Here is a 57192-nt window from a genome sequence, read left to right as displayed (position 1 = left end):
GCGCGGGATTGCACACGACAGGTTGATTTATGCACCGCAGGAATTTGCTCAAAGCGTCCATGGCCATTGCGGCTTACACCGGTCTGTCGGCCACCGGCCTGCTGGCTAGCCGTGCCTGGGCTGGCAATGGTGGCGCGGCTGATGGCGAGGCTCAGGCCTTTGACTTCGAAGCGCTCAAGCGTCAGGCCAAACAATTGGCCGGCAACGGCTATCAGGACACCAAGCAGGTGTTGCCGCCGACCTTGGCGACCATGACCCCGCAAAACTTCAACGCGATCCGCTACGACGGCGAGCATTCGTTGTGGAAGGAGAACAAGGGCCAACTGGACGTGCAGTTCTTCCACGTTGGCATGGGTTTCCGTCAGCCGGTGCGCATGTATAGCGTCGATGCCAAGACCCGTACCGCCCGCGAGGTGCATTTCCGCCCGGCGTTGTTCAACTATGAAAACACCTCGGTCGACACTCAACAGTTGAAAGGCGACCTGGGTTTTGCCGGCTTCAAGCTGTTCAAGGCGCCGGAGCTGGATCGACATGACGTGCTGTCGTTCCTCGGCGCCAGCTATTTCCGTGCAGTGGATGCGACTGGCCAATATGGCCTCTCCGCACGCGGTCTGGCGATCGACACTTACGCGAAAAAACGCGAAGAATTCCCTGACTTCACCAAGTTCTGGTTCGAGACACCGGACAAGAACGCCACGCGGTTCGTGGTCTACGCCCTGCTCGATTCGCCGAGCGCCACTGGCGCGTACCGCTTTGACATCGATTGCCAGGCCGAGCGCGTGGTGATGGAAGTCGACGCGCACATCAATGCGCGCACGGCCATTGAGCAACTGGGTATCTCGCCGATGACCAGCATGTTCAGCTGCGGCACCCACGAGCGCCGCATGTGCGACACCATTCACCCGCAGATCCATGATTCGGATCGCCTGGCGATGTGGCGCGGCAACGGCGAATGGATCTGTCGACCGCTGAACAACCCGGCGACTCTGCAATTCAACGCGTTTGCCGACACTGATCCGAAAGGTTTTGGCCTGGTGCAGACCGATCACGAGTTTGCCAACTATCAGGACACCGTCGACTGGTACAGCAAGCGCCCGAGCCTGTGGGTAGAACCTACAACCGCATGGGGCGAAGGCTCTATCGATCTGCTGGAAATTCCTACAACCGGCGAGACCCTCGATAACATCGTGGCGTTCTGGACACCGAAAAAACCGGTGGCCGCCGGGGATTCGCTGAACTATGGCTACAAGCTTTACTGGAGCGCACTGCCGCCAGTGGGTACGCCGTTGGCGCGAGTGCATGCCACCCGTTCCGGCATGGGGGGGTTCACCGAAGGCTGGGCGCCGGGCGAGCATTATCCGCCAGTCTGGGCCCGTCGCTTTGCCGTGGACTTCACCGGTGGCGGCCTGGATCGCCTGCCGCAGGGCACCGGGATCGAACCGGTGGTGACCTGCTCGAACGGCAAGGTGCAGGACTTCAGCGTGTTGGTGCTGGATGACATCAAGGGTTACCGGATCCTGTTCGACTGGTATCCGACCAGTGACAGCGTTGAGCCGGTGGAGCTGCGGTTGTTCATTCGCACCAATGACCGCACGTTGAGCGAGACCTGGTTGTATCAGTACTTCCCGCCGGCGCCGGACAAGCGTAAGTATCCTTGATGACTTGAGGTGCCTGGACGGGCCTCATCGCTGGCAAGCCAGCTCCCACAGTGATCAACGTTGACACGTTGACCATGTTTCAACACAAAACCTGTGGGAGCTGGCTTGCCAGCGATGGCGGCTCCCCAGGCACTGCATAATCAAAAGATGAAAATCAAAAAGCCCCGACCATTACTGGCCGGGGCTTTTTGCTTTTCAGTGCCTCACTCAATCGCGCAAATCAGACTCATGAATCGGCTGATCACGATGAGTCGCACGCTGATACTGCGCCGGCCACACCGCTTTGCGTCCACCGAGGTCATCATCGGCATGCAGCGGCCAGTACGGATCACGCAGCAGTTCACGGGCGAGGAAGATGATATCGGCCTGACAGGTACGCAGGATGTGCTCGGCTTGCGCAGGTTCGGTAATCATTCCCACAGTGCCGGTGGCAATGCCTGACTCCTTGCGTACACGTTCGGCAAAGCGTGTCTGGTAGCCCGGCCCAACGGGAATCTCTGCATTGGCCGCCGTGCCGCCCGAGGAAACGTCGATCAGGTCGGCGCCCAGGGTGTGCAGACGCCGCGCCAGCTCAACGGTTTCATCCGGGTTCCAGCCATCCTCAACCCAGTCAGTGGCCGAGACTCGGACGAACACCGGCAACTCCTCCGGCCAGACCGCACGGACCGCTTCGGTGACTTGCAGCACCAGACGAATGCGGTTTTCAAAGGAACCGCCGTACTGATCCCGCCGTTGATTGCTCAGCGGCGAGAGAAACTGGTGCAACAGGTAGCCGTGGGCCGCATGCACCTCAACCACACTGAAACCCGCCGTCAGTGCACGCTTGGCGGCATCGACAAACGCTTGAATGACATCGGCGATCTGCCCTTCATCAAGCTGTTTGGGTTGTGTGTGTTGCGGGTCGAAAGCAATCGGTGAAGGGCCGATCGGCGTCCAGCCGCCATCGTCCGGTTTGACGCTGCCGTGCTTGCCAATCCACGGCCGATGGGTGCTGGCCTTGCGCCCGGCGTGGGCCAGCTGGATGCCGGCGACAGCGCCCTGAGACGTGATGAAGCGGGTGATGCGTTGCAGCGGTTCGATCTGTTCGTCGTTCCACAGGCCGAGGTCTTCGGCGGTGATCCGTCCGTCGGCGGTGACTGCCGTGGCTTCGGTGAATACCAAGCCGGCGCCACCCACCGCGCGGCTACCGAGGTGGACCAGGTGCCAGTCGTTGGCCAAGCCATCGACGCTGGAATACTGGCACATGGGTGATACGGCGATGCGGTTGGGCAAGATCAGTTGGCGCAGGGTAAAGGGTTCAAGCAGCAGACTCATGGGGCACCTCTCGAATCAGTGGGCAGGCTCCAGGGTTCTGTTTGAAAAGTCGACGAGTGACAGAAAAAGGTACAGCACCCGCCCCCGCGGGCAAAAAAATCGACAAGACGTCACAAGGCCAATCAAGCAGTGCTTAGAGCCTAGTCGACAACCGGGGATGAGGGAGGGTTCAGAGTGATTCAGTGTGTGAAAGGGTGCTTTCGCGAGCAGGCTCGCTCCCACAAACACAACACCGTACCTGTGGGAGCGAGCCTGCTCGTGAATGGCGTCAACGCGGTTCGATGTGGGCAATCATCAGTTGCACGGTTTCGTTGCCCCGGAACTCGTTCACATCAAGTTTGTAGGCCAGCTCAACCCACTGAATGGTCGGATTCGGCCAGACCTCGCGGTCGATACCGAACGCAATACCGTCGAGCTTCACCGACCCGCATTCGCTTTTCAGCACCACTTTCAGGTGCCGTTCGCCCACGACCCGCTGCTCGACCAACTGGAACACACCGTGAAACAGCGGCTCCGGGAAGTGCTGCCCCCAAGGTCCGGCATGGCGCAGGGCGCGGGCCAGTTCAAGGTGAAACTCTTCAACCGCCAGCGTGCCGTCCGAGAGCAAGCGCCCGGTCAGATCTTCTTCGCGAAGTTGCCTACGGACTTCAGCGTCGAATGCCTCGGCAAACAACGGAAAATTCTCCTGCGGCAAGGTCAGACCCGCGGCCATCGCATGGCCGCCATACTTGCTGATCAGCTCCGGATGCTGCGCCGCCACCACGCTCAAAGCATCACGAATATGAAAGCCCTGTACCGAGCGTCCCGAGCCTTTGAGCAGGCCATCGCCAGCATCAGCGAAGGCGATGGTCGGGCGGAAATAACGCTCTTTCATTCGAGAAGCGAGGATACCGATAACGCCCTGGTGCCATTCCGGATCAAACAGGCACAGACCAAACGGCATCGATTCGACCGGCAAGTCCTTGAGCTGCGCCAGCGCTTCACGCTGCATGCCCTGCTCGATGGATTTGCGATCCTGGTTCATGCCATCCAGTTGTGCGGCCATTTCCCGCGCCATATTGGCGTCGGCGGTGAGCAGGCATTCGATGCCCAGGCTCATGTCATCCAGACGCCCGGCGGCGTTCAGGCGCGGGCCGACGATAAAACCCAGATCGGTAGAGGTAATGCGTGCAGCGTCTCGCTTGGCCACTTCAAGGATCGCTTTGATCCCCGGCCGTGCGCGACCGGCACGAATCCGCTCCAGACCTTGATGCACCAGGATTCGGTTGTTAGCGTCCAACGGCACCACGTCGGCGACGCTGCCCAGTGCCACCAGATCCAGCAGTTCGCCGATATTCGGCTGCGGCTTGCTCTCGTACCAACCAAGACTGCGCAAGCGCGCACGCAATGCCATCAACACATAGAAAATCACCCCGACCCCGGCCAGCGCCTTGCTCGGGAATTCGCAGCCCGGCTGATTCGGGTTGACCAGCGCATCGGCCAGCGGCAGTTCGTCGCCGGGCAAGTGGTGGTCAGTGATCAGCACTTTGAGCCCATGACGCTTGGCGGCGGCGACGCCTTCGACGCTGGAGATACCGTTGTCGACCGTGATCAGCAACTGCGGCTCACGGGTCATGGCGACTTCGACGATTTCCGGGGTCAGGCCGTAGCCATATTCAAAACGGTTCGGCACTAGATAATCGACATGCGCCGCGCCCAACAGTCGCAGGCCGAGCACGCCGACGGTACTGGCTGTCGCGCCGTCCGCGTCGAAGTCGCCGACGATGAGGATGCGCTGGCGTTGTTCCAGCGCGGTCACCAACAAGTCCACCGCTGCGTCGATGCCCTTGAGCTGCTGGAACGGAATCAACCGCGCCAGACTTTTATCCAGCTCCGCCTCGGACTGCACGCCCCGCGCCGCGTACAGGCGGGTCAGCAGCGGCGGGATATCACCAAGAAATGGCAGAGTGGCAGGCAGTTGACGAGGTTCGATACGCATGGGGTGACGGAGACTTCTCTTTAATACGTGTGATTAATCAGTTGAGGGCGCGGGCTCAGCCGCGCTCGCCTTGTAGCCATTGCAACTGGACTTCGTGCTGACCACGGTCGTCGGTGACGAAGATCGTCCCTTCGCTGATCATCACGTCCCACTTGATAACGCGAGGCATGTCCTTGGCCAAGGTCTCCAGCACTTCCTGCGGGACGGCGGCGATGTTGACGTTTTTCAGGTTCTTGATCGCCGGAATCACTTTGGTTTCCCAGACGCGCAGGCTGCCGTAGGCGAGCAGACTGGTGCGTTCGGTGCGACGCGAGCACCAGGTCAGGCGATCGGCATCTGGCTGGCCAACTTCGATCCAGTGCAGAACACGATCATCCAGGCTCTTTTCCCACAGCGCAGGTTCATCCACGTCCGACAGACCACGGCCAAACGACAACTGCTCGTTGTACCAGAGCGCGTAGGCCAGCAGCCGCACGGTCATGCGCTCTTCGGTCTCCGAAGGGTGACGGGCGATCGTCTGCTTGACGCTCTCGTAGACGCTGCGGTCGAGGTCGGTGAGGTTCAGTTCGAATTTATAGGTAGTGGACGGCTGGGCCATGAACGGGCTTCTTGATACGAGGAAAGTCGGCAAGTCTAACCGATGCTGTAGGCAATCATCGAATTGATGGCGATCAACTTTGGGCGCCTGACAGCCGGCTATGTTAAAACGCTGTATCCGTTCAGCCTTGTCCTACAGGATTCAGTATGCCGTTCGCCAACAAACCGCTCAGCGGTGTGAAAGTCATTGAATTGGGTACGTTGATCGCCGGGCCGTTTGCTTCACGGATTTGCGGCGAGTTCGGCGCTGAAGTGATCAAGATCGAATCGCCGGACGGCGGTGACCCACTGCGCAAGTGGCGCAAATTGTACGAAGGCACCTCGTTGTGGTGGTTCGTTCAGGCACGCAACAAAAAGTCGCTGACGCTGAATCTCAAGCATCCCGATGGTTTGGCGATCCTGAAAAAACTGCTCAGTGAAGCCGACATCCTCATCGAGAACTTCCGCCCCGGCGTACTGGAAAAACTGGGCCTGAGCTGGGAAACCCTGCACGCGCTGAACCCGAAACTGGTAATGGTGCGCCTGTCCGGTTTCGGTCAGACCGGGCCGATGAAAGATCAGCCGGGCTTCGGCGCGGTGGGCGAATCCATGGGCGGTCTGCGCTACATCACCGGTTTCGAAGACCGGCCACCGGTGCGCACCGGGATTTCCATCGGTGATTCGATTGCCGCGCTATGGGGCGTGATTGGCGCATTGATGGCGCTGCGTCACCGCGAGGTCAACGGCGGCGTGGGCCAAGTGGTCGACGTGGCGTTGTATGAAGCGATTTTCGCAATGATGGAAAGCATGGTGCCCGAGTTCGATGTGTTCGGTTTTATCCGCGAGCGCACCGGCAACATCATGCCCGGCATCACGCCCTCCTCTATTCACACCAGCGCCGATGGCAAGCATGTGCAGATCGGCGCCAATGGCGATGCGATTTTCCAACGTTTCATGCGGGTGATCGGTCGAGAAGACCTGGCCAACGACCCGACACTGGCCAGTAACGACGGGCGTGACGTTCGCCGTGACGAGCTGTATGGCGTGATCGATCGCTGGGTCAATTCGCTGCCGCTGCAAACCGTGCTCGACCTGCTCAATCAGGCCGAGGTACCAGTCAGCCGCATCTTCAGCGCCGAGGACATGTTGAGCGATCCGCAATACCTGGCCCGGGAAATGTTCCTGCACGCCAAGCTGCCCGACGGCAAACCCTTCAAGATGCCCGGCATCGTGCCGAAACTCTCTGAGACGCCAGGCTCGTCCGAATGGGTCGGACCGCAGCTCGGTGAACACAATGCGCAGGTACTCCACGATCTTGGCTATAACGAACAGCAGATCGCCCGACTGCGCGAAGACGGAGCCATTTGAGCTGAAACGCCAGCCGACATCGAACACCCATCGTGCCCACCACTGGTGGACGTGGCGGTTGTTCGGCTTATTGTTTCTGCTGGCCCTGCCCACGTGGACGCAGGCCAAACCGACGTTGATCTGGTTACTGCGCGACTTACCGCCCTTGACGATTTTCGAAGGCTCGAAAAAAGGTCAGGGCGTCATCGATCACTTGATGCCAATGCTCATCGCCGGCATGCCGCAATACGAACACACCCTGATGCGGGTCAACCGTGCCAGGGGTATGCAAATGCTCCACGAAGCTTCCTTCACCTGCGACCCGTCGCTGATCTGGAGCAAGGAGCGAGCGCAATGGATCGCGTTTTCCATCCCGGCCTTCCGCGCTGTCAGTAATGGCCTGGTGGTGCGTCAGAAAGATCGCGAGGTGCTGGCACCGTTTCTGGTGGACGGGGAAATCGATCTGGCGGCGCTTTTGGCCAATGGCAAAGAGAAGGTCGGTGTCGTGGCGGAGCGCAGTTACGGTGAGCGAGTCGACAACCTGTTGCGACAGGCCCCACAGGACGCACTGACATCCCATTACGGCAACGACGCCCTCAACAGTCTTCTATCGATGCAGCGACTGGGTCGGTTGCAGGTGGTGTTGGGCTATTGGCCGGAGATCCGTTATCAGGCTCATCTGGCGCAAATAGCCGAAGACGATTTGCTGTTCTATCCAATCCGTGGCAACGGTAAATACCTGTCGGGGTACATCGGTTGCTCCGACACCGCTCAGGGCCGCCAGGCAATCAGCGAGATCAATCAGTTGCTGCGTACCCTGCCTCACGATCAACTGAACCAACTCTATGCCGATTGGCTGGATCCCGACATGCGCACCGATTACCTGGAGCAGGCCCGGGCATTTTTTGAGCAGCAGGCGACGCAGTGAACAAATTGCAGGCAAAAGAAACCCCGAGAAGTGGGGAGACGACTCGGGGTTAAACGTGGCCTACATAAAGACCCGTAGCAGCAAGCGACAAGCACCGGAGCACAATGCTTGATCCTGCTGTTATGGGGTCTGACTGACAGGGATGCAGGAAGGTTCCCACAAAAAATATTTCATTTTCAGAGCGCCGGACGCTTGTCCAGGGCCGCATTGCGCAACGCCGCGATCACACAGGGCTCCAGTCGCCCTTCGGCGATCAGGACGTCTCGATGCAAGCCATCGACGACATCGGTCAACTGACGTTTGTCGGTCAGTTGCGCCTGATTGAATTCGCGTTCCACCACAATTGCACCGCTGCTGTTCTTCAAGGTCACCAGGCATTCACCATGGGCGCCGCTTGGAGACAACGAAACCTGATACGGGCTCAGAGCCTCACCGAGCAATAGACTGATACTTTCCATCTCGATCTCCACTCAATCGTCCGAAAACATTGTGTCTGGGGCATGTCCACAGTAAATGACCACCGGCCCGAGAAGAAAGTTCTGCCTCATTCCGGTCGCAAGCATTGGAGTGTTACCGGTCGTTCAGAGCATGCACCGAGAAGATGACAGAAAAATAACCGTGCGCTTCAGGCCTCGACAGGCGGCGAAGGGGCGATCAGGTAGCTGTCCAGCAACCCTCTCATGAGCACCGCCGACACCGGCGTTTGCAGGCATCCCAGCAGCCGCAGTCTGTGTTCGCAAAGCAGCGGTTCGAGATCGTTCAGCAGACTCGAGGCCACCGCACCCAGCATGATCAGCGCTCGCGCTTCACGCTGCTGCGCCAGATGCCGGATCAGGGCGAGGCCGTCACCGCCCTTGAGTTGCGGGTCGCAAATGGCAATATCGACCGCGCCGCGATGCCCCAGAGAACACAAGGCCGATGGCAGCGATGGCGCGGTCAGGACGTCATAGATGCCAATGGCATTGAGCATTTGATGCAATGCCATCAACTGAAACGGATTGGGTTCAAGAATCAGGACTTTAAGCGAGCGCATGGGCGACCTCTGAAACGACAATCGCGGACTCTCACCGCAGTTGCCGTTCACTGTAGGGCAGGCGTCTTAAGCCTCCCATCGGAAAAGTAGCCGCGTCCTATAGGACATTTCCCAACTTCAATGCGGACAACGGCAACCACTCTCCGTCCGACGCTGGGTAATATCCGTCCAGCCCCCCAGCAGTCCGCGCAACTTGCCGTCGACACTGTAGAACGGCACCGTCCACTGGTAGACCTCGCGCGGGCCACTCTTGAATTGCAATTGCCGTTTACTGAAGCGTGAGGTGCGCGTGCGCAACTGCACCATGAACTCTTCATGCAGCATCAGGGCCGTGGCCTCGGGCAGCGCTTCGATCTCGATCAGCAGCCGCCCCTGCACTTGATCCTGGCGTACTGAAAGCGCCTCCTCATAACTGCGGTTGCACATGACCAGGCGTCCTTGCAGATCCCGGACGAATACCGGATCAGGCATGGAATCGATCAGCGCGTGCTGAAAGGCCAATTGATCGCCCAGACTTTGCTCGGCAGCACCGCGCTGCTTGATCACTGCGGCCAGGCGACGATTCCACACCAGCGACAGCAGGCCGAACACGCCAAGCATTGCCATTGCCCAACAGCCCCAACCAACCAGCCGTTGCCAGAGCGAAGGCGCGGGAGCCGGTGAGATGCCCTCCAGCCATTTCAGGCGAATGGCGCGTAGCTCGGCAGCGGGGAACGCCTCCAAAGCCTTGTTGAGAATGCTCAAAAGCTCAGGCATGCCCTTGCGCACCGCCAGATGATCAGCCTCCCACTTGCCTTCCACCAGCCCGCCGACCTTGAGCAGCCCCAACGGATAAAGCTGCGCACCGATTTCGTTTTCGATCGTGGCGTAAGCCTCGCCACTCTCGACCAATGCCCGCGCCTCGGCGTAGGTTTTCACCGAGCGAATTTCGATCGACGGGTGATCACGGCGGATAAGATCTTCGAGTGCGTGCCGGGCTGGCAGCACCACTACACGCTTGGCCAGTTGTTCCAGCGAATCCACCGAGGGCGCTCCCGCGCGCCCGACAAACACCCAGCCTGCACCGCCAAAGGCATGGCTGAAATCGAGAAACACCTTGCGCTCGTCACTCATCGCCAGAGTGGTACTGATGTCTGCTGCCCCACTCTCGAGGCGCTCGAGCATGTGATCGGTGGAAAACGATTCATGGTGCACAAACTGCAGACCGGTCATGGCACTGATTTGCTTGAGCACATCATTGTTCAAACCGCTCCACTGCGCGTGCTCATCCTGAAACAGATACAGCGGGTACTGCACCGACGCCACCGTCACCTTAGGGTTATCGCGAATCCATTGACGCTCATGCTCATCGAGTTCGACCGGCTGAACATGTTGTGTCCGCACATCGTCACGCAGCGCCAGTTGCGCCGCCACACTGCTGCCCATACCCGCGAGCATTCCCAACACTAACAACCAGCCCAGTGCTGGTTTGAAACCTCTATAAAACAGCATTGCCACATCCTTCGTGATCGACTCACCCGTCCTTCATGGGTGAAAACCCGAGCAGTGTGGCAGCAGAAACAAAAAAGCCCGTCAGGAGACGGGCTTCAAAATGTGACAGCTTTGGCAGGCTTAAAGTGGCTTGCCGCGGTTGCCATGCTGGCTGACAAAGGCTTGCACGGCTTTCAGCTCGTTTGGCAGAACGGTGCAGCGCTCGTTTCGCTCAAACAAATCAGAAAGATGTGCAGGTAGTTCGAGAGCTTTTCCTACACCGGCTTTTTCCACCGCGTCGGGGAATTTCACCGGGTGAGCAGTCCCCAGGATCACCATCGGGATGTCCAGGCTACGGCGGCACTCGCGCGCAGCCTTGACGCCAATGGCGGTGTGCGGATCCAGCACTTCACCGCACTGCTCGTAGACTTCGGCGATGGTCTCGCAGGTTTGCGCATCGTCCACGGCCAGCGAGTCGAACAGTTTGCGCGCTTCAGTCCAGCGCTCTTGCTCGACGCTGAAGCTGCCGTCCTTCTTGAACGAGTCCATCAGACCGGCAATCGCCGCACCGTTGCGACCGTGCAGGTCGAACAGCAGGCGTTCGAAGTTCGACGAAACCATGATGTCCATCGACGGCGACAGCGTGGCGTGCAAGGTTTCCTTGACGTACTGATTGCCGCTCATGAAACGGTGCAGGATGTCGTTGCGGTTGGTGGCGACGATCAACTGGTTGATCGGCAGGCCCATGTTGCGCGCCAGGTAACCGGCGAAGATGTCGCCGAAGTTGCCGGTCGGTACCGAGAACGACACCGAGCGTGCCGGGCCGCCCAACTGCAAGGCTGCGTGGAAGTAGTAGACGATCTGGGCCATGATCCGCGCCCAGTTGATCGAGTTCACCGCCACCAGACGTGTGCCTTTGAGGAAGCTCTGGTCGGCGAAGCTCGCCTTGACCATTTCCTGGCAGTCATCGAAGTTGCCTTCGATGGCGATGTTGTGGATGTTCTCGCCGAAAATCGTGGTCATCTGGCGACGCTGCACTTCGGACACGCGGTTGTGCGGGTGCAGGATGAAGATGTCGACGTTTTCGCAGTGTTTGCAGCCTTCGATGGCAGCCGAGCCGGTATCACCGGAAGTGGCGCCGACGATGACCACCCGCTCGCCGCGCTTTTCCAGCACGTAATCGAGCAGGCGACCGAGCAGTTGCAGGGCGAAGTCCTTGAACGCCAGGGTCGGGCCGTGGAACAGCTCCAGCACCCACTCGTTACCGTTCAGTTGACGCAACGGCGCGACGGCGCTGTGCGAGAACACGCCGTAGGTTTCTTCGAGGATCTTTTTGAAGTCGGCGTCAGGGATGCTGCCGGTAACAAATGGGCGCATGACGCGGAAGGCCAGCTCGTGATACGGCAGGCCGGCCCAGGAAGCGATTTCTTCCTGGGTGAAACGTGGCAGGTTTTCCGGGACGTACAGACCGCCGTCGGTGGCGAGACCGGCCAGCAGGACGTCTTCGAAATTCAGGGCCGGTGCCTGGCCGCGGGTACTGATGTAACGCATGATTTCAAACCTTCGGTTTGAGCTACAAGCTTTGAGCTGCAAGCTACAAGTGAAAAGCGGCTGTGCTTTTACTTGCAGCTTGAAGCTTGAAACTTGCCGCTGGTGTTAATTCAAGTGTTCGACGCGGATCCGTACAACCGGACCGTTCACGCCAGCCAGGGCTTCGAGGGCGGCGATGGCATCGTTGATGCGCTGCTCGACCACACGGTGGGTCAGCAGGATCATCGGCACCAGACCGTCGTGTTCCTCGACTTCCTTCTGCATGATCGACTCGATGTTGATGCCGCGCTCCGAGAGGATGCTCGCCACCTGAGCCAGTACGCCCGGATGGTCCTTGGCCTGAATGCGCAGGTAGTAAGCGCTTTCGCAGGCTTCGATCGGCAGGATCGGATGGGCCGACAGCGAGTCCGGCTGGAAGGCCAGGTGCGGTACGCGGTTTTCCGGGTCGGAGGTCATGGCGCGAACCACGTCCACCAGATCGGCGATCACCGAAGATGCGGTTGGCTCCATGCCAGCGCCAGCGCCGTAGAACAGCGTCGAACCGGCAGCATCGCCGTTAACCATTACCGCGTTCATCACGCCGTTGACGTTGGCGATCAGACGATCGGCCGGGATCAGCGTCGGGTGTACGCGCAGCTCGATGCCGGTAGCGGTGCTGCGGGCCACACCGAGGTGCTTGATGCGGTAGCCAAGCGCTTCGGCGTAGTTGACGTCGGCGGTGGTCAGCTTGGTGATGCCTTCGGTGTAAGCCTTGTCGAATTGCAGCGGAATACCGAACGCAATGGAGGCCAGAATCGTCAGCTTGTGCGCCGCGTCGATGCCTTCAACGTCGAAGGTCGGATCAGCTTCGGCGTAACCCAGAGCCTGCGCCTCGGCCAGCACGTCTTCGAAGGTACGGCCCTTCTCACGCATTTCGGTGAGGATGAAGTTGCCGGTGCCGTTGATGATCCCGGCGACCCAGTTGATGCGGTTGGCGGACAGGCCTTCACGGATCGCTTTGATCACCGGAATGCCGCCGGCCACGGCCGCTTCAAACGCCACAATCACGCCTTTCTCGCGGGCCTTGGCGAAAATTTCATTACCGTGAACGGCAATCAGAGCCTTGTTCGCGGTGACCACATGCTTGCCATTCTCGATGGCCTTGAGTACCAGCTCGCGGGCAACGGTGTAGCCGCCCATCAGCTCTATGACGATGTCGATCTCAGGGTTCGTGGCCACTTCGAAGACATCGTTGGTAATCGCAATACCGGTCGTCTGGAACTGAGGCTTTGGCGTGCGCATGGCAATTTGTGCCACTTCGATCCCACGCCCGGCACGACGAGCAATTTCCTCGGCGTTGCGCTGAAGTACGTTGAAGGTACCGCCACCGACGGTCCCTAACCCACAGATGCCTACTTTGACCGGATTCACTGTGAACTCCCCATAAAACGGCCGACGCTGGGTCGGCCGGAAAACAACCGCATGCTCGCGGCTCTCAATTAATGGCCCGGCAATGTGGCTGCCGGACCATGATCGTCAAGGCTGACCGTGACGATGCGAATTACTTCGCGCCCAGCGCCAGTTTGGCGACTTGTGGCGCAGGCTGGTAGCCCGGAATGACTTGTCCGTCAGCCAAAACGATGGCCGGTGTGCCGTTCACACCGATCGACTGACCGAGGGCGAACTGTTTGGAAACCGGGTTATCGCACTTGGCGGCCTTGATTTCCTTGCCATCGACCATTTTGTCCATGGCGGCTTTCTTGTCTTTCGAGCACCACACGGCTTGCAACTGCTCGTCACCCGGCGAGCCGAGGCCCTGGCGCGGGAACGCTACATAGCGCACTTCAATGCCGCGCTTGTTCAGCTCAGGCACTTCGGCGTGCAGTTTGTGGCAATACGGGCAGGTGGTGTCGGTGAATACGGTGATGAACGATTTGGTCTCGCCCACGGCCGGGTAGACCACGGTTTCGGCCACCGGGATGGCGTTGATCAGTTTGGAGATGCCGACGCGCTCGGCTTTCTCGGTCAGGTTGACCGGTTTGCCGTCCTTGAGCTGGAACAGGTAACCCTGAACGATGTACTGACCGTCAGCGCTGGCGTACAGCACGCGGCTGCCCTTGAGCTTGACTTCGTACATGCCCGGCAACGGGCTGGCATTGATGCTTTCTACCGGAACCTCGAGTTCGAGTTTTTCCAGGCTTTGACGAATCGCTTTGTCGGCCGCGTCATCGGCGACGGCAAAGGTGCTGACCAACGCAATGGCTGCGGCGGCGAAAATCTGGGTCAGACGCATGAGAACTCCTGAAGGCGGACAAATGGATCGGTCAGAACGCCCGTGCCGGAACACCGGGTCATAACCGTCCATCGTGCAAACCGGCAAAGCCTAACACATAAGGTCACGGTGGCCGAATGCGCCTGTCGCCACAGATTCATGTGCACCTGCCACACCCTCATACATGTGCAGCTGACACACATTATTGTGGCGAGGGGATTTATCCCCGATGGGTTGCGAAGCAGCCCTGAAACCGTCCACCCCGGTCTATCAGAAAAACCGAACAAGCCGAGCCTGGGGCTGCTGCCCAGCCCATCGGGGATAAATCCCCTCACCACAGGTAATTATTCCAACATTGAAGGGTGCATCAACCGCGCGGGTGATGTTTGGCGTGCAGGTCTTGCAATCGGGCGCGGGCGACATGGGTATAGATCTGGGTGGTCGAAAGGTCACTGTGCCCCAGCAGCATCTGCACCACGCGCAAGTCGGCGCCATGGTTAAGCAGGTGCGTGGCAAACGCATGGCGCAAGGTATGCGGCGACAGCGACTTGCCGATCCCGGCGACCTTGGCCCAATGCTTGATCCGGTGCCAAAACGTTTGGCGCGTCATCTGCTCGCCGCGCTGACTGGGGAACAGCACATCGCTGGGACGGCCGCCGAGCAATTCGCCGCGGCCATCGCGCATATAGCGCTCGATCCAGACAATTGCCTCTTCGCCCATCGGCACCAGACGCTCCTTGCTGCCCTTACCCATCACTCGCAACACACCCTGACGCAGGTTGACCTGCTCCAGTGTCAGACTGATCAGCTCGGTCACCCGCAGGCCGCAGGCGTACAACACTTCGAGCATGGCGCGGTCACGCTGGCCGATCGCCTCACTCAGATCCGGCGCCTTCAACAACGCTTCCACATCAGCTTCCGACAGGGATTTGGGCAGCGGCCTGCCCAGCTGCGGCATGTCGACACGCAACGTCGGATCTACGGTGATCAGCTTTTCCCGCAACAAATACCGATAAAACCCACGCACACCCGAAAGAAATCTCGCGGTGGAACGTGGTTTGTAGTTCTGCTCCAGACGCCAGGCCAAGTGATCGAGGATCAACTCACGGCCGGCGTTGATCAGCTCCAGGTTTTTCTCCTGCAACCAGCCGTTGAACAGCGCCAGATCGCTGCGATAGGCGCCTCGGGTGTTATCGGACAGGCCTTTTTCCAGCCACAGGGCGTCGAGGAATTGGTCAATCAGGGGATGGTCGATGGCAGGCATGGGCGCTCAAGACACACAACCTCAGGGCTGTGCGCAAATGTAGAGTGAACTGTAGGAATGGGCGCTAGTCTTTCATAGCCCGCTATTTCAAGGAACAGGGAGCATCAATGAACGAGCAGCAAATCCTATTGGCATTTGGCGGGATTGGTGTGGCGGCGCTGGGTTGCCAGTGGCTGGCCTGGCGCCTGAAATTGCCGGCGATTCTGTTTTTGTTGCTGACCGGCATTCTGGCCGGCCCGGTACTGGGCTGGCTCGATCCACAGGAAATGTTCGGGCCGTTGCTGATGCCGCTGGTGTCGCTGGCGGTAGCGCTGATTCTGTTCGAAGGCAGCCTGACGCTGCATCTGTCGGAATGGAAAGAGATTGGCAGCGTTGTTCATCGACTGGTGACGATTGGAGCTATCTCGACCTGGATCGTCATCGCGGTCGCCACCCATTATTTGCTCGGCTTTGACTGGATGCTGGCCATCCTTTTCGGCAGCCTGACGCTGGTGACTGGCCCGACAGTGATCGTGCCGATGCTGCGGGTAGTGCGGCCGAAAGCCTCTATCGCCAATATTCTGCGCTGGGAAGGCATTGTCATTGACCCGATCGGCGCCCTCCTCGCCGTCGTGGTCTACAGCTTCATCATTGCCAGCGCTGAGGGCCATGGTTTCAAGCAGAGCCTGTTGACCTTCGGCGGGGTGATTCTGTGTGGCGCGGCGTTCGGGGTTGTCGGTGGATGGTTACTAGGGACGGTGATCCGCCGGCAGTGGCTGCCGGAGTACCTGCATAACCTCGCCTCGCTGGCGGCGGTACTGGGGATTTTCATTGCCTCCAACGAGGTCATGCATGAGTCGGGATTGTTGGCGGTGACGCTGATGGGCATGTGGCTGGCCAACATGAAAGGCGTGGATGTGCGGCACATCCTGCACTTCAAGGAAAACCTCAGCGTGCTGCTGATCTCCGGACTGTTCATTCTGTTGGCGGCGCGCCTCGACTTGAACGCCTTGATTGGACTGGGTCCGCTGGTGCTGATTTTGTTGTTGGTGATTCAATTGATCGCCCGGCCACTGAACGTTGTGCTGAGCACGGCGGGCTCCAGCCTGAGTTGGCGTGAACGCGCACTTTTGTGCTGGATCGCACCACGAGGGATTGTCGCGGCCGCAGTGTCGGCAATTTTTGCCATTCGCCTGGATGAAGCCGGCCATGAAGGTGCGTTGCTGCTGGTGCCACTGACCTTTGCGGTGATCATCGGCACCGTGGTGCTGCAAAGCGCTACAGCACGCCCGTTGGCACGCCTGCTCAAAGTCGCGGAACCGGCGCCGAGTGGCTTCCTGATCGTCGGCGCCAATGCGCCTTCGCGCTTGCTTGGCAAGTCGTTGCAACAACTGGGCAGCCGGGTTTTGCTGACCGATTCGAGCTGGGAAAACATTCGTGCGGCGCGTATGGAAGGGCTACCGACCTACTTCGGCAACCCGGCTTCGCAACATGCCGATGCGCATCTGGATCTGGTCGGGTTGGGGCATTTGCTGGCGTTGTCACCGTCCGGCGAACTCAACACCTTGGCGGCGATGCGCTTTCGTCATGACTTCGGACATCATCGTTTGTTTGGTTTGGCCAGCGGTCATGAAAGCCGCCGCAGCGACAAACATCGCGCGAGCCTTGAGCATCGTGGCAATCAGTTGGGCAGTGAGGCGTTGACCTACGCGAAACTGGCCAGCCAGATGGGCCAGGGCGCCGAGCTGTACAGCACAGCATTGACGGACGGGTTTGGCTGGGAGGATTACCGGGCGTTGCATGGCAATCGGGCGACCCTGCTGTTCATGCGTGATGACAGTGGTTGGGTGCATGTGGTGACGCCTGAGACCACATTGAAGCCGGGATCTGGGTGGACGTTGCTGGCGTTGATTCAGCCGGAGGCCAGCGGCGCCTCTTAAATCCAATCGCGGGCAAGCCCGCTCCCACAGTGTCCGTGTCGTGCATAAAAGTTGTGAACGACACAAAACCTGTGGGAGCTGGCTTGCCAGCGATGGTCGCGACGCGGTTTCAGATCAGGCCGCAAAACCCGGGAGCACCGGCACCGGTCGCTTGTCATCATCGATGGCAACAAAGCTGAACTGCCCATGGATCGCCTTTTCGCGCCCATCACAACTCATGCTTTCCACAAACACTTCCACCTCGACCTTGAGGCTGGTGTTGCCGACCTTGATCACTTTCCCTACCAGTTCGACGATCGAGCCGGCCGGGATGGCGTGGTTGAAGTCGATGCGATCAGTCGAAACCGTCACCAGCGGCAAACGGCAAAAACGCGTGGCGGTGATGAACGACACTTCGTCCATCCACGCCAGCGCAGTGCCGCCGAACAGGGTGTTGTGGTGGTTGGTGGTCGGCGGGAAGACGGCTTTGGTTACGCGGGTCACCGAGAGTTCGGTACGGCGTTCGATTTCCTGGTCACGGGTGGTCATGGTTCTGGCCTGAAACGAAATGGCTGTGGACAAATTGCAGGCAACAAAAAAGCAGCCCGTAGGCTGCTTTTTTCTGCATCGGAAGCTGGGCTTAAGCCAGTTTTTCCTTGATGCGAGCTGCTTTACCCGACAGGTCGCGCAGGTAGTACAGCTTGGCTTTACGTACGTCACCGCGACGTTTAACAGCCATGCTGTCGATCTGCGGGGAGTAGGTCTGGAAAGTACGTTCTACGCCAACACCGTTGGAGATTTTACGAACGGTGAACGCACTGTTCACGCCGCGGTTACGCTTGGCGATTACAACGCCTTCGAACGCTTGCAGACGGGAACGATCGCCTTCCTTCACTTTCACCTGAACGACAATGGTGTCGCCTGGGGCAAAGGTAGGGATTTCTTTGGTCATCTGCTCTGCTTCGAGTGCAAGGATGATTTTGTTGGTCATGCTGTGCTCCTAAGGTAAATCAACTGATCTACCATCGATACGTTGTTAACTATCGTCCCGCTCGCGGATGTATTCCTCGAGCAGCTTCTTCTCTTCTCCAGAAAGCGAGCGGCTTTCCAGAAGATCGGCGCGTCGTTCATAGGTCCTACCAAGGGACTGCTGTAAACGCCAACGCCGGATATGCGCGTGATTGCCACTTAGCAACACGTCGGGAACACGCTGATCCGCATACACCTCAGGTCGGGTGTAGTGCGGGCAATCCAGCAGACCATCCGTAAAGGAATCTTCCTCAGCGGAATCCGCATGCCCTAAAGCTCCAGGCAGCAGTCGTGTAACCGCATCGATCAGGACCATGGCCGGCAGCTCACCGCCAGACAACACATAGTCACCAATTGACCACTCTTCATCGACATGAGCCTCAATAAAGCGCTCGTCAATGCCTTCATAGCGGCCGGCAATCAGGATCAATGCATCCGATTTCGCCAACTCGCGTACCGCCGACTGATTCAGTTGACGGCCTTGGGGGGACAGGTAAATCACCTTCGCCGCCTCCCCGGCTGCTGCCTTGGCCTGAACCAGAGCATCTTCCAGGGGCTTGATCTTCATCACCATGCCCGGACCACCGCCAAACGGGCGATCGTCCACAGTGTGATGCCGATCCGTCGTGTAATCCCGCGGATTCCAACAGGTCAGCTGCAAGAGCCCCTGTTTGACCGCTCGACTGGTGATGCCGTAGTCGCCGATGGCGGAAAACATCTCGGGAAACAAACTGATCACTTCTACGCGCAAGTTAGCCACGCTTAGAAGTCCGCGTCCCAATCCACCTTCATCTCGCCCGCTGCCAGGTCGACGGCCAACACGCATTGCTCCGTATAGGGCAACAGGCGTTCGCGATCATCCAGGCTGCCAGCGCAAGGCTTGACTACCATTACATCATTGGCGCCGGTTTCCAGAAGATGATCGATTTTCCCGAGCAATTGCCCAAGGGTGTCGATGACCTTCAGACCTTCCAGTTGGTACCAGTAGTACTCACCTTCGGTCAATTCAGCGAACAGATTACGCGGCACGCAGATCTCATAACCGGCCAGAAGACGAGCTTCTTCACGATCATCAAGACCCTTGAGCTTTGCGACCAGGAACTTGTCGCTCCCGCGTCCACTGACCAGCTCGACCTGTTTGACATTGCCTTCGCGCTTGAGCGTCCAGGTTTTGTACTGCAACAGGTTTTCAGTCGGATCAGTAAAGGAATAAACCTTCACTTCGCCGCGAACGCCATGAACAGAATAAATTTTGCCAATAACGATCAAATCATCGGCAACAGCAGGCGTCGCGTTCATATTGCTCAGGCCGCAGCCTTTGCAGATTCCTTCAGCAACTGAGCAACACGCTCAGAAGGCTGTGCACCAACGCTCAGCCAGTAGGCTACGCGCTCTTGGTTCACGGACAGACGGATTTCCTGACCACGGGCAACAGGGTTGAAGAAACCAACCTGTTCTTTGTGGGAGCCGTCACGCGGGTTACGCGAGTCGGTTACGGTCAGGTGGTAAAACGGGCGCTTTTTGGAGCCGCCAAGGGCAAGACGGATTGTTAGCATGTGAACATCGTTCCTGTAGTCGGTGCTGCAAATCTAAATGCACAGCGGGCATGGGTGCCCGAAAGGCCGCATATTCTAAGGAATATCCGGACTTTTGCAAATGACTTTTTCCGGCGCCTATGGCATGCCGTGCAGATTTGCATAGAGAGCCGTCGATGAAAACGGCCAGTCAGCTCCCGCCGAGTGCGGGTTTGCTGTTGATCCCGCGTCCTTGCGGGGCCTGCGCCGGTGCGACGACCGGCCAGTTTTTTACATTTTCGGCATGCCGCCGCCGGGCAACATACCGCCCATGCCGCGCATCATTTTCGCCATTCCGCCTTTGGCGGTGAATTTCTTCATCATCTTCTGCATCTGCTTGTGCTGCTTGATCAAGCGACCGATATCCTGCACCTGCGTGCCGGAACCCATGGCGATCCGGCGCTTGCGCGAACCGCTGATCAGTTCAGGGTCGCGGCGCTCGGCCGGGGTCATGGAATTGATGATGGCTTCCATCTGTTTGAATTGTTTCTCTGCGGCGTTCTGGGCATTGCCCATTTGCGACAGGTTGACGCCACCGATGCTCGGCAGTTTGTCCATGAGGCCGCCAAGGCCGCCCATGTTCTTCATCTGTTGCAGCTGATCACGGAAGTCTTCGAGGTCGAAGCCCTTGCCCTTCTTCAGCTTCTTGGCCAGTTTGTCGGCCTTGTCCTTGTCGAGGGTCGCTTCAGCCTGTTCGATCAGGCTGAGCACGTCGCCCATGCCGAGAATCCGCGAGGCGATACGCTCAGGGTGGAACGGATCGAGCGCTTCGCTCTTCTCGCCCATACCGATGAACTTGATCGGCTTGCCAGTGATGGCACGCACCGACAGGGCGGCGCCGCCACGGGCATCGCCGTCGACCTTGGTCAGGATCACACCGGTCAACGGCAGTGCATCGCCGAAGGCCTTGGCCGTGTTGGCGGCGTCCTGACCGGTCATGGCGTCGACCACGAACAGGGTTTCGACCGGGTTGATCGCGGCGTGCAGCGCCTTGATCTCGCCCATCATCTCTTCGTCGATGTGCAGACGACCGGCGGTGTCGACGATGACCACGTCGATGAATTTCAGTTTTGCTTCTTTAATAGCCGCGGTGGCGATGTCCACCGGTTTCTGGCTCAGGTCGGACGGGAAGAACGTCACGCCGATGTCGTTGGCCAGGGTTTCCAGCTGTTTAATAGCTGCCGGGCGATAAACGTCCGCCGACACAACCATGACCGACTTTTTCTTGCGCTCTTTCAGGAAACGCGCAAGTTTGCCGGCGGTGGTGGTTTTACCCGCACCCTGCAGACCGGCCATCAGAATGACCGCTGGCGGCACAGCGCTCAGGTTCAAGTCTTCGTTGGCCGCGCCCATCAGGCTTTCGAGTTCGGCCTGGACGATCTTCACGAACGCTTGGCCCGGCGTCAGGCTGCGCGACACCTCGGTGCCGACAGCGCGTTCCTTGACCGAATTGACGAAGTCCTTGACCACCGGCAGGGCGACGTCGGCTTCGAGCAACGCCATGCGCACTTCACGCAAGGTGTCTTTGATATTGTCCTCGGTCAGCTTCGCCTTGCCGGTGACATGGCGCAGCGTCTGCGAGAGACGGTCGGTTAAGTTTTCAAACATTGCGCGATCCTTTCAGGCCCTGTGTAGACCGGGATAATGGCGGCCCAGACCGGAATCAACATGTGCTCGGCGAGCCTGCGGCGTGGGCAGGTCGCGGATTATAGCGAAGACTGCGGCTGGCGGACACCTCGCTGTCAGCTTCCTGAGTCTTTCGTGCCATGGCGGTTCTATGCCAAACTCAGCCCCTTTCGGGCTTGCCTAACAGGATTTATGCTCCCCTTGTCACCCAGTTTGCTTACCACTCTCGCCGCCGCCCTTCTATACGCCGCTGCGACTCTTTATCAGAGCACTCGTCTGGCCACCGGCGCCAAGGCGAACAAGCGCCTGCTGGTTACGCTTGGCGTCCTCGCCGTGGTCGCCCACAGCGCCAGCCTGCTCACGCATTTGCTGACCCCGATCGGTCTGGGCCTGGATTTCTTCAGCGCCTCCAGCCTGATCGCCGCAGCGGTGATCGCCCTGACGCTGATCGCCTGCTCACGGATTCCGGTGGAGAACCTGCTGGTGCTGCTGTTTCCGCTGGGCGCAGTCACCGTGTTGCTGGCGCAGTTCGCGCCGACCGGCACGGTTCAGATCATCGATGAAGAGCCGGGCATCCTCGCCCACATTCTCTTGTCGATCCTCGCCTACGGCATGTTCACCATCGCGGTGTTCCAGGCTTTGCTGCTGCTGGTGCAAGACCACCAGCTCAAGCACAAGCACCCGTCCGGCCTGATCAAGAACTTCCCGCCGCTGCAAACCATGGAAAGCCTGCTGTTCGGTTTCCTCTGGGCCGGCTGGACGCTGCTGTCACTGTCGCTGATTTCCGGCTGGCTGTTCGTCGAAAACCTGTTCGCTCAGCATCTGGTACACAAAACCCTGCTGGCGTGCCTGGCCTGGGTGGTGTTCAGCGTGCTGTTGTGGGGCCGCAATCGTCTGGGCTGGCGCGGCCACAAGGCGATTCGCTGGACCCTCGCCGGTTTCTGCCTGCTGATGTTGGCTTATTTCGGCAGCAAACTGGTTCGTGAATACATCCTGCACATCTGACGGGCGGCATAAATGGACGGTTTGCCCATAGGGCCGATGCTCGCAATATTTGCCCTGCTGATTTTATGGTCGGGGCTGTTTACCGCCGTCGAAATCGCGCAGCAACACCTGCTCGCGCAGCGCACCGCCTCACGCGCCAGCGATAAGCCGCTGGCCAGGCTGAGCTTCCCGCTCGACAGCCTGATCCTGTGCAATACCTTGTGCCGGGCACTGGCAGTGATCATCGCCACGCTGCTGGCAATTTTCCTTTGCGAAGAAAACGGCCCGTGGGCCGCTTGCCTGAGTGCCGGCGTGATCTTGCTGGTCTTCGCCGATTACTTCCCGCGCTCGCTCGCCAAACGCTATCCGGACGCCGTGCTTTCTTTCGGCAATACCTTGCTGGCGGTGCCGCTGAAAGCGGTTTACCCATTGGCCTGGCTGCTCAGCCGTATCAGCGGTTTGCTGACTCGACCTTTTGCGCGCAAAGCCCAAGTGGTGCAGCAAAGCGAGGACGACCTGGCGGCGGATCATCCCGATGATCCCGAACATCCGACACGTACGCACCCGGTGTCAGGCATCCATGCGCTGGACAACATCACCGTCAACGACATTCTGGTCCCGCGCAGCGACGTCGACGGCATCAACCTTGATGACCCGATCGAAGACATCATCGAACAACTGCGCCACAACAAACGCACGCGCCTGCCGGTGTTCCACAGCGACATCAACCAGGTCGAAGCGGTGCTCAATACCCGGCAGATCCGCCATCTGCTGAACAACGACAGTCTGACCCGTGAAGCGTTGCTGGCCGCCAGCTACGAGCCGTACTTCGTGCCGGAAAGCACGCCGTTGCAACTGCAACTGCTGAACTTCCACAAGCAGCAGCGCCGGTTGGGCATGGTGGTGGACGAGTACGGCGAAGTGCTGGGCATCGTCACCCTGGAAGACATTCTTGAAGAGATCGTCGGCGAGTTCGAAAGCGAGCACAGCCTCGACAACCCGCACATTCACACACAGGCCGATGGGCGCATGGTGATTGATGGCGCGGCATCAATCCGAGAGCTGAATAAATGCCTGGGCTGGCACTTGCCAAGCGACGGGCCGAAGACCCTGAATGGCTTGGTGACCGAAGCGCTGGAGACCATCCCGGAAAGCGCGGTTTGCCTGAAGATCGGCCGTTATCGATTGGAGATCCTCGAAACTGAGGAGAACCGGGTGAGCAAGGTGTTGATCTGGCATACCTCTTCGGTGCCTGCCAAGATCTAAGCGTAGTTGTGGCGAGGGAGCCTGCTCCCGCTCGGGCGTGCAGCGTCCGCAAATGTGCTGGGGTCGCTTCGCAACCCAGCGGGAGCAAGCTCCCTCGCCACAGAATCTCTACTGACCTCAGGTTTCATTGGCTCTGCCAGCCCTCTTGTTCATTTGTTAGCCCCCTTCCTATAATCGAGGCGCTTACCCAAGCGCAGCCGGTCCATGTGCTTATCCAGCACGATTCGGATCTCGGCCTTTTTCCGCAACAAACCGGCGACTGTTCCTACTCGAAACAGCGCTCGCGCCTCATCCCACATCCCTGGGTGTTCGACCATAATAATTCGCTCCAACGGAGCTCATGACTGTCAGGGATCACCGCATGACGACCAGTACCGCTTACAGCGACACCGCGCCTGCCCAACCGACCAATTCCGCCACCCGCGTGGCGACCGCGAGTTTTATCGGCACCGCCATCGAGTTCTACGATTTCTATGTGTATGCCACGGCCGCCGCGCTGGTGATCGGGCCGGTGTTCTTTCCGCAGACGTCCGGCACGGCGCAGATGCTCTCGGCGTTCCTCACTTTCGGCATCGCTTTTCTTGCCCGGCCGCTGGGCTCGGCGCTGTTCGGCCACTTCGGTGACCGTATCGGGCGTAAATCGACACTGGTCGCATCCTTGCTGTTGATGGGCGTGTGTACGACGCTGATCGGCGTGCTGCCGGGTTACGCCACGATTGGCGCGTGGGCACCGATTCTGCTGTGCGTGCTGCGCTTCGGGCAGGGGCTGGGATTGGGTGGCGAATGGGGCGGTGCCGCCCTGCTGGCCACGGAAAACGCGCCGAAAGGCAAACGCGCGTGGTTCGGTATGTTTCCGCAGCTTGGCCCTTCGATTGGTTTCCTCGCGGCCAACGGCTTGTTCTTGACCCTGGCCATGACCCTCGATGACGAGCAGTTCCGCAGCTGGGGCTGGCGCATTCCGTTTCTGCTCAGCGCGGCGCTGGTGATGGTTGGCCTGTATGTGCGCCTGAAACTCCACGAAACGCCAGTTTTCGCCAACGCCATCGCTCGTCAGGAGCGGGTGAAAGTGCCGCTGGTCGAGCTGTTCAGCCAGTATTGGGCCCCGACTTTGTTGGGCGCGGCGGCGATGGTGGTGTGCTACGCGCTGTTCTATATCTCGACGGTGTTTTCCCTGAGCTATGGGGTTTCCACACTGGGTTATAGCCGCGAGACATTCTTGGGACTGCTGTGCTTTGCCGTTTTGTTCATGGCGGCAGCCACGCCGTTGTCAGCCTGGGCCAGTGACCGTTACGGGCGCAAACCGGTGTTGATCATCGGCGGCGTGCTGGCGATTCTGTCCGGGTTTCTGATGGAGCCATTGCTGACGCAGGGTTCGACCTGGGGCGTGGCGCTGTTTCTGTGTATCGAGTTGTTCTTGATGGGCGTGACATTTGCGCCGATGGGCGCGCTGTTGCCGGAGTTGTTTCCGACCCACGTGCGTTATACCGGCGCTTCGGCGGCGTATAACCTGGGCGGCATTGTCGGGGCCTCGGCGGCGCCATTCTTTGCGCAGAAACTGGTGGCGATGGGGGGGTTGAGTTACGTCGGCGGGTATGTGTCGGCGGCGGCGGTGCTTAGCTTGATTGCGGTGCTGTGCCTGAAGGAAACGCGCAATAACGATCTGAATCAGGTTGCCTGATAGATCGCCATCGCGGGCAAGCCCGCTCCCACAGTGTCCGTGTCGAACACAAAATTTGTGAACACCACTGAACCTGTGGGAGCGGGCTTGCCCGCGATGGGCGCGACTCGATTAAAGCTCTACAACGACAGCCTGAGCAGCACGGGTCGCTTTGGCACGAGCCGCTTCGATCGACTCATCCCGCGCCAGCGCCACACCCATGCGACGCTGGCCATTCACTTCAGGCTTGCCGAACAGACGCAATGCCGTGTCCGGTTCGCTCAATGCAGCGCCAAGGTTGGCGAATGCGGTCTGAGTCGACTGACCTTCCACCAGAATCACCGCCGAAGCCGATGGCCCGAACTGACGGATCAGCGGCACCGGCAGACCAAGAATGGCGCGTGCGTGCAGGGCGAACTGCGACAAGTCCTGCGAAATCAGCGTCACCAGACCGGTGTCGTGCGGGCGCGGCGATACTTCGCTGAACCACACCTGATCGCCCTTGATGAACAACTCGACGCCGAACAGACCACGACCGCCCAGCGCTTCAGTCACGGCTTTGGCAACACGCTCGGATTCCGCCAGCGCAATCGGGCTCATGGCTTGTGGCTGCCAGGATTCCTGATAGTCGCCCTTCTCCTGACGGTGGCCGACTGGCGCACAGAACGTGGTACCACCAATATGACGCACGGTCAGCAAGGTGATTTCGTAGTCGAAATCGATGAAGCCTTCGATGATCACCCGACCTTTGCCGGCGCGACCGCCCTCTTGTGCGTAATCCCAGGCTTTCTGCACGTCATCGGCGCTGCGCAGCAGGCTCTGACCCTTGCCCGACGAACTCATCACTGGCTTGACGACGCAAGGGAAGCCCAGATCCTGCACGGCTTTGCTGTAGTCCTCGAAGGTGTCGGCAAAGTGGTACGGCGAGGTCGGCAGATCCAGCTCTTCGGCAGCCAGACGACGGATGCCTTCGCGGTTCATGGTCAACTGCGCAGCACGGGCGGTCGGGATCACGGTGAAGCCTTCGGCTTCCAGCTCGACCAGAGTGGCGGTGGCGATGGCTTCGATTTCCGGCACGATGAAGTGCGGTTTCTCGGCTTCGATGACGGCACGCAGCGCGGCGCCGTCGAGCATGTTGATCACGTGGCTGCGATGGGCAACCTGCATGGCCGGCGCATTGGCGTAACGGTCAACGGCGATCACTTCAACGCCCAGACGTTGCAGTTCGATTACCACTTCCTTGCCCAACTCACCACAGCCACACAGCAATACGCGGGTCGCGGTTGGCGACAATGGAGTTCCGATACGGGTCATCTCAGGTCCTCAAAGAAGCGGATCATCGAGGAAAGCGTCGCCATGCGCACTTTCCATGGGGAGAAAGCGCGGCATTTTACATGAACCCGAAGGTTTGGCTTCAGCTGGCGACGGCCTGTTTGCGCTCACGCCAGGCCATGATCAGCCAGACGGCGGTAACGCCGGCGAATTTCGAGGCCAGGGCGGTGATGATCACTGGCGGCGTCATCAGATCGATCATGCCGAAGAAGATGAAAGTATCGAGAGGAATGCTCAGTGCCGAACTGATCCACAAGCGGTCACGCAACGGCCGTTTGGTGATGCTGAAGACCAGCCAGTCGATGATCTCGGACACCGCAAACGCCGTGGCACTGGCCAGGGCGATGGACGGATCGGAGGTGACATACGACAACACCAGCGCCGCCAGCATCGCTACGATGGCGCCGTGGCCGAAGCGGGTTTGCACCATGTCGCGCAGCACGAACACCAGGCCGCCCCACGCCGACCAGATGATGTCCAGGTGGGGCGCGGTGGAGAAAGCGAAGTTGATCAGCACGACGCTGCTGATGTAGGCGATGAGGAAAATCATGGGGGCGACCTGTCAGTTTGGCGCACAGATTACTGGACCCGTAGATCAAGAGCCACCCCAGCCCTCTCCCCCAGGGGGGCGAGGGGGAAAGGGAGCAGATCTTCGTATGATCGAATCCCGAGTTCGACTCAAGAACGCAGGTCGGTACGGACCGAACCATCAACCCGGTCATCCCCTCCCCCTTCAGACCAGAGGGAAAGCGAGCAGATCGGGGGCTTTGAAAACTTGAGCTCAACTCAATCGTTCAGGTCGATGTAGCTCAAACTATCAACTCGGTCAGTCCCCTCTCCCTCTGGGAGAGGGCTAGGGTGAGGGCATTCTCGAGTTGATCACGATTTCGAAGGCACCATCCACACCAACCCACTCGCCTTCGCCCGCTCATGACACAACCCCAGCACCACGCGTCGCTCGTCATTGCTCATGCGGCCCCAGCGGGTGATCTCCGCGACCGTGCGCTGGCAACCGGTGCAAATATCGTCTTCGTCCAGCGCGCAAATATTCACGCAAGGCGAGGCGACCGGTCTTTCGACAGTAGTCATTCTTCCTGCTCAACCAGATCACGCGCATAACGCTGGGAGTTATGCACATAGTGCGCAGCGCTCGCTTCGAGCATCTTCTTCTGCGGCTCGGTCAACTCACGCACAACCTTGCCCGGCGAGCCCATCACCAGCGAACCATCCGGAATTTCCTTGCCCTCACCAATCAGCGAGTTGGCGCCAATGATGCAGTTCTTTCCGATCTTCGCGCCGTTGAGAATCACCGCGTTGATGCCGATCAGGCTGTAATCGCCAACGGTGCAGCCGTGGAGCATGGCGTTGTGGCCAATGGTCACGCCGGTGCCGATGGTCAGCGGATAGCCCATGTCGGTGTGCATCACGGTGCCGTCCTGGACGTTGCTGTTCTTGCCGATCAGGATCAGTTCGTTGTCGCCGCGCAGCACGGCGTTGAACCAGACGTTGGCGCCCTCCTCCAGTTTGACCTTGCCCACCAACACGGCATTGGGGGCGACCCAGCTCTGCGGGTGGGTTTCGATACGGGCGTCGCCCAAGCGGTATTTCATCTTGTTTTCCTCAGGGCTCACGGGGATGGCCATTCGAACGATGGCTTACGTGTTAATAAAGCTTTTAGGCGGTTGATGCAGACTAATCTTCGCGTCATAGAGCAGATTGATCAACTCGACGATCATGATCGCCGTCAGCCCCCAGATCTTGAACTCGCCGTAGCGATAACTCGGTACGTACCAGCTACGGCCCTGATAGTCGATGCGATGGGTGTGTTCGCGGGGATCCCTGCGGAAGAATTCGAGGGGGACACTGAACACGGCGGCGATTTCCGCGTCGTTGGGCTGGTACTCGACAAAATCGGGGATCACGCCAACGTAAGGTGTGACCTTGATTCCATGCAGAGAGATCAACGGGCTCAGCGGGCCGATCACTTCGACCAGTCCCGGCGGCAGGCCAATCTCTTCTTCGGCTTCACGCAGGGCGGTGAAAATCAGGTCAGGGTCTTCCGGATCGCGGCGCCCACCCGGGAAGGCGACTTCGCCGCCATGGGTCGAGAGACCGCTGGCACGCAGAGTGAGTACCAGCTCAGGCTCGGCACTGCGGGTGATCGGCACCAGCACGGCGGCCTCGGGGAAACGTGTGTCGGTCTCCAGCGTGCGCGGTGTGTGGTTGCTTACCCGATGCAGTAGCTCGTCCAGCATGAGTGTTCTCGATCTGTGCCTTACCCGGCATCATGCACCAATCATAGCGGCCGCCCAAGCCCTTCGCCGGAGCATGTCGCGAAACGACAACTTGCCGACCGGCACCGCTGCACGCCAAGATAGGCGCAGCATTCAGGAACCCCAGCATGAAATTTTGCAGCCAGTGCGGCAACCCGGTGACACAGCGCATTCCCGAAGGCGACTCGCGGCTGCGATTTGTCTGTGACAGCTGTCAGACCATTCACTATCAGAATCCCAACATCGTTGCCGGTTGTGTCGCGACCTGGGGCTCTAAAGTATTGCTCTGCCGTCGCGCCATCGAGCCGCGCCTCGGTTACTGGACGCTGCCCGCTGGTTTCATGGAAAACGGTGAGACCATCGAGCAGGCTGCGATCCGCGAAACCGCCGAGGAAGCCTGCGCCCGGGTACGCAACCTGAGCATCTATACGCTGATCGACGTGCCGCACATCAGTCAGGTGCATGTGTTCTTCCGCGCCGAGCTGGTCGACCTGGATTTCGCCGCCGGCCCCGAGAGCCTCGAAGTGCAACTATTCGACGAAGCCGACATTCCATGGGATGAGCTGGCTTTCCGCACGGTGGGGCGTACCTTAGAATGCTTCTTCGCTGATCGGCGCGCCGAGGCCTACCCGGTTCGGTCGGAGTCGATTCCGCCGCTCGCTCAGCCAGCCATCACTTAATCTTGTCGCAGCCTGGCCGATAGACAAAGCGCAGGCTGCAACAGGGCCTGCATGACATCTATAAATTAAGTATCTGCTTCATTCCTGGGGAATCGTTTCAATGCGTTGGTTGCTTGCCCTGTTCTGCCTGTCGTTCGTTACGGTCTCGCAAGCGTCATTCGTGACCACCGTGACGCCATCCAATACGCCTCTGATCGAAAAAGTGCTGGTGCTCAAATCGGCTCATCAACTGCAGTTGATCGCCGACGGCAAGCCGCTGAAGACCTATCGCATCTCGCTGGGCAAAGGTGCGAAAAAAGGTCCGAAACTGATTGAAGGCGACAAACGCACACCGGAAGGTTTCTATTGGATCGACTGGCGCAAGACCAGCGACAAATTCAACCTGTCGATGCACATTTCCTACCCGAACATCACCGACTCTGCCCGTGCCCGACGTGAAGGCGTCGAGCCCGGCGGGATGATCATGATCCACGGCACGCCGGATTCGGAAGAAACGCCGGAAGACCTGTTCCACACGCTGGACTGGACCGACGGCTGCGTCGCCATGCGCAACGTCGACATGCGCGAAGTGTGGAATCTGGTGCCGGACGGCACGATGGTCGAGATCCGCCCTTAACCTGACCGAAAACCTGTGGCGAGGGAGCTTGCTCCCGCTCAGGCGCGCAGCAGTCGTAAAGGCTGGACGCGCGGTATGTCAGACCGTTAGCGGTGACAGGGTTTGGGGCCGCTTCGCAGGCCAGCGGGAGCAAGCTCCCTCGCCACAGATGTGACCAACCACCGCTACCTTTGGTCGCTCTCGAAAAAATAAATCAAAAGATCGCAGGCTGCGGCAGCTCCTACACGGGTGATACCACTCTCGACTGTAGGCGCTGCCGCAGGCTGCGATTTTTTGTTTTTCATAGCCCACCTCTAATACCACTCAAGACCAAACCCTTCCTGAACCGCCATTTCATTGGGCATTCGGCCATTTACCTGCGTTGACATGGTATTCAAGTGGTATTAATTTCCGCCCCACAAGCGAGCCACAACAATCCTATACTCGCGCCGGAAATGACCTACATGAACGACTTCCACGCCCTACGCCCAGATGACTCCCAGCCGACGCCGCTGTACCTGCAACTGGCGCGCAACCTGGAAGCAGCGATTCATGCCGGGCAGTGGAAAGCCGAACAGGCGATGCCATCCGAGCGCAATCTCAGTGAACAGCTCGGCATCTCCCGGGTCACCGCCCGCAAAGCACTGGAGGTCTTGCTCGATCAAGGCCTGATCCGCCGCCTGCAAGGTTCCGGCACCTTCATCACACCCCGCCTGGAACAGCCACTGTCGCGCCTCTCGGGCTTCAGCGAAATGCTCCGCCTCAAGGGTTTCGTGCCCAGCTCACAATGGCTGGAGCGGGAAATCACCCTGCCGACCCACGAAGAACTGATCCGCCTGAGCCTGTCGCCAAACGACAAGGTCGCGCGCATGAAACGCCTGCGCAAGGCCGACGACACGGTGATGGCCATCGAGATGAGCACCCTGCCCGCCTCAATCATGCCCAAGCCACAATTGGTGGGCGATTCGCTTTACGAATACCTCGACGGCATCGGCAAACCGATTGTCCGCGCCCTTCAGCACATTCAGGCGATCAACGCCTCGGACGAGTTCGCCGCGCTGGTCGGCATCGCCCCCGGCACCGCCATGCTGCTGATGACCCGGGTCGGCTACCTGGAAGACAACACGCCGATCGAAGTCACCGACACCTATTGCCGCAACGACTACTACGACTTTGTTGCAGAGCTGCGTCGCTAAAACGGCCCAAAGCGAGAACCGAAATGTCCGAAGACAACATCCTCACCGCCAGCGGCTGGATTCGCGGCCGGCTGGTCCACGAACACGGCAAAGTCGTGTCGATTGAAGGCGTGCCGTGCGATCCGGCGACCAATGACCTGCCCTATCTGCTGCCCGGCTTCATCGACCTGCATGTCCACGGCGGTGGCGGCAAAGACATCATGGAAGGCGCCAGCGCGTTCGAGACCATCACCAAAACCCACGTGCGCTTCGGCACCACCTCGCTGCTGGCCACGACCATGACCGCACCGAGCGCCGAGATCTCCAGTGTGCTCAAAGAGGTCGGAGAATTCTGCGAACAGCGTCCGCAAGGCGCCGCCCGAGTCCTCGGCGTGCACCTCGAAGGCCCGTACATCAATCCCGGCAAACTCGGTGCACAACCGAACTTTGCCCACACCGCGTTGATGGCCGAAGTCGAAGAATACCTGGCGCTGGCCCCGATCCGCGTGATCACCATCGCCCCGGAAATCGCCGGCCATGACGGTTTGATCCGAGAACTGAGCAGCCGTGGCGTGCGCATGCAGATCGGCCACACCCTCGGCAGTTACGAGGAAGGCGTCGCCGCACTGGAAGCTGGTGCCACCAGCTTCACCCATTTGTACAACGCCATGAGCCCGCTGCATCACCGCGAGCCCGGCATCGTCGGCGCGGCACTGGCCCACGCCAAATTCGCCGAATTGATCCCGGATTTGCTGCACGTGCATCCCGGCGCCATTCGCGTGGCCCTGCGTTCGATCCCATGCCTGTATTGCGTCACCGACTCGACCGCCGCCGCCGGCATGCCCGACGGTGAGTACAAGCTAGGCAGCCACACCGTAACCAAATGCCTGGGTGGCGTGCGCCTGCCCGACGGCACGCTGGCCGGCAGCACCCTGACCATGGATCAGGCCCTGCGCAACCTGGTGAAGATCGGTTTGCCGATCAGCGAGGCCTCGCAACGTCTTTCGCAATTTCCCGCCGATTACCTCGGCATCACCGAACGCGGGCGCCTTGAACCAGACGCCTGGGCCGACTGCGTGCGGCTGGATCGCTCACTCACACTGACCGCCGTCATGGTCGAAGGAGAAGACATTGACTTCAAAAATGCTTGAAGAGGCGCTGTCCTCGTTCGAGGCCGTGCAGGCCCAACTGCAACAACTCGACCCGCAGATGATCGAGATCGCCGGGCGCTTGCGCCGTCAGCCACCACAAGTGGCGATGACCGTTGCGCGCGGCAGTTCCGATCATGCGGCGAGCTACTTCGCCTACCTGACCATGCAGCAACTGGGCGTACCCGTTGCGTCGTTGCCGATGTCGGTGGTGACCATGCAACAAGCGCCGTTGAAGGTCAGCGGTCAGGTCGCGTTTGCCTTTTCCCAGTCGGGGCAAAGCCCGGATCTGGTCAACAGCCTGCGCCTGTTGCGCAAGCGTGGTGCGCTCAGTGTGTCGATGGTCAACGCTGCCGATTCGCCACTGGAAGCTGCGTGTGAATTCAGCGTGCCATTGCTCGCCGGTACCGAAAGCAGCGTCGCCGCGACCAAAAGCTTTATCGCCACCCTCAGCGCGAGCGCCCGTTTGATCGCGCACTGGAAAGAAGACAGCGAATTGCTGGAGGCGCACAACGCCCTGCCTGAAGGCCTGCGTGAAGCGGCGAAACAGGATTGGAGCGTGGCCATCGATGCCCTGCGCGATTGCGAACGCCTGATGGTTATTGGTCGTGGCGCCGGTTTTGCCATCGCCCAAGAGGCGGCGCTGAAATTCAAGGAAACCTCGGCCATTCAGGCTGAAGCGTTCAGCAGCGCCGAGGTCCGTCACGGCCCGATGGCACTGATCGACGAACACTACCCGCTGCTGGTCTTCGCCCCACGCGGCGCCGAGCAGGCCGGCCTGTTGAGCCTCGCGGCAGAAATGCGCCAGCGCGGCGCCCGCGTGTTGCTGGCCGCACCGGACGACGTGAGCGAACGCGACTTGACCCTGAGCCGCGCCGAACACCCGGCCCTCGATCCGATTCTGGCCATCCAGAGTTTCTACGTGATGGCCGCAGGCCTCGCCGTAGCCCGTGGCATGGACCCGGATCAGCCGCGACACCTGAGCAAAGTTACGCGTACGCACTAAGCCCGAATGACTGCACACCTGATGAGACCGAGCCATGTACAACAACAATAAAGAGCTGACCCTCAGCGCCCCGCTCAGCGGCCCGGTGCTCACGCTCGCCAAAGTCCCGGACGCAGTGTTCGCCAGCGGCGCGATGGGCGATGGCATTGCCATCGATCCCGTCAACGACACCCTGTACTCGCCGTGCGCCGGCGTGATCATCCACGTCGCACGCACCGGCCATGCATTGACCGTGCGCGCTGACAATGGCGCAGAAATCCTCCTGCACCTGGGCCTCGACACCGTTGAACTGAACGGCGAAGGCTTCTCGATGCTGGTCAAGGAAGGCCTACGCGTCAGCAAAGGTCAGCCGCTGTTGCGCTACGACCTGGACAAGGTCGGCCAGCAGTGCAAAAGCCTCGTCAGCTTGTTGATCCTGACCAACAGCCAGGATTTTCAGGTGCGACCGATCACACTGAAAGCGGTGAAAGTCGGAGAGCCGCTATTACACATCGTCGCGCGCAACAGTTCGTCGGCTAATGCTGAAGAGGTGGGCGGGCCTGAAGTTCACGGTCATGTATTGGTTGCTCATCGCGGCGGTTTGCATGCGCGCCCTGCCGCGTTGATTCGGCAGACCGCGCAAGGTTTCAAGAGTCAGTCGCAGTTGCACTTCGCCGGTAAATCGGCGCCGTGCAACAGCCTGATCGGATTGATGGGGCTGGCGATCGGCGAGCAGGATGAAGTGCAGGTCAGCTGTCAGGGTTCGGACGCCGAAGCCGCGCTGCAAGCCTTGCTCACGGCATTGGCGACGGCTTTGCCGGATGACCATCACGCTGCCGCACCGGTAAGTGTTGCGCCTCTTAAACGTGCGGCCGAGGCTGGCGTTCTGCACGGCGTTTGCGCCGCGCCGGGACTGGTCGGTGGCCCGCTGTTTCGCTTGAACGCGATCAGTTTGCCAGTGGATGCAGGCAATCATGACCCGGTACAGCAACTGCAAAACCTCGACACCGCACTGAATCAGGTTCGCTGCGAAATCGACAGCACCCTAACCCAAGCCAAAAAGCAAAAGAATGCCGACGAAGAAGCGATCTTCGCCGCGCATCTGGCACTGCTCGAAGACCCGGCCCTGCTCGACGCCGCACAACAATCCATCGAGCAAGGCACAGCAGCGACTCACGCTTGGAGTCAGTCGATTGATGTCCAGTGCGAAGTGCTCCAACACACCGGTAGCGCGCTGCTGGCCGAACGCGCCAACGACTTGCGCGACCTCAAGCAACGGGTGCTGCGTGCCCTGCTCGGCGAAGCCTGGCATTACGACGTGCCGGCCGGTGCCATCGTCGCCGCGCATGAACTGACACCATCGGATCTGCTGCAACTCAGCGCTCAGGGTGTCGCCGGATTGTGCATGGCCGAGGGCGGCGCGACTTCACACGTAGCGATTCTGGCGCGCGGCAAAGGTCTGCCGTGCATGGTCGCTCTGGGTGCAGCATTGCTTGATCAACCGCAGGGCCAAGCGGTGGTGCTTGATGCTGATGGTGGGCGCCTCGAACTGGCACCGAATACCGAGCGCCTGGCTGAAGTTCAGCAAGCGCAACTCGAACGCAAACAGCGCCGCGACGTTCAACAAGCCAAGGCTCATCTGCCGGCAGAAACGCGCAATGGCGTGGCCATCGAAGTGGTCGCCAACGTCGCCTCAAGTGCTGAAGCGGCGGACGCCTTTGCCAACGGCGCCGACGGTGTCGGTCTGCTGCGCACCGAGTTTCTCTTCGTTGATCGCCAGACCGCGCCGGATGTCGAAGAACAGCGCAGTGCCTATCAAGCCGTGATCGACGCGATGGGCGATAAATCGGTGATCATCCGCACCATCGACGTCGGCGGCGACAAGCAACTCGACTACTTGCCACTGCCCGTCGAGGCCAACCCGGTACTCGGCTTGCGCGGCATTCGACTGGCGCAGGCCCGACCAGAAATCCTCGACCAGCAACTGCGCGCGCTGCTGCAAGTCAGCCCGTTACAGCGCTGCCGCATCCTGTTGCCGATGGTCACTGAAGTCGACGAACTGCTGCACATCCGTCAGCGCATCGATGCCTTGTGTCTGGAACTGGGCATCAGCCAACGTCCGGAAATCGGCGTCATGATCGAAGTCCCCGCCGCCGCGCTGCAAGCCGAGCAATTGGCCGAACATGCCGACTTCCTCTCCATCGGCACCAACGATCTGTCGCAATACACCCTGGCCATGGACCGCGATCACGCCGGTCTGGCCGCCCGCGTCGACGCCCTGCACCCTGCTCTGCTGCGTTTGATCGCCATGACCTGTGAAGGCGCGGCGGTGCACAAGCGTTGGGTCGGCGTCTGCGGCGCCCTCGCCTCGGATCCGCTGGCGACGCCGGTGTTGATCGGCCTCGGCGTCACTGAACTGTCGGTGAGCCCGGTGCAGATCGGTGAAATCAAGGATCGCGTGCGCCAGTTGCACGAAACCGAATGCCAACGCCTCGCCCGCGACCTGCTCAAGCTGAGCAGCGCCGCAGCGGTGCGTCATGCCTGCCACCAACATTGGCCTCTGCGCTAACAAAAAGCTCTCTATAAAAGAGCAGGGAGAACCACCATGTACCAACTCTTCATCGAAGGCCTGCAACGCCTCGGCCGTGCGCTGATGCTGCCGATCGCGATCCTGCCGATCGCCGGCCTGCTACTGCGTCTGGGTGACACCGACCTGCTGGACATCGCGATCATCCACGATGCCGGCCAAGTGATCTTCGCCAACCTGGCAATGATCTTCGCCATCGGCATCGCCGTCGGGTTCGCCAAGGACAACAACGGCACCGCAGGCCTGGCCGGGGTGATCGGTTATCTGGTGATGATCTCCACCCTCAAGGTGCTCGACGCAAGCATCAACATGGGCATGCTCGCCGGGATCGTCAGCGGCTTGATGGCCGGCGCGCTGTACAACCGCTTCAAGGACATCAAGTTGCCGGAGTACCTGGCGTTCTTTGGTGGCCGACGGTTTGTACCGATTGTCACCGGGTTCGCTGCGGTCGGGTTGGGCGTGGTGTTCGGCTACATCTGGCCGCCGATCCAGCACGGCATCAACAGCTTCGGCGCCTTGATGATGGAAAGCGGCAGCATTGGTGCGTTCGTGTTTGGCGTGTTCAACCGCTTGCTGATCGTCACTGGCCTGCACCACATCCTCAACAACATGGCGTGGTTCGTGTTCGGCAACTTCACTGATCCAACCACCGGCGCACTGGTCACTGGTGACCTGTCGCGCTACTTCGCTGGCGATCCGAAGGGCGGCCAGTTCATGACCGGCATGTTCCCGATGATGATCTTCGGCCTGCCGGCCGCGTGCCTGGCGATGTACCGCAATGCCCTGCCGGAACGGCGCAAGGTGATGGGCGGGATTTTTCTGTCGATGGCTTTGACTTCGTTTTTGACCGGGGTGACCGAGCCGATCGAATTCGCCTTCATGTTTCTGGCGCCGCTGTTGTATTTGCTGCATGCGCTGCTGACCGGGTTGTCGATGGCGATAACCAATGCGCTGAACATCCATTTGGGCTTCACGTTCTCGGGCGGTTTTATCGACATGGTCCTGGGCTGGGGCCGCTCGACCAATGGCTGGTTGGTGATTCCGGTGGGGCTGGCTTATGCGGTCATCTATTACGCGGTGTTCGACTTCTGTATCCGCCGTTTCAATCTGAAAACGCCGGGCCGTGAAGACGTGGCCGCAGCCGAGAAATCTGTGCTGACAGAAAACGAGCGCGCCGCTGCGTACATCAAAGCCTTGGGCGGTGCCGAGAACCTGGTGACTGTCGGTGCGTGCACCACGCGGTTGCGCCTGGAGATGGTTGATCGCAACAAGGCATCGGATGCTGATCTGAAAGCGTTGGGTGCGATGGCAGTTGTACGCCCGGGCAAGGGCGGCAGTCTGCAGGTTGTCGTCGGACCGATGGCTGACAGCATTGCTGATGAGATTCGCCTGGCGATGCCGGCATTGGGCCGGGCGGTTCTTGCTGAGCCTGTTGCGGTTGTCGATGAAACGAAAGCCGTTGTGGTCGCAGGTTCGGAAGCTCAGCAATGGCTGAAAGCGCTGGGTGGTAGCGACAATGTGCTGCAACTGGACTGCATTGCGATGAGCCGGATTCGCTTGTTGCTGGCAGATGCCAAGGCCTTGTCTGAGGCCCAGTTGAAAGAGCTGGGTTGTCAGGGTGTCAGCCAGTTGGAGGGTGGGGTCTGGCATTTGCTGGTGGGGGACAAAGCGGCGAGTTTGAGTGGAGCGCTGGAGGCGTTAGTCAATCGCAGTGAGGTCAGTGCCAAGGTTTAAACCGCAGCAAAATCCAACGGAATCACTGATCAATGAAAGCCGCTGCGCTATGAGGCACAGCGGCTTTTTATCGGTTACTTCCCTGCAATAACAGTAAATGTACGAGCAGGTGAAAAACCAGCCTCTCCTCTCGCGGTAATCGAATGAGGAGCTCGCGTCAAACCCGTCAGGCTCAGAGCCCAGTGTCCGGCAGCAGTCGCAACTACTTGTCCCCTCACAACAACACCGTCCAAAATTTGAACATTCTCTCCAGCACCTGCCAACCCGTTCAACTGCACAGAAGTTGCCGTAGTGGCACCACCGTTGGGAATCTCTGAGCCTTGATCGTCTTTCACAGAAGTAATTGCAGGCACAGCATTTTTATCAACAGACATAGCTAAGTTCCTTCTTACCAGTTTTGGATGGAAGGCTTATCAGACAGGAGTTGGCGGAATCGCACCACTGTCAGAAATTACAGGTCAGCGAGTGTTTCCGATGAACGGTCAACGTCACATCTGAAGCTGCGATTGAGCCGCAAGCGACAGTTTTCCAAAGTCGTGCGCTTGAGCAGGCTCGCCCTATTCAAATGGGGCGAGCCTGATTTCGATACCCCCAATGGATCAGGTTTGTGGGTCTACCCGATCCAGCGCACGGTTTACCGCCAGTTCGGCGAGCATGACGATTTGCTGGATGCCTAATACCGTGTTGCGCTGAGAACCGCTTAGCTCATTGGCGAAGTTGCTGGCGGCGGTGCTTGCCGAGGCTAACGATTCGCAGGCGTGGGCGAGCAGGCTTTCGGTGTCGACTTGGGGGCAGACCATGAACATGGTGCTCGGTCGGCGGGGCTTTTCGGGCTCGGGGCACAGGTAGAAGTCGAGAGCGCGTTTGATGGCTTCGCGGTTTCGGGCTTGCTCTTCGGCGCGGAGGGCTTCTTCGAGTGGGGTTTTGGTTTCGGGTGGATCGGGGACGGGCTTGGTCATTGCAATGATCTCTAATCAAATGATTGAAGCCATCACTGGTCGTTTCTCACGCGACGAAGAGGTGGCAGCTATGTACGGAGTGAGAAACCGGTAAGAGATCAACCCGGCCGAACCGAAGTCCGCCCGCACACAGCCGCCATAGAACATTACCGGCAGCAAATGAGCTGGCGGCGATTATGGTGCTACTGACGTTTGATTAAAACCTCTTACCGGGTTCTCACACCCGATCACCGATTTGCGGTGACAACCAAAGACTAGAGACCGGACGTCCGACGGACAACCTGAAAACCTTGTGGGAAGGTTCTGGTGATTTGATGCATTTTTAAACAGCCTTGGGTGATGGGATGGCTGGGCGGCCTCATCGCCAGCAGGCTGGCTCCCACAGTTGGATTGTGTGCATCCAGATAGAGACTGGTCGGCTGTCAGGCCGCCATCGCTGGCAAGCCAGCTCCCACAGGGATTGAGGTACATCTGCGGGTGATTGGTTGGTTGTGAGGTCGCTATCGCGAGCAGGCTCACTCCCACAATTGGATTGTGTGCATCCAGATAGAGACTGGTCGGCTGTCAGGCCGCCATCGCTGGCAAGCCAGCTCCCACAGAAAAGCAAAGCAGCGCCACTTACTCGCTCCTGCTTCTCACCACTCAACAGGATGAGCGTTAGCTCGGCTGCAGCTCTTGATCTTGATCCACAGGCCCCGTCGGCAGGCTGAGTGGAGGGATTCATCCGGGGAGGACATCGAGAGGAGGTGCAGCGAAGCAAACCGGAGGCGATGCCCCGGATGAAACCCGGAGCGAAGGAACCCCGAGCTTTAGCGAGTGGGCCGAACGTTGGGGCAAGCGTTTTTTTGCTTACTTTTTTTAGGCGTTTGTAAAAAAAGTGAGTCGCCGTAAGGGCGAAACCGCCAGCCGCAGCAACCGAAGAAACGGATATTCACCCAGTCAGCCAGAACATGGTCGCCTATAAGGGCGCCATCGCTGGCAAGCCAGCTCCCACAGTGGAATGAAGTCGCCCTTCAAATCGCAGGCAACAAAAAACCCGCAGACAATCACTCATCTGCGGGTTTCCTGTTTAAGCAGCAAGAAAGATCAGAAATCTTCCAGCCGCCACACCTCATAAGCCGGTGTCTCGTACGGATGACTAAGCTTCAAAGCCGCCACAACAGCAACAATCAACTCATCCGCCACCACAAGCTCAACCTTCCATTCCTCAACCCGCTCAACCTGCCCCGCCTCCCCAATAAACGGCTGACTCCCGTCCAACGGTCGAAACTGGCCCAAGCCAAGCACCTGCCACGCACAGTGGTCATAGTCACCGATCCGCCCACCACCCGCAGCGAACACAGCGCCTTTGACCACCTCGACATGACTGTCAGGAACAAAAAACCCCAGCTTGTACACGACGCTTAGTTAACCCAGACGCGAGCATTACGGAACATACGCATCCAAGGTGCGTCCTCGTTCCAGTCTTCCGAACGCCACGAGTTCTGCACCGCACGGAACACCCGCTCCGGGTGCGGCATCATGATCGTCACACGGCCATCACGGCTGGTGAGACCAGTGATCCCGCGCGGCGAACCGTTCGGGTTGGCCGGATAACGCTCGGTGACCTTGCCATGGTTGTCGACAAAACGCATCGCCACGCAACCCGACAGATCCGCTTCCAGCAGTGCTTCTTCGCTGGAGAACTCGGCATGACCTTCACCGTGAGCAATGGCGATCGGCATACGCGAACCGGCCATGCCCTGCAGAAAGATCGAGTTCGATTCCTGGATCTGCACCATCGCCACGCGCGCTTCGAACTGCTCGGAGCGGTTACGCACGAAGTGCGGCCAGAACTCGCTGCCCGGGATCAGCTCGTGCAGGTTGGACATCATCTGGCAACCGTTACACACGCCGAGGGTGAAGCTGTCGTTACGCTCGAAGAAGCCCTGGAACGCATCGCGGGCGCGGCTGTTGAACAGCGCCGACTTGGCCCAGCCTTCACCGGCGCCGAGAACGTCGCCGTAGGAGAAACCACCGCACGCCACCAGACCTTTGAACTCGTTCAGGTCGACGCGGCCAGCGAGAATGTCGCTCATGTGCACGTCGATCGCGTTGAAACCGGCGCGGTCGAACGCGGCGGCCATTTCCACCTGACCGTTGACGCCCTGCTCACGCAGCACGGCAACTTGTGGGCGGATGCCTTTCTTGATGTAAGGCGCGGCGATGTCCTGATTGACGTCGTAGCTCAGCTTGACGCTCAGGCCCGGGTTGTCTTCTTCCAGCAACACGTCGAACTCTTGCTCGGCGCAGTCGGCGTTATCGCGCAGACGCTGGATCTGGTAGCTGGTCTCGGCCCACTGACGTTGCAGCAGACGACGCTGGCCTTCGAACACGGTGTCACCGTTGAAGGTGATGTTGATCTGGCCATTGTTGATCGGCTGACCGATCACCGACACGCAGTCGCCCAGACCGGCCGCGCTGAATTGCGCGAGGATATCTGGCGTGGCGTCCTGACGAACCTGGATCACGGCACCCAGCTCTTCGTTGAACAGGATCGCGGCGATTTCCGCCGAGGATTCGGCAACGCTGTCCAGGTTCAGGCTCAGACCGCAGTGGCCGGCGAAAGCCATTTCCACTACAGACGTCAGCAGACCACCGTCGGAACGGTCGTGGTACGCCAGCAGGTGACCGTCGGCGTTGAGGCCCTGGATCACCGCGAAGAAGGCTTTGAGGTCTTCGGCGTCATCGACGTCCGGCGCGTGTTTGCCGAGCTTGCCGTGGACCTGAGCAAGGATCGAAGCGCCCATGCGGTTCTGACCGCGACCGAGGTCGATCAGGATCAGGTCGGTGGTGCCCTTGTCCATTCGCAGTTCCGGGGTCAGGGTCTGACGGATGTCAGCCACTGGCGCGAAACCGGTCACGATCAGCGACATCGGCGAGGTCACGGTTTTTTCTTCGCCGTTGTCGTTCCAGCGAGTGGCCATGGACATCGAGTCCTTGCCCACCGGAATGGTGATACCCAGCTCAGGGCACAGTTCCATGCCGACCGCTTTCACGGTGTCGTACAGACGTGCGTCTTCGCCCGGGTGGCCGGCAGCCGACATCCAGTTCGCCGACAGTTTGATGTCGGAGAGCTTGTTGATGCGCGAAGCGGCAATGTTGGTCAGGGTTTCGCCGATGGCCATGCGGCCCGACGCCGGAGCGTCCAGCAATGCCAGCGGAGTGCGCTCGCCCATCGCCATCGCTTCACCGGTGTAAACGTCGAAGCTGGTCGCGGTGACGGCAACGTCGGCCACCGGAACCTGCCACGGGCCGACCATTTGGTCACGGGCCACGAGGCCGGTGATGGTGCGGTCGCCGATGGTGATCAGGAAGCTTTTGCTCGCCACTGCAGGGTGATGCAGAACGCGCTCGATGCTTTCAGTGATGTCGAGGTTCGACGGATCGAAGTCATCGCCCAGCTCGGCTTCGCGAACCACCGAACGGTGCATGCGCGGCGCCTTGCCCAGCAACACTTCCAGTGGCATGTCCACCGGGTTGTTGCCGAAGTGGCTGTCGGTCACGGTCAGTTGTGGCTCGGCAGTGGCTTCGCCGACCACGGCGAACGGGCAACGCTCGCGTTCGCAGATCGCCTGGAAGCGCTCGAAATCTTCCGGGCCGACGGCCAGAACGTAACGTTCCTGGGATTCGTTGGACCAGATTTCGTGCGGGGCCATGCCCGGCTCGTCGTTGGGAATGTTGCGCAGTTCGAAACGGCCACCGCGGTCGCCGTCGTTGACCAGTTCCGGGAAGGCGTTGGACAGACCGCCCGCGCCCACGTCGTGGATGAAGCTGATCGGGTTCTTGTCGCCCAGCTGCCAGCAACGGTCGATGACTTCCTGGCAACGACGCTCCATTTCAGGGTTTTCACGCTGCACGGAAGCGAAGTCCAGATCCGCCGAGCTGGTGCCGGTGGCCATGGAGGAGGCAGCGCCGCCGCCCAGACCGATGAGCATCGCCGGACCGCCGAGCACGATCAGCTTGGAGCCGACGACGATTTCGCCTTTCTTGACGTGCTCTTCGCGGATATTGCCCATGCCGCCAGCCAGCATGATCGGCTTGTGGTAACCACGAACTTCGTCACCGTGCGGGGTGGTGATCGATTGTTCGAAGGTACGGAAGTAGCCAGTCAGGGCCGGACGACCGAATTCGTTGTTGAACGCGGCGCCGCCGAGCGGGCCTTCGATCATGATGTCCAGCGCGGTAACGATGCGCTCAGGCTTGCCGTACGGCACTTCCCATGGCTGTTCGAAGCCCGGGATTTGCAGGTTGGATACGGTGAAACCGGTCAGGCCAGCCTTTGGCTTGGCGCCACGGCCGGTAGCACCTTCGTCGCGGATCTCGCCACCGGAACCGGTAGATGCGCCCGGGAACGGGGCAATCGCGGTCGGGTGGTTGTGCGTTTCAACCTTCATCAGGATGTGCACCGGCTCCTGCACCGCACCGTACTGGCGGGTCTCAGGGTTCGGGAAGAAACGGCCGGCAACGTTGCCGACGATTACCGAGGCGTTGTCCTTATAAGCCGACAGAACGCCTTCGCTGTGCATCACGTAGGTGTTCTTGATCATGCCGAACAGGCTTTTTTCCTGGTTCTCACCATCAATATCCCAACTGGCGTTGAAGATCTTGTGGCGGCAATGCTCGGAGTTGGCCTGGGCGAACATCATCAGTTCGATGTCGTGCGGGTTGCGCTTGAGACCGTTGAAGGCGTTGACCAGATAGTCGATCTCGTCTTCGGCCAGGGCCAGGCCCAGCTCGGTGTTGGCCTTTTCCAGCGCGGCGCGACCACCGCCGAGGATGTCGATCGCGGTCAGCGGCTTCGGTTCGGCGTGGCTGAACAGGCCGGCGGCCTGTTCGAGGTTGGCCAGAACGATCTGGGTCATGCGGTCATGCAGGACGTCGGCAATCTGCTGGGCTTCGGCTTCGCTGAACTGACCGGCCACGTAGAACGCGATACCGCGCTCCAGACGCTGGATCTTGCTCAGGCCGCAGTTGCGAGCGATGTCGCTGGCCTTGCTCGACCATGGCGAGATGGTGCCAAAACGCGGCAACACCAGGAACAGACGACCGGTCGGCTCTTGTACCGGAACACTTGGGCCGTACTTCAGAAGGCGCGCAAGCACCTGCTGTTCGTCGCCGGTCAGGACGCCGGTGACTTCGGCGAAGTGAGCGAATTCAGCATACAGGCCACTGACAGCTGGAACCTTCTGGCTCAGTTGCTCAAGGAGTTTGCTGTGGCGAAAGGCAGAAAGGGCAGGAGCGCCGCGCAGGATCAACATCTTCGGGACAGCCTCGGGAAGGGGTGTGCTTTGAGGCCGTGCATTCTAGCCTAAACCGCCCTCAACATCACCCGAAACGCTACGCACGGTTGCACTCGGATATCAATCTGTGTTTCTGCCTTGAGAGTCAAATTTATCCGGCATACGACGAAGGCTTATTTTTACGGTAACAAAATGCCCTTCGGCCCCATTCCTGCGGGGTTTCGCTCGATTTTGTGATGTCTAGCAGACCTGCCCGCAACTGTCGAGATATGGCGCCCGTGGTCCTTTGCGTATACTGCGCAAATGTTTTTCCCAACGGCTTTGCGTCCGCGGTACGCCAAATGGCTGATCGCAACCGGACTCTTCCTGATGCTCGGTGGCTGTGTTGATAAACCCAACACACTCGAGCGCGTAAAGGAGGATGGTGTGCTGCGGGTGATTACCCGTAACAGCCCCGCCACCTACTTTCAGGATCGCAGCGGTGAAACCGGCTTCGAATACGAGCTGGTGAAGCGCTTCGCCGACGATTTGGGTGTGGAACTGAAGATCGAGACCGCCGACAACCTCGACGACCTGTTTGACCAGATCGGTAAACCGAACGGCCCGGTCCTGGCGGCTGCCGGTCTGGTCAGCAGCGAACAACGCAAAAAACAGGTGCGTTTCTCCCACTCCTACCTCGAAGTGACTCCACAGATCATTTATCGCAACGGCCAGTCACGGCCGACGGACCCCGGTGATCTGGTGGGCAAGAAAATCATGGTGCTCAAGGGCAGCACCCACGCCGAACAACTGGCCGAGCTGAAAAAGAAATTTCCGGGCATCGAATACGAAGAGTCCGACGCCGTCGAGGTGGTCGACTTGCTGCGCATGGTCGATGAAGGTCAGATCGACCTGACGCTGGTCGACTCCAACGAAGTGGCGATGAATCAGGTGTACTTCACCAACATCCGGGTGGCCTTCGACCTTGGCGATGCGCGCAGCCAGAGCTGGGCCGTGGGACCGGGCGAAGACAACAGCCTGCTCAACGAGATCAACGCCTACCTCGACAAAGTGCAGAAAAACGGCACCCTGCAACGACTGAAAGATCGCTACTACGGCCACGTCGACGTCCTCGGTTATATGGGCGCCACGACGTTTGCCCAGCACTTGCAGCAGCGTCTGCCCAAATATGAACAGCACTTCAAGACCTACGCCAAGAAAGAGAAAGTCGACTGGCGCCTGCTCGCCGCGATCGGTTATCAGGAGTCGCTGTGGCAACCGACGGTCACTTCGAAAACCGGCGTGCGCGGCTTGATGATGCTGACGCAGAACACTGCTCAGGCGATGGGCGTATCCAACCGTCTTGATCCGAAGCAAAGCATCATGGGCGGCGCCAAGTACCTCGCCTATATGAAGGATCAGCTCGATGATTCGATTCAGGAGCCGGACCGCACCTGGTTTGCCCTGGCGGCGTACAACGTCGGCAGCGGTCACCTGGATGACGCACGCAAACTGGCGTCCCGCGAAGGCCTGAACCCGGACAAGTGGCTGGATGTGAAGAAGATGCTGCCGCGCCTCTCGCAGAAGCAGTGGTACAGCAAGACCCGCTATGGCTACGCCCGGGGCGGCGAGCCGGTGCATTTTGTCGCCAACATTCGTCGTTACTACGACATTCTGACCTGGGTGACGCAGCCGCAGCTTGAGGGTGATCAGGTGGCCGAGGGTAATCTGCATGTTCCGGGCATCGACAAGTCGAAACCCGCCCAGGAACCTGCCCCGCTCTGAATTTTCGTTGTCTTTGATGACGCCATCGCGGGCAAGCCACGCTCCCACAGGAGATCCCCGAACCTGTGGGAGCGTGGCTTGCCCGCGATGGCAGCGCCGCCGACTTCAGCCTTTGAGCGCAGCAGCCAGAATCAGCGATTTCATTTCGGATACAGCGGATTTGAAACCCACGAACAATGCATGTGCCACCAGCGCATGGCCGATGTTCAGTTCATTGATGCCCTTGATCGCCGCCACCGCTTCAACGTTGTGGTAGTGCAGGCCGTGGCCGGCATTGACGATCAGCCCCTGCGCCAGACCAAACGCCACGCCGTCCGCCACACGCTTCAACTCTTCCGCCACTTCGGTCGGGGTCTCGGCATCGGCATAACGCCCGGTGTGCAGTTCGATCGCCGGTGCGCCTACACGTTTCGACGCAGCAATCTGACGCTCATCGGCATCGATGAACAGCGACACTTCGCTGCCGATTTTCGACAGACGCTCGACCGCTGCCCTGATGCGCTCTTCCTGCCCCGCCACATCCAGACCGCCTTCAGTGGTCAGTTCCTGGCGGGTTTCCGGCACCAGGCAAATGTGCGCCGGGCGGATACGCTCAGCGAACGCCATCATTTCTTCGGTGACGCCCATTTCGAAGTTCATGCGGGTTTGCAGCACATCCTTGAGCAACAGTACGTCGCGTTCCTGGATATGCCGGCGGTCTTCACGCAGGTGCACGGTGATGCCGTCGGCGCCCGCCTCTTCCGCGTCGAGCGCAGCCTTGACCGGATCCGGGTAGCGCGTACCACGGGCCTGACGCAGGGTGGCGACGTGGTCGATGTTCACGCCAAGAAGAATGCGATTGCTGGTGGTCACGGATGCGCGCTCCTGAAGAAAAAGATTCGGCGCACAGCATACGGTGAGATCAGGGCTTGCGAAACAGCTCCCGGCTAACGAGGGGACGACCGCCCAGGTGAACAGCCAGTGCCTGACGCATCAGGCGTTTGGCGGCGGACAGTGCGCCGGGCGCTGTCCAGTCGGCTTCGGCCATGGCCAGTAATTCAACGCCGTTGAACAGACCCGGCTGCAGCAGGTAGACACGCTCAAGGCCAGCATCCACTTGCAGACGATAGAGGCCGTCCGGCGCGACAGGTTCGCCGTGGATGTCAGTGATCATGGAAAAACCGTAGCCGAGATCGTCCAGCAGACGCCATTCGAAGGAGCGCAATAAAGGTTCCAACGGCCGGCCTTCAGCCAGCGCCAGCAAGGTAGCGGCATAGTGATCAAACACCGCCGGGTGCGGATCTTCAGCAGGGAGCAAACGGATCAGCAATTCATTGAGGTAGAGGCCGCTGAACAGCGCCTCGCCGACCATCCAGGTCGCGTTACCGGCACTTTCCATGCGCCCGACATTCTTCAATTCGCCCTTGCCGCGAAACTCGACTTCCAGCGGTACGAACGGCCGCGCCAGCGTCCCGGCCTTGCCCCGCGCACTGCGCAACACCGCCCGCAGCCGACCTTGCGGCGTGAGGAAATCGACCAACGCGCTGGTTTCACGATAGGCGCGCGAATGCAGAACGTAGGCAGGTTGGGCGGGGGGTGGGCTTTGCGACATTGAGTTCTCGATGAAGAAACGCAGTCTTGAGATCAACATAAACCAAATGTGGGAGCGGGCTTGCCCGCGATGGCGGATGCACATTCAACATCTCTGCTGAACATTACATCCTCATCGCGGGCAAGCCCGCTCCCACAGGGTTCTCTGGTTAAACAGGAACCGATATTTTTTTACAGATCGCCGTAACCCAGCGAACGCAGCGCGCGCTCGTCGTCGGACCAGCCGCCCTTCACCTTGACCCACAGGTTGAGCATGATTTTGGAGTCGAACAGCAGCTCCATGTCCTTGCGCGCTTCGGTGCCGATGCGTTTGATGCGCTCGCCCTTGTCGCCAATGATGATCTTCTTCTGGCCGTCACGCTCGACGAGGATCAGCGCGTGGATGTGCAGCGTCTTGCCCTGCTGCTTGAACTCTTCGATCTCGACGGTGATCTGGTACGGCAGCTCGGCACCCATCTGGCGCATGATTTTCTCGCGCACCAGTTCAGCGGCGAGGAAGCGGCTGCTGCGGTCGGTGATCTGGTCTTCCGGGAAGAAGTGATCGTTCTCCGGCAGATGATCGGCGATGACCTTTTCCAGCGCTTCGAGGTTGTGCCCGTGCTGCGCGGAAATCGGAATGATCTGCGCGTTCGGCAGCTGTTCCTGCAACCACGACAGGTGCGGCATCAGCTCGGCCTTGTCTTCGATGCGGTCAGTCTTGTTCAGCGCAACGATCAGCGGGCCGGTCACGTATTGCACGCGCTCCAGCACCATCTGGTCTTCGTCGGTCCACTTGGTGCGGTCAACGACGAAGATCACCACGTCGACGTCTTTCAACGCTGCCGAGGCAGTCTTGTTCATGTAACGGTTCAGGGCCTTTTCGCCACCCTTGTGCATGCCGGGGGTGTCGACGTAGATTGCCTGCACGTCACCCTCGGTCTTGATCCCGAGCATGTTGTGCCGAGTGGTCTGCGGCTTGCGCGAAGTGATCGCGAGCTTCTGGCCGAGGATGTGGTTCAGCAGCGTCGACTTGCCGACGTTGGGACGGCCGACGATGGCAACGTAGCCACAGCGAGTTGCGTTTGTATCAGTCATTGCCATTCTCCACGCCCAGGGCAATCAGTGCTGCGGCGGCCGCTACCTGTTCGGCAATACGACGGCTCACACCCTGACCTCGGCTTTTTTCATTCAGTAAGACAACTTCGCACTCGACGAAGAAGGTTCGGCAGTGCGGTTCACCCTGGATGTCCACCACTTCGTAACGAGGCAGTTCGCAACCGCGCGATTGCAGGTGTTCCTGCAGACGGGTCTTGGGATCCTTGTTGGTGTCGACCAGCGTCAGCCCTTCGAACTCGCCGGCCAGCCAGGCCAGTACGCGCTCGCGAGCGACATCCATGCCCGCGTCGAGGTAGATGGCACCGATCAACGCTTCGAGGGCATCGGCCAGAATCGACTCGCGACGGAAACCGCCGCTTTTCAGCTCACCGGAGCCCAGACGCAGGTAATCGCCAAGGTCGAAACCGCGCGCCAGTACGGCCAGCGTCTCACCTTTTACCAGGCGTGCGCGCAAACGCGACAACTGGCCTTCGCGGGCCAGCGGGAAACGGTCGAACAGCGCCTCACCGGCAACGAAGTTGAGGATGGCATCGCCGAGAAACTCCAGACGCTCATTGTTGCGCCCGGCAAAACTGCGGTGCGTGAGGGCCAGCAGCATCAGCTCCTGGTCCTTGAAGGTGTAACCGAGCTGACGCTCGAGACGGCTTAATGAGGCGCTCACGGTTTACCCACGCTGAGATCAAAGCTGGATTCCACCGCCATCGCCGGGGTACGGCGCAGGCCTGGGACAATTAACGCTGTGTTCAAAAATTAAATCCTGGCTGTAGCGAAGCCGATTGTGCCGGCTCCAGAAATGCATTCGGCGCTGTGGTCAACAGCGCCGTGTGTGATTACTTGATCAGGCCAACCCGCGAGAAATTCGGCAGGTGGCTGAATTTCGGATCCGGCCAGCTCATCCAGACCGCGAAGGCCTTGCCGACGATATTCTGGTCGGGAACCATGCCCAGCAGATCCTTGGGAATGTTCGGATCATCCCAGAAACGACTGTCGTTCGAGTTGTCGCGGTTGTCGCCCATCATGAAGTAGTGCCCGGCAGGCACGGTCCAGGTATGGTCAGGAATGGCGCGGTTGTGATTCATTTCCTTGCGGATCAGGTGCTCGGCGGCGCCGAGTTTCTCTTTGTACAACTCGGCAGTGCCGAGCATGCCCGGCTCCGAACCGGCCAATTGTTCGGCAACCGATTCGCCATTGACGAACAGACGCTTGTCAGCGGTGTACCGCACGGTGTCGCCCGGCAGGCCGACTACACGCTTGATGTAGTTGACGTTCGGGTCACTCGGGTAGCGAAACACCATCACATCGCCGCGCTGCGGATCACCGACTTCGATGATTTTCTTGTCGATCACCGGCAGGCGGATCCCGTAAGAAAACTTGTTCACCAGAATGAAGTCGCCGACGTCCAGGGTCGGTTTCATCGAGCCGGACGGGATCTGGAACGGTTCCACGAGGAACGAACGCAGCACCAGCACGATGAACAACACCGGGAAGAACGACTTGCCGTATTCAACCAGCAGCGGCTCTTTGTTCAGTTTCTCGACCACCACGATATCGGGCTGGCTGACACTGCCTTGATAAGAGGCAATGGCAGCACGCCGACGCGGTGCCAGAATCAGCAGATCAAGCAACGCCAACAGGCCGCAGACGAACACGGCGATGACCAGCAACAGCGGGAAATTTAGTGACATAGGACCTGACTATTCCAACCTGAGCACGGCAAGGAAGGCTTCTTGTGGAATTTCCACGTTGCCGACCTGCTTCATGCGTTTCTTACCGGCCTTTTGCTTCTCGAGCAGTTTCTTCTTACGGCTGACGTCACCGCCGTAGCATTTGGCCAATACGTTCTTTCTGAGTGCCTTGACGGTTGTCCGGGCAACGATCTGACCGCCAATGGCAGCCTGGATAGCCACGTCGAACATCTGCCGCGGAATCAGTTCTTTCATCTTCTCGGTCAACTGGCGACCTTTGAAGTGCGAGTTGTCACGGTGCACGATTAACGCCAGAGCATCGACCTTGTCACCGTTGATCAGCACGTCCAGTTTCACCAGATTAGCCGATTGGTAACGATCGAAATGGTAGTCCAGCGAAGCATAGCCGCGGCTGGTGGATTTGAGACGGTCGAAGAAGTCGAGCACCACTTCGTTCATCGGCAGGTCATAGGTGACTTGCACCTGATTGCCGAGGAACAGCATGTCGACTTGAACGCCACGCTTCTCGATGCACAGGGTGATGACGTTGCCCAAGTGTTCTTGCGGCACGAGGATGTTGGCGCGCACGATCGGCTCGCGCATGTCTTCGACGGCCGAGACGTCTGGCAGCTTGGACGGGTTGTCGACGTAAATCGTTTCACCGGTTTTCAGCACCAGTTCGAAGATTACCGTCGGCGCCGTGGTGATCAGGTCCAGGTCGTACTCGCGCTCGAGGCGCTCCTGGATGATTTCCATGTGCAGCATGCCGAGGAAGCCGCAACGGAAGCCGAAGCCCAGTGCGTCGGAGCTTTCCGGGGTGTACTGCAGCGACGAGTCGTTGAGGGTCAGCTTCTGCAGCGCTTCGCGGAAATCCTCGAAGTCATCGGAGCTGACCGGGAACAGACCGGCGTAAACCTGTGGCTGGATGCGTTTGAAGCCCGGCAGCACCGGAACATCTGGCGTCGAGCTCAGAGTCAGGGTGTCACCGACCGGGGCACCGTGGATGTCCTTGATGCTGGCGATGATGAAGCCCACTTCGCCGGCTTTCAGGTCAGCGGTGGCGGTGTGTTTCGGGTTGAAAACACCGACGCTGTCGACCAGGTGCACCTTGCCGGTGGATTTCACCAGAATCTTGTCGCCCTTCTTCACACGGCCATGACGCACGCGCACCAGGGAGACAACGCCCAGGTAGTTGTCGAACCAGGAGTCGATGATCAACGCTTGCAGCGGATCTTCGATGTTGCCGGTCGGCGCAGGAATGGTCGTCACCAGACGCTCGAGCACTTCGTCGACACCCAGGCCAGTCTTGGCGCTACAGGTGACGGCGTCGGTGGCGTCGATGCCAATGATCTTTTCGATTTCGTCTTTGACGCGATCAGGATCAGCCTGCGGCAGGTCGATCTTGTTGAGTACCGGCATGACCTCAAGGCCCTGCTCGATCGCGGTGTAGCAGTTGGCCACGGACTGGGCTTCAACGCCCTGACCGGCATCGACTACCAGCAAGGCTCCTTCACACGCGGCCAGGGAACGGCTGACTTCATAGGTGAAGTCGACGTGGCCCGGGGTGTCAATGAAGTTCAGCTGGTAGGTGACGCCATCTTTGGCTTTGTAATAGAGAGTAACGCTGTGGGCCTTGATGGTGATCCCGCGTTCACGCTCCAGATCCATGGAATCCAGTACCTGGGCTTCCATTTCACGCTCGGCCAGGCCGCCGCACATCTGGATGAAGCGATCGGCCAGCGTCGACTTGCCATGGTCAATGTGGGCGATGATGGAGAAATTGCGGATATGACTCAAATCACTCACGGATCAACACTCAAAAAGGCTGCAGGCATGGCCCGCCGAAAAATAGCCGGGAATTGTACCTGATACACGGCGCAAGCGTCACGTTCGCCTGTCACCCGGATTGCATGCAAAAACGCCCCGATCTGTCGATCGAGGCGTTTTCAGGGTTACGCAGCGGATGAAAGCTTGTTCATCAACCCGCTCGTCTAAGCAGCCAGACACCTGCCAGGGCGCAGACACCGGCCGGCACCAGCACCGCAAACAGCGGCGAGAACCCGAACACCAGGCTTGACGGGCCGAGCAAATCCTGGACGATACGGAAGGTGAAGCCCACCAGTACACCGGTGAACACACGCTGGCCGAGGGTCACCGAACGCAGCGGACCGAAGATGAAGGAGATGGCCATCAGCACCAGCGCCGCGGTCACCAACGGCTGCAACACCTTGACCCAAAATGCCAGCCAGTAACGGCCGTTGCTCAAGCCCTGCTCGGAGAGATAGTGGATGTAACCCCACAGACCACTGATCGACAGCGATTCCGGGGCCATCACCACGGTGCTGAGCAGTTGCGGGCTCAACGCCACGTCCCACTGCTCGTTCGGGGTATTGACGACTTCAGTGCTGCGCTCATGAAACTTCGTGGTGGCAACGTCGGTAAGCTGCCATTTGGTGCCGTCAAACTCCGCCTTCTTGGCGAAACTTGAACTCAGCAGATGGCGTTCCTTGTCGAAGTGATAGCGGGTCACGCCATACAACAAGCCGTTAGGTTGCACGGCGTTGATGTGGATGAACTCCTCACCCTGACGGTGCCACATACCGTGCTTGGCGCTTTGCGCGTCGCCGCTGCCCTGGGCCAGCGAGCGATTGGCCTGGGCCATGCTTTCGGTCGCCGGAGCAACGTATTCGCCGATCAGCACGCCCGCCAGCATCAGCACCAGCATCGGTTTCATCACCGCCCAGACGATACGGCCGATGGACACGCCAGCGGCGCGCATCACTGTCAGTTCACTGCTGCTGGCCAGACTGCCGAGGCCGATCAGGCAGCCAATCAACGCCGCCATCGGCAGCATTTCATAGAGCCGGCGCGGCGCGGTCAGCAAGACAAAACTCAGGACATCAACCAGCGTATAGGTATCGCTGACGTCGCCCATTTCATCGATGAAAGCGAACAACGTCGCCAGACCGAGAATGATTGCCAACACGGCGATGATCGCCATGAACACGCTGCTGCCGATGTAGCGGTCGAGTTTAACCACGGGCCACCTCCAGCGCAGCGGCGCGACGGCTGGCCATCTTCAGACGCAGAGGCTCCCAGTACAGCAGGCCGAGGCCGATAAACAGGAAGATTGCGTGCACCCACCACAAGCCGAGCGCTGGCGGGATCTTGCCTTTTTCAAGGGCGCCGCGGGCGGCAATCAGGATGGTCAGGTAAGCCATATAAAGAAGAATCGCCGGCAGCAGCTTGAGGAAACGCCCTTGGCGCGGATTGACTCGCGACAGCGGCACCGCCATCAGGGTCACGATGAACACCAGCAGTGGCAGGGACAGACGCCATTGCAGTTCGGTTTTCGAGCGAATGTCATCACTGCCCAGCAGAGCCGAGGTCGGCATGGCGTCACGGTCAGTGACCTCTTCGCTGACGTCCGGTTTGGGCAGCAGCACACCGTAGGTTTCGTAATGGATGGCGCGATAGTCGGCCTGTCCCGGGCTGCCGTCGTAGCGGTAGCCGTTGTCGAGAATCAGGTAGCGGTTGCCGTCAGGGCGGACTTCCTGACGGCCCTTTTCGGCCACCAGCACGGAAATCCCGCGGTCCTTCTGATCGGCGCCGAGGTTCTTCTGCGAGATGAACACACTGCCGAGATTGACGCGATCGTCGCTCAGGGTCTCGGTGTAGGTCACCCGGGTACCGTCACGCAGGGCCTGGAAGCGACCTGGCTCAAGGGTGTCGAATTCGGTCAGGGCGTCCTGCTTGTTCAGCAGCAGCTGGAACTGATTGGCGCCTTGCGGGGCCAGCCCCAGGCTCAGCCATGCCACGACCAGGGCCACCAGCGTCGCCGGAAACAGGGTCATGCGCAGCAGGCGTTGCTGGCTCATGCCGGTGGCCGAGAGCACGGTCATCTCGCTTTCCAGGTACAGGCGACCGTAGGCCAGCAGGATCCCGAGGAACAGGCCCAGCGGCAGAATCAGTTGCAGGAAGCCCGGCAGACGAAAGCCCATGATCAGGAACAGCGAACCCGGATCGAGCTGGCCGGCGGCGGCCTGAGCGAGGTATTTGATGAAGCGACCGCTCATGATGATGACCAGCAACACCGCACTCACGGCGCTGAGGGTCAACAGGACTTCGCGGGACAGATAACGGAAGACGATCAAACCAGACACTCCAGGGTTGTCAGGCTAAGGCGGCCAAACAAGCAAACACATCGACCGGCCCGCAACGCAGAGCCGTCGAAAAAAGATGCGGCATTATCCTGTGATTGGGGGCGCCTGTCACTGCGCACACTCATCGGCGTGTGCATTACGTTGAAGATCGTACAACCGAGGGTTGTCAGGCGCGGGGAGCGAGGTTCAAACTGCGGCCCTTGTCGCAGGCTTTGGCCTGCGCCTCTTCTATCTATAAGCAGGCGACTGCGGACACCGTCGAACGCCTGTGTGTTGACCATTCATTCAGGGATCCGGACATGGAACTGGTTGTAAAAAGCGTTAGCCCAGAAACGTTGAAAACCGCCACCCTGGTGGTTGCCGTCGGCGAAGGCCGCAAACTCGGTGTCGCCGCCAAGCAGGTCGACGAACTGAGCGGCGGCGCGATCAGCGCTGTACTCAAGCGTGGCGATCTGGCCGGCAAGGTCGGTCAGAGCCTGCTGCTGCACAGCCTGCCTAACCTGAAAGCCGAACGCGTGCTGCTGGTCGGCGTGGGCAAGGATGAAGAACTGGGCGACCGTCCATTCCGCAAAATCGTTGCCGCCATCCTCAACACGCTGAAAGGCCTGGGCGGCAGCGACGCCGTACTGGCACTGGATGAAATCATTGTCAAAAACCGCGACAGCTACGGCAAGACCCGTCTGTTGGCAGAAACCCTGGTAGACGGCGAGTACACTTTCGACCAGTTCAAGAGCCAGAAAGCCGAGCCGCGCGCACTGAAGAAAATCACCCTGCTGACCATCAAGGCTGCGCAAGCCGAAGTGCAACGCGCTGTGAATCACGCCACTGCGATCGCCAACGGCATGGCTTTCACCCGCGATCTGGGTAACCTGCCGCCGAATATCTGCCACCCGACGTTCCTTGGCGAACAAGCCAAGAATCTGGGTAAAGAGTTCAAGGATCTGAAAGTCGAAGTGCTCGACGAGAAGAAGATCAAGTCGCTGGGCATGGGCTCGTTCTACGCCGTTGGCCAGGGCAGCGCCCAACCGCCGCGCCTGATCGTCATGCAATACAACGGCGGCAAGAAATCCGAGAAGCCGTACGCACTGGTCGGCAAAGGCATCACCTTCGACACTGGCGGCATCAGCCTGAAGCCGGGCGCCGGCATGGACGAGATGAAGTACGACATGGGCGGCGCTGCCTCCGTGTTCGGTACCCTGCGCGCCGTGCTTGAGCTGAAGCTGCCGATCAACCTGGTGTGCATCCTCGCCTGCGCGGAAAACATGCCGAGCGGCAACGCGTCGCGTCCTGGCGACATCGTCACCACCATGAGCGGCCAGACCGTGGAAATCCTCAACACCGACGCCGAAGGCCGTCTGGTACTGTGCGATGCCCTGACCTACTCCGAACGCTTCAAGCCGCAAGCAGTAATCGACATCGCCACCCTGACCGGCGCTTGCGTGGTTGCACTGGGCGCTCACACCTCGGGCCTGCTGGGCAACAATGACGAGCTGATCAATCAACTGCTCAGCGCCGGCAAGACTGCCGACGACCGTGCCTGGCAACTGCCGCTGTTCGATGAGTATCAAGAACAGCTGGACAGCCCGTTCGCCGACATCGCCAACATCGGCGGACCGAAGGCCGGCACCATCACCGCTGCCTGCTTCCTGTCGCGCTTCACCAAGAACCTCAACTGGGCGCACCTGGACATCGCGGGTACCGCATGGACGAGCGGCGGTAAGGACAAGGGCGCCACTGGCCGTCCGGTTCCGCTGCTGACCCAATACCTGCTGGACCGCGCAAAAGCCTGAAACCGATGAACCTGGGCGGCGTCACTTTGCAGTGACGCTGCTCAAGGCTCAGGAACCGCAATGACCAAAGTCGACTTCTATATCCTGCCCAGCGCCGATCCGTCGGCACGCCTGGATTTTGCCTGCAAGCTCACCGAGAAAGCCTGGCGCATGGGCCATCGCATCTATCTGCATTGCAGCGACGCGGCCCAACGTGACGACCTCGATGCGCGCCTGTGGGCGTTCAAGGGCGAAAGCTTCGTGCCCCACGGCCCCGCCGACAGCGAACCGGACGGTTTGATTGTGTTGGGTTTGGGCGATGACTGCGGCGAGCATCAGGATTTGCTGGTCAATCTCGACCTGAGAGTCCCGGCCTTTGCCAACAAGTTCGCCCGGGTGGCGGAAGTGGTGGTGGAAGACCCGACCATTCGAGCCGCAGCGCGGGAGAGTTTTCGCTTCTACCGCGAACAGGGCTATCCTCTGCAAGATCACCGTTTACAGCGACTCTGAGCACTCCAATGGACACTCCGAAACCGCAGCAAAAGTCCGCACACCTGTTGGACGATCTCGAATCGATCCGTCAGTTGCTCGGCGACGACAACCTGCAACCGCCCCTGCTGACCGATACGGTCGATGAGGGTGAACAGGAACAGATTCCGATGCTGTTCGACTCGGTTGGCAATGAGCCACCCGCCGTCGAACCGCCTCCCGCGCCAACCCCGACACCCGCCGCGCAACCTGCCGCAACCGTCGACAAAGGCCCGGACGCCCTGCTCCACCTGGACAGCGAACTGCGCGCCGCCGCGCAATTGATCATGCAAGACGTGATCGATGACTTCGCCCCGCACATCGAAACCGAAATCAAACGCCGCCTCGACGCGCGGATGGAGCGGCTGCTCAGCCAGTACGAATAATTCCTCGATCGCCCCTGTGGGAGCTGGCTTGCCAGCGATAGCATCACTGCGGTTTTCC

General features: G+C 59.7%; 51 protein-coding genes. 18 read left to right on the top strand and 33 right to left on the bottom strand.

The genetic code is table 11. The features are described 5' to 3' along the window. The first annotated feature begins 29 nt into the window (after positions 1–29). Entirely contained in the window at positions 30–1658 is a 1629-nt protein-coding gene (locus tag AC3WMT_RS25460; RefSeq protein ID WP_103306408.1) for a glucan biosynthesis protein D, read from the top strand. Between the two features lie 207 nt (positions 1659–1865). Here the strand turns inward: AC3WMT_RS25460 and AC3WMT_RS25455 are convergent, their stop codons facing one another. From AC3WMT_RS25455 to AC3WMT_RS25445, 3 genes are all read right to left on the bottom strand, one after another. Then, the gene (locus tag AC3WMT_RS25455) at positions 1866–2972 is read right to left on the bottom strand and encodes an NADH:flavin oxidoreductase/NADH oxidase (RefSeq protein ID WP_103306407.1); all 1107 of its coding nucleotides are present in this window, start codon (positions 2970–2972) and stop codon (positions 1866–1868) included. 268 nt (positions 2973–3240) lie between these two features. Then, on the bottom strand, positions 3241–4950 hold the full coding sequence (gene recJ, locus AC3WMT_RS25450) for a single-stranded-DNA-specific exonuclease RecJ (protein ID WP_103306406.1): 1710 nt from the start codon (positions 4948–4950) through the stop codon (positions 3241–3243). 55 nt (positions 4951–5005) lie between these two features. Beyond that, a complete protein-coding gene (locus AC3WMT_RS25445; RefSeq protein ID WP_007908961.1) occupies positions 5006–5548 on the bottom strand; it encodes a YaeQ family protein in 543 nt (180 codons plus the stop codon). A 146-nt stretch (positions 5549–5694) separates the two neighbouring features. On the opposite strand from AC3WMT_RS25445, the gene AC3WMT_RS25440 reads away from it, so the two are divergent. Together AC3WMT_RS25440 and AC3WMT_RS25435 are read left to right on the top strand one after the other, a co-directional pair. After that, a complete protein-coding gene (locus AC3WMT_RS25440) occupies positions 5695–6894 on the top strand; it encodes a CaiB/BaiF CoA transferase family protein (protein WP_103306405.1) in 1200 nt (399 codons plus the stop codon). Continuing rightward, positions 6821–7801, top strand: a complete 981-nt coding sequence (locus AC3WMT_RS25435) for a TIGR02285 family protein (RefSeq protein WP_103306404.1) — start codon at positions 6821–6823, stop codon at positions 7799–7801. The genes AC3WMT_RS25440 and AC3WMT_RS25435 overlap by 74 nt, the downstream gene beginning before the upstream one ends. A 176-nt stretch (positions 7802–7977) precedes the next feature. On the opposite strand, the gene AC3WMT_RS25430 is transcribed toward AC3WMT_RS25435, so the two are convergent. The 7 genes from AC3WMT_RS25430 to xerD all read right to left on the bottom strand — a co-directional run bounded on the left by AC3WMT_RS25430 (position 7978) and on the right by xerD (position 15370). Beyond that, complete coding sequence (locus AC3WMT_RS25430) at positions 7978–8259, bottom strand: DUF3509 domain-containing protein (RefSeq protein WP_103306403.1); 282 nt, start codon at positions 8257–8259, stop codon at positions 7978–7980. Positions 8260–8426: 167 nt separating this feature from the next. Next, entirely contained in the window at positions 8427–8834 is a 408-nt protein-coding gene (locus AC3WMT_RS25425; RefSeq protein ID WP_103306402.1) for a response regulator, read from the bottom strand. Between the two features lie 117 nt (positions 8835–8951). After that, positions 8952–10325, bottom strand: a complete 1374-nt coding sequence (locus tag AC3WMT_RS25420; protein ID WP_103306401.1) for a transporter substrate-binding domain-containing protein — start codon at positions 10323–10325, stop codon at positions 8952–8954. A 120-nt stretch (positions 10326–10445) separates the two neighbouring features. Next, the gene (gene thrC, locus AC3WMT_RS25415; RefSeq protein WP_103306400.1) at positions 10446–11855 is read right to left on the bottom strand and encodes a threonine synthase; all 1410 of its coding nucleotides are present in this window, start codon (positions 11853–11855) and stop codon (positions 10446–10448) included. 105 nt (positions 11856–11960) lie between these two features. Beyond that, entirely contained in the window at positions 11961–13265 is a 1305-nt protein-coding gene (locus AC3WMT_RS25410) for a homoserine dehydrogenase (RefSeq protein WP_103306399.1), read from the bottom strand. 130 nt (positions 13266–13395) lie between these two features. Further along, positions 13396–14127, bottom strand: coding sequence for a bifunctional protein-disulfide isomerase/oxidoreductase DsbC (gene dsbC / locus AC3WMT_RS25405; RefSeq protein ID WP_103306398.1), 732 nt, complete (start codon positions 14125–14127; stop codon positions 13396–13398). 346 nt (positions 14128–14473) lie between these two features. Further along, positions 14474–15370 carry a site-specific tyrosine recombinase XerD gene (gene xerD, locus AC3WMT_RS25400; RefSeq protein ID WP_103306397.1) on the bottom strand — a complete coding sequence of 299 codons (897 nt, stop codon included), beginning with the start codon at positions 15368–15370 and terminating at the stop codon, positions 14474–14476. Positions 15371–15477: 107 nt separating this feature from the next. Here xerD and AC3WMT_RS25395 point away from each other — a divergent pair, with 107 nt between their 5' ends. Continuing rightward, the gene (locus AC3WMT_RS25395; RefSeq protein WP_103306396.1) at positions 15478–17289 is read left to right on the top strand and encodes a cation:proton antiporter; all 1812 of its coding nucleotides are present in this window, start codon (positions 15478–15480) and stop codon (positions 17287–17289) included. 114 nt (positions 17290–17403) lie between these two features. On the opposite strand, the gene AC3WMT_RS25390 is transcribed toward AC3WMT_RS25395, so the two are convergent. From AC3WMT_RS25390 to ffh, 6 genes are all read right to left on the bottom strand, one after another. Continuing rightward, positions 17404–17817 carry an acyl-CoA thioesterase gene (locus tag AC3WMT_RS25390; protein WP_038357747.1) on the bottom strand — a complete coding sequence of 138 codons (414 nt, stop codon included), beginning with the start codon at positions 17815–17817 and terminating at the stop codon, positions 17404–17406. A gap of 91 nt (positions 17818–17908) precedes the next feature. Beyond that, positions 17909–18259: a 50S ribosomal protein L19 gene (rplS, locus tag AC3WMT_RS25385; RefSeq protein WP_003175895.1), complete on the bottom strand. Its 351-nt coding sequence runs from the start codon at positions 18257–18259 to the stop codon at positions 17909–17911. Positions 18260–18304: 45 nt separating this feature from the next. Continuing rightward, positions 18305–19057 carry a tRNA (guanosine(37)-N1)-methyltransferase TrmD gene (gene trmD / locus AC3WMT_RS25380; protein WP_103306395.1) on the bottom strand — a complete coding sequence of 251 codons (753 nt, stop codon included), beginning with the start codon at positions 19055–19057 and terminating at the stop codon, positions 18305–18307. Positions 19058–19059: 2 nt separating this feature from the next. Next, positions 19060–19596: a ribosome maturation factor RimM gene (gene rimM, locus AC3WMT_RS25375; protein ID WP_085688896.1), complete on the bottom strand. Its 537-nt coding sequence runs from the start codon at positions 19594–19596 to the stop codon at positions 19060–19062. A 5-nt stretch (positions 19597–19601) separates the two neighbouring features. After that, the gene (gene rpsP, locus AC3WMT_RS25370) at positions 19602–19853 is read right to left on the bottom strand and encodes a 30S ribosomal protein S16 (RefSeq protein WP_003185073.1); all 252 of its coding nucleotides are present in this window, start codon (positions 19851–19853) and stop codon (positions 19602–19604) included. A 249-nt stretch (positions 19854–20102) separates the two neighbouring features. Beyond that, positions 20103–21479, bottom strand: a complete 1377-nt coding sequence (gene ffh, locus AC3WMT_RS25365; RefSeq protein ID WP_008081630.1) for a signal recognition particle protein — start codon at positions 21477–21479, stop codon at positions 20103–20105. A 210-nt stretch (positions 21480–21689) separates the two neighbouring features. On the opposite strand from ffh, the gene AC3WMT_RS25360 reads away from it, so the two are divergent. The 3 genes from AC3WMT_RS25360 (at position 21690) to AC3WMT_RS25350 (ending at position 25425) form a co-directional block, all read left to right on the top strand. Further along, complete coding sequence (locus AC3WMT_RS25360) at positions 21690–22502, top strand: cytochrome C assembly family protein (protein ID WP_103306394.1); 813 nt, start codon at positions 21690–21692, stop codon at positions 22500–22502. 12 nt (positions 22503–22514) lie between these two features. Further along, entirely contained in the window at positions 22515–23747 is a 1233-nt protein-coding gene (locus AC3WMT_RS25355) for a transporter associated domain-containing protein (RefSeq protein WP_103306393.1), read from the top strand. Positions 23748–24108: 361 nt separating this feature from the next. Further along, positions 24109–25425 (top strand): MFS transporter, encoded by a 1317-nt coding sequence (locus AC3WMT_RS25350; protein ID WP_103306392.1) that lies wholly within the window; start codon positions 24109–24111, stop codon positions 25423–25425. Positions 25426–25536: 111 nt separating this feature from the next. On the opposite strand, the gene purT is transcribed toward AC3WMT_RS25350, so the two are convergent. The 5 genes from purT to AC3WMT_RS25325 all read right to left on the bottom strand — a co-directional run bounded on the left by purT (position 25537) and on the right by AC3WMT_RS25325 (position 28991). Further along, the gene (purT, locus tag AC3WMT_RS25345) at positions 25537–26718 is read right to left on the bottom strand and encodes a formate-dependent phosphoribosylglycinamide formyltransferase (RefSeq protein ID WP_003221968.1); all 1182 of its coding nucleotides are present in this window, start codon (positions 26716–26718) and stop codon (positions 25537–25539) included. A 100-nt stretch (positions 26719–26818) separates the two neighbouring features. After that, the gene (locus AC3WMT_RS25340; protein WP_025112183.1) at positions 26819–27286 is read right to left on the bottom strand and encodes a VUT family protein; all 468 of its coding nucleotides are present in this window, start codon (positions 27284–27286) and stop codon (positions 26819–26821) included. 329 nt (positions 27287–27615) lie between these two features. Then, the gene (locus tag AC3WMT_RS25335) at positions 27616–27825 is read right to left on the bottom strand and encodes a DUF1289 domain-containing protein (protein ID WP_103306391.1); all 210 of its coding nucleotides are present in this window, start codon (positions 27823–27825) and stop codon (positions 27616–27618) included. Further along, complete coding sequence (locus AC3WMT_RS25330; RefSeq protein WP_103306390.1) at positions 27822–28346, bottom strand: gamma carbonic anhydrase family protein; 525 nt, start codon at positions 28344–28346, stop codon at positions 27822–27824. Before AC3WMT_RS25330 ends, AC3WMT_RS25335 begins: the two co-directional genes overlap by 4 nt. 45 nt (positions 28347–28391) lie before the next feature. Then, complete coding sequence (locus tag AC3WMT_RS25325; RefSeq protein ID WP_103306389.1) at positions 28392–28991, bottom strand: CoA pyrophosphatase; 600 nt, start codon at positions 28989–28991, stop codon at positions 28392–28394. A gap of 146 nt (positions 28992–29137) precedes the next feature. Between AC3WMT_RS25325 and AC3WMT_RS25320 the strand changes: the two genes are divergently transcribed. The 7 genes from AC3WMT_RS25320 to nagE all read left to right on the top strand — a co-directional run bounded on the left by AC3WMT_RS25320 (position 29138) and on the right by nagE (position 37913). After that, positions 29138–29689, top strand: a complete 552-nt coding sequence (locus tag AC3WMT_RS25320) for an NUDIX hydrolase (protein WP_103306388.1) — start codon at positions 29138–29140, stop codon at positions 29687–29689. A 100-nt stretch (positions 29690–29789) separates the two neighbouring features. Continuing rightward, positions 29790–30305, top strand: a complete 516-nt coding sequence (locus AC3WMT_RS25315) for a L,D-transpeptidase family protein (RefSeq protein WP_103306387.1) — start codon at positions 29790–29792, stop codon at positions 30303–30305. A 443-nt stretch (positions 30306–30748) separates the two neighbouring features. Beyond that, entirely contained in the window at positions 30749–31480 is a 732-nt protein-coding gene (locus AC3WMT_RS25310; protein ID WP_103306386.1) for a GntR family transcriptional regulator, read from the top strand. Positions 31481–31503: 23 nt separating this feature from the next. Then, positions 31504–32610: an N-acetylglucosamine-6-phosphate deacetylase gene (gene nagA, locus AC3WMT_RS25305; RefSeq protein WP_103306385.1), complete on the top strand. Its 1107-nt coding sequence runs from the start codon at positions 31504–31506 to the stop codon at positions 32608–32610. Next, a complete protein-coding gene (locus AC3WMT_RS25300; protein ID WP_103306384.1) occupies positions 32591–33613 on the top strand; it encodes an SIS domain-containing protein in 1023 nt (340 codons plus the stop codon). Before nagA ends, AC3WMT_RS25300 begins: the two co-directional genes overlap by 20 nt. A gap of 34 nt (positions 33614–33647) precedes the next feature. After that, a complete protein-coding gene (gene ptsP / locus AC3WMT_RS25295; RefSeq protein ID WP_103306383.1) occupies positions 33648–36161 on the top strand; it encodes a phosphoenolpyruvate--protein phosphotransferase in 2514 nt (837 codons plus the stop codon). A 36-nt stretch (positions 36162–36197) separates the two neighbouring features. Beyond that, positions 36198–37913 (top strand): N-acetylglucosamine-specific PTS transporter subunit IIBC, encoded by a 1716-nt coding sequence (gene nagE, locus AC3WMT_RS25290; protein WP_103306382.1) that lies wholly within the window; start codon positions 36198–36200, stop codon positions 37911–37913. Between the two features lie 74 nt (positions 37914–37987). Here the strand turns inward: nagE and AC3WMT_RS25285 are convergent, their stop codons facing one another. The 4 genes from AC3WMT_RS25285 to purL form a co-directional block, all read right to left on the bottom strand. Continuing rightward, on the bottom strand, positions 37988–38287 hold the full coding sequence (locus AC3WMT_RS25285) for a hypothetical protein (RefSeq protein WP_103306381.1): 300 nt from the start codon (positions 38285–38287) through the stop codon (positions 37988–37990). A gap of 225 nt (positions 38288–38512) precedes the next feature. Further along, on the bottom strand, positions 38513–38872 hold the full coding sequence (locus tag AC3WMT_RS25280; RefSeq protein WP_103306380.1) for a DUF6124 family protein: 360 nt from the start codon (positions 38870–38872) through the stop codon (positions 38513–38515). A gap of 1086 nt (positions 38873–39958) precedes the next feature. Next, on the bottom strand, positions 39959–40270 hold the full coding sequence (locus AC3WMT_RS25275; RefSeq protein WP_025112172.1) for a YqfO family protein: 312 nt from the start codon (positions 40268–40270) through the stop codon (positions 39959–39961). Between the two features lie 5 nt (positions 40271–40275). Further along, a complete protein-coding gene (gene purL, locus AC3WMT_RS25270) occupies positions 40276–44172 on the bottom strand; it encodes a phosphoribosylformylglycinamidine synthase (protein WP_103306379.1) in 3897 nt (1298 codons plus the stop codon). A gap of 285 nt (positions 44173–44457) precedes the next feature. Between purL and mltF the strand changes: the two genes are divergently transcribed. Then, complete coding sequence (gene mltF / locus AC3WMT_RS25265; protein WP_103306378.1) at positions 44458–45918, top strand: membrane-bound lytic murein transglycosylase MltF; 1461 nt, start codon at positions 44458–44460, stop codon at positions 45916–45918. A gap of 105 nt (positions 45919–46023) precedes the next feature. Here mltF and pdxJ read toward each other — a convergent pair whose 3' ends face one another. The 8 genes from pdxJ to lptF all read right to left on the bottom strand — a co-directional run bounded on the left by pdxJ (position 46024) and on the right by lptF (position 54442). Beyond that, the gene (pdxJ, locus tag AC3WMT_RS25260) at positions 46024–46770 is read right to left on the bottom strand and encodes a pyridoxine 5'-phosphate synthase (RefSeq protein ID WP_103306377.1); all 747 of its coding nucleotides are present in this window, start codon (positions 46768–46770) and stop codon (positions 46024–46026) included. A gap of 49 nt (positions 46771–46819) precedes the next feature. Beyond that, positions 46820–47509, bottom strand: a complete 690-nt coding sequence (gene recO / locus AC3WMT_RS25255) for a DNA repair protein RecO (RefSeq protein ID WP_103306376.1) — start codon at positions 47507–47509, stop codon at positions 46820–46822. Between the two features lie 170 nt (positions 47510–47679). Next, complete coding sequence (gene era / locus AC3WMT_RS25250; protein WP_016771562.1) at positions 47680–48582, bottom strand: GTPase Era; 903 nt, start codon at positions 48580–48582, stop codon at positions 47680–47682. Further along, positions 48575–49264 (bottom strand): ribonuclease III, encoded by a 690-nt coding sequence (gene rnc, locus AC3WMT_RS25245; protein WP_103306375.1) that lies wholly within the window; start codon positions 49262–49264, stop codon positions 48575–48577. The genes era and rnc overlap by 8 nt, the downstream gene beginning before the upstream one ends. A gap of 169 nt (positions 49265–49433) precedes the next feature. Further along, positions 49434–50288: a signal peptidase I gene (gene lepB / locus AC3WMT_RS25240; RefSeq protein WP_103306374.1), complete on the bottom strand. Its 855-nt coding sequence runs from the start codon at positions 50286–50288 to the stop codon at positions 49434–49436. A 9-nt stretch (positions 50289–50297) separates the two neighbouring features. Beyond that, on the bottom strand, positions 50298–52094 hold the full coding sequence (lepA, locus tag AC3WMT_RS25235; RefSeq protein WP_103306373.1) for a translation elongation factor 4: 1797 nt from the start codon (positions 52092–52094) through the stop codon (positions 50298–50300). Between the two features lie 172 nt (positions 52095–52266). Then, the gene (lptG, locus tag AC3WMT_RS25230) at positions 52267–53328 is read right to left on the bottom strand and encodes an LPS export ABC transporter permease LptG (protein WP_103306372.1); all 1062 of its coding nucleotides are present in this window, start codon (positions 53326–53328) and stop codon (positions 52267–52269) included. Then, on the bottom strand, positions 53321–54442 hold the full coding sequence (gene lptF / locus AC3WMT_RS25225; protein ID WP_103306371.1) for an LPS export ABC transporter permease LptF: 1122 nt from the start codon (positions 54440–54442) through the stop codon (positions 53321–53323). Before lptF ends, lptG begins: the two co-directional genes overlap by 8 nt. A gap of 308 nt (positions 54443–54750) precedes the next feature. On the opposite strand from lptF, the gene AC3WMT_RS25220 reads away from it, so the two are divergent. The 3 genes from AC3WMT_RS25220 to AC3WMT_RS25210 are packed head-to-tail and all read left to right on the top strand — an operon-like array spanning position 54751 to position 57134. Further along, complete coding sequence (locus AC3WMT_RS25220; RefSeq protein ID WP_103306370.1) at positions 54751–56241, top strand: leucyl aminopeptidase; 1491 nt, start codon at positions 54751–54753, stop codon at positions 56239–56241. A gap of 60 nt (positions 56242–56301) precedes the next feature. Then, positions 56302–56730 carry a DNA polymerase III subunit chi gene (locus AC3WMT_RS25215; protein ID WP_103306369.1) on the top strand — a complete coding sequence of 143 codons (429 nt, stop codon included), beginning with the start codon at positions 56302–56304 and terminating at the stop codon, positions 56728–56730. An 8-nt stretch (positions 56731–56738) separates the two neighbouring features. Then, the gene (locus AC3WMT_RS25210) at positions 56739–57134 is read left to right on the top strand and encodes a DNA polymerase III subunit chi (RefSeq protein WP_103306368.1); all 396 of its coding nucleotides are present in this window, start codon (positions 56739–56741) and stop codon (positions 57132–57134) included. Positions 57135–57192: the final 58 nt, after the last annotated feature.

It is taken from the genome of Pseudomonas sp. FW305-7, from assembly GCF_058786735.1.
Note: the sequence above shows the minus strand (reverse complement) of the source record. Positions and strands in the feature narration are given on the sequence as shown.

What these genes read in the sequence shown, in the direction of transcription:
- ffh (WP_008081630.1), bottom strand. Translation starts at nt 21,479, where the DNA reads ATGTTTGAAAACTTAACCGACCGTCTCTCGCAGACGCTGCGCCATGTC.
- AC3WMT_RS25285 (WP_103306381.1), bottom strand. Translation starts at nt 38,287, where the DNA reads ATGTCTGTTGATAAAAATGCTGTGCCTGCAATTACTTCTGTGAAAGAC.
- AC3WMT_RS25425 (WP_103306402.1), bottom strand. Translation starts at nt 8,834, where the DNA reads ATGCGCTCGCTTAAAGTCCTGATTCTTGAACCCAATCCGTTTCAGTTG.
- AC3WMT_RS25390 (WP_038357747.1), bottom strand. Translation starts at nt 17,817, where the DNA reads ATGACCACCCGTGACCAGGAAATCGAACGCCGTACCGAACTCTCGGTG.
- nagA (WP_103306385.1), top strand. Translation starts at nt 31,504, where the DNA reads ATGTCCGAAGACAACATCCTCACCGCCAGCGGCTGGATTCGCGGCCGG.
- AC3WMT_RS25340 (WP_025112183.1), bottom strand. Translation starts at nt 27,286, where the DNA reads ATGATTTTCCTCATCGCCTACATCAGCAGCGTCGTGCTGATCAACTTC.
- purL (WP_103306379.1), bottom strand. Translation starts at nt 44,172, where the DNA reads ATGTTGATCCTGCGCGGCGCTCCTGCCCTTTCTGCCTTTCGCCACAGC.
- AC3WMT_RS25395 (WP_103306396.1), top strand. Translation starts at nt 15,478, where the DNA reads ATGAACGAGCAGCAAATCCTATTGGCATTTGGCGGGATTGGTGTGGCG.
- xerD (WP_103306397.1), bottom strand. Translation starts at nt 15,370, where the DNA reads ATGCCTGCCATCGACCATCCCCTGATTGACCAATTCCTCGACGCCCTG.
- AC3WMT_RS25210 (WP_103306368.1), top strand. Translation starts at nt 56,739, where the DNA reads ATGGACACTCCGAAACCGCAGCAAAAGTCCGCACACCTGTTGGACGAT.
- purT (WP_003221968.1), bottom strand. Translation starts at nt 26,718, where the DNA reads ATGACCCGTATCGGAACTCCATTGTCGCCAACCGCGACCCGCGTATTG.
- AC3WMT_RS25440 (WP_103306405.1), top strand. Translation starts at nt 5,695, where the DNA reads ATGCCGTTCGCCAACAAACCGCTCAGCGGTGTGAAAGTCATTGAATTG.
- AC3WMT_RS25445 (WP_007908961.1), bottom strand. Translation starts at nt 5,548, where the DNA reads ATGGCCCAGCCGTCCACTACCTATAAATTCGAACTGAACCTCACCGAC.
- nagE (WP_103306382.1), top strand. Translation starts at nt 36,198, where the DNA reads ATGTACCAACTCTTCATCGAAGGCCTGCAACGCCTCGGCCGTGCGCTG.
- AC3WMT_RS25310 (WP_103306386.1), top strand. Translation starts at nt 30,749, where the DNA reads ATGAACGACTTCCACGCCCTACGCCCAGATGACTCCCAGCCGACGCCG.
- AC3WMT_RS25350 (WP_103306392.1), top strand. Translation starts at nt 24,109, where the DNA reads ATGACGACCAGTACCGCTTACAGCGACACCGCGCCTGCCCAACCGACC.
- thrC (WP_103306400.1), bottom strand. Translation starts at nt 11,855, where the DNA reads ATGCGTTACATCAGTACCCGCGGCCAGGCACCGGCCCTGAATTTCGAA.
- AC3WMT_RS25325 (WP_103306389.1), bottom strand. Translation starts at nt 28,991, where the DNA reads ATGCTGGACGAGCTACTGCATCGGGTAAGCAACCACACACCGCGCACG.
- AC3WMT_RS25330 (WP_103306390.1), bottom strand. Translation starts at nt 28,346, where the DNA reads ATGAAATACCGCTTGGGCGACGCCCGTATCGAAACCCACCCGCAGAGC.
- rplS (WP_003175895.1), bottom strand. Translation starts at nt 18,259, where the DNA reads ATGACCAACAAAATCATCCTTGCACTCGAAGCAGAGCAGATGACCAAA.
- dsbC (WP_103306398.1), bottom strand. Translation starts at nt 14,127, where the DNA reads ATGCGTCTGACCCAGATTTTCGCCGCCGCAGCCATTGCGTTGGTCAGC.
- AC3WMT_RS25315 (WP_103306387.1), top strand. Translation starts at nt 29,790, where the DNA reads ATGCGTTGGTTGCTTGCCCTGTTCTGCCTGTCGTTCGTTACGGTCTCG.
- AC3WMT_RS25430 (WP_103306403.1), bottom strand. Translation starts at nt 8,259, where the DNA reads ATGGAAAGTATCAGTCTATTGCTCGGTGAGGCTCTGAGCCCGTATCAG.
- lepB (WP_103306374.1), bottom strand. Translation starts at nt 50,288, where the DNA reads ATGTCACTAAATTTCCCGCTGTTGCTGGTCATCGCCGTGTTCGTCTGC.
- era (WP_016771562.1), bottom strand. Translation starts at nt 48,582, where the DNA reads ATGACTGATACAAACGCAACTCGCTGTGGCTACGTTGCCATCGTCGGC.
- ptsP (WP_103306383.1), top strand. Translation starts at nt 33,648, where the DNA reads ATGTACAACAACAATAAAGAGCTGACCCTCAGCGCCCCGCTCAGCGGC.
- AC3WMT_RS25220 (WP_103306370.1), top strand. Translation starts at nt 54,751, where the DNA reads ATGGAACTGGTTGTAAAAAGCGTTAGCCCAGAAACGTTGAAAACCGCC.
- rimM (WP_085688896.1), bottom strand. Translation starts at nt 19,596, where the DNA reads ATGAACGCGACGCCTGCTGTTGCCGATGATTTGATCGTTATTGGCAAA.
- AC3WMT_RS25355 (WP_103306393.1), top strand. Translation starts at nt 22,515, where the DNA reads ATGGACGGTTTGCCCATAGGGCCGATGCTCGCAATATTTGCCCTGCTG.
- AC3WMT_RS25280 (WP_103306380.1), bottom strand. Translation starts at nt 38,872, where the DNA reads ATGACCAAGCCCGTCCCCGATCCACCCGAAACCAAAACCCCACTCGAA.
- AC3WMT_RS25420 (WP_103306401.1), bottom strand. Translation starts at nt 10,325, where the DNA reads ATGCTGTTTTATAGAGGTTTCAAACCAGCACTGGGCTGGTTGTTAGTG.
- AC3WMT_RS25360 (WP_103306394.1), top strand. Translation starts at nt 21,690, where the DNA reads ATGCTCCCCTTGTCACCCAGTTTGCTTACCACTCTCGCCGCCGCCCTT.
- recO (WP_103306376.1), bottom strand. Translation starts at nt 47,509, where the DNA reads ATGTCGCAAAGCCCACCCCCCGCCCAACCTGCCTACGTTCTGCATTCG.
- AC3WMT_RS25460 (WP_103306408.1), top strand. Translation starts at nt 30, where the DNA reads ATGCACCGCAGGAATTTGCTCAAAGCGTCCATGGCCATTGCGGCTTAC.
- AC3WMT_RS25215 (WP_103306369.1), top strand. Translation starts at nt 56,302, where the DNA reads ATGACCAAAGTCGACTTCTATATCCTGCCCAGCGCCGATCCGTCGGCA.
- mltF (WP_103306378.1), top strand. Translation starts at nt 44,458, where the DNA reads ATGTTTTTCCCAACGGCTTTGCGTCCGCGGTACGCCAAATGGCTGATC.
- AC3WMT_RS25455 (WP_103306407.1), bottom strand. Translation starts at nt 2,972, where the DNA reads ATGAGTCTGCTGCTTGAACCCTTTACCCTGCGCCAACTGATCTTGCCC.
- AC3WMT_RS25435 (WP_103306404.1), top strand. Translation starts at nt 6,821, where the DNA reads ATGCGCAGGTACTCCACGATCTTGGCTATAACGAACAGCAGATCGCCC.
- AC3WMT_RS25320 (WP_103306388.1), top strand. Translation starts at nt 29,138, where the DNA reads ATGAAATTTTGCAGCCAGTGCGGCAACCCGGTGACACAGCGCATTCCC.
- AC3WMT_RS25335 (WP_103306391.1), bottom strand. Translation starts at nt 27,825, where the DNA reads ATGACTACTGTCGAAAGACCGGTCGCCTCGCCTTGCGTGAATATTTGC.
- recJ (WP_103306406.1), bottom strand. Translation starts at nt 4,950, where the DNA reads ATGCGTATCGAACCTCGTCAACTGCCTGCCACTCTGCCATTTCTTGGT.
- rpsP (WP_003185073.1), bottom strand. Translation starts at nt 19,853, where the DNA reads ATGCTAACAATCCGTCTTGCCCTTGGCGGCTCCAAAAAGCGCCCGTTT.